The sequence below is a fragment of the Hylemonella gracilis str. Niagara R genome (assembly GCF_000600295.1).
GTDB lineage: Bacteria > Pseudomonadota > Gammaproteobacteria > Burkholderiales > Burkholderiaceae_C > Hylemonella > Hylemonella gracilis_A.
This window is the reverse complement of sequence record NZ_JEMG01000001.1, coordinates 307,566-363,222: the sequence shown is the minus strand read 5'-3', so window position 1 is coordinate 363,222 and position 55,657 is coordinate 307,566. Positions and strand designations below refer to the sequence as shown.

52 protein-coding genes and 1 pseudogene (2 of these 53 only partly in view) are annotated in these 55,657 nt (G+C 64.0%); 21 read left to right on the top strand and 32 right to left on the bottom strand.

Translation table 11 applies throughout. The annotated features are described in order from the left end of the window. On the top strand, positions 1–1,091 hold the 3' portion of the coding sequence (purB, locus tag AZ34_RS01740) for an adenylosuccinate lyase (RefSeq protein ID WP_035604145.1). 289 nt of this gene lie to the left of the window's left edge; only the last 1,091 of its 1,380 coding nucleotides appear in the window; its start codon lies off the left edge, out of view; its stop codon occupies positions 1,089–1,091. A gap of 137 nt (positions 1,092–1,228) precedes the next feature. Next, positions 1,229–1,789, top strand: a complete 561-nt coding sequence (locus tag AZ34_RS01735) for a YaeQ family protein (RefSeq protein WP_035604141.1) — start codon at positions 1,229–1,231, stop codon at positions 1,787–1,789. A gap of 35 nt (positions 1,790–1,824) precedes the next feature. Here the strand turns inward: AZ34_RS01735 and AZ34_RS01730 are convergent, their stop codons facing one another. Then, positions 1,825–2,280: a DUF3717 domain-containing protein gene (locus AZ34_RS01730; RefSeq protein ID WP_035604139.1), complete on the bottom strand. Its 456-nt coding sequence runs from the start codon at positions 2,278–2,280 to the stop codon at positions 1,825–1,827. Between the two features lie 399 nt (positions 2,281–2,679). Between AZ34_RS01730 and AZ34_RS01725 the strand changes: the two genes are divergently transcribed. Continuing rightward, on the top strand, positions 2,680–3,432 hold the full coding sequence (locus AZ34_RS01725; RefSeq protein ID WP_035604136.1) for a TerC family protein: 753 nt from the start codon (positions 2,680–2,682) through the stop codon (positions 3,430–3,432). 77 nt (positions 3,433–3,509) lie between these two features. Beyond that, positions 3,510–3,968 carry a hypothetical protein gene (locus AZ34_RS01720; protein WP_035604133.1) on the top strand — a complete coding sequence of 153 codons (459 nt, stop codon included), beginning with the start codon at positions 3,510–3,512 and terminating at the stop codon, positions 3,966–3,968. 69 nt (positions 3,969–4,037) lie between these two features. Here AZ34_RS01720 and AZ34_RS01715 read toward each other — a convergent pair whose 3' ends face one another. Continuing rightward, positions 4,038–5,600 (bottom strand): M48 family metalloprotease, encoded by a 1,563-nt coding sequence (locus AZ34_RS01715; protein WP_051509446.1) that lies wholly within the window; start codon positions 5,598–5,600, stop codon positions 4,038–4,040. Positions 5,601–5,648: 48 nt separating this feature from the next. Here AZ34_RS01715 and moaC point away from each other — a divergent pair, with 48 nt between their 5' ends. Then, on the top strand, positions 5,649–6,131 hold the full coding sequence (gene moaC / locus AZ34_RS01710; RefSeq protein ID WP_035604131.1) for a cyclic pyranopterin monophosphate synthase MoaC: 483 nt from the start codon (positions 5,649–5,651) through the stop codon (positions 6,129–6,131). 80 nt (positions 6,132–6,211) lie between these two features. On the opposite strand, the gene AZ34_RS01705 is transcribed toward moaC, so the two are convergent. The 5 genes from AZ34_RS01705 to sucC all read right to left on the bottom strand — a co-directional run bounded on the left by AZ34_RS01705 (position 6,212) and on the right by sucC (position 11,248). Further along, the gene (locus AZ34_RS01705) at positions 6,212–6,691 is read right to left on the bottom strand and encodes a pilin (RefSeq protein ID WP_035604129.1); all 480 of its coding nucleotides are present in this window, start codon (positions 6,689–6,691) and stop codon (positions 6,212–6,214) included. A gap of 288 nt (positions 6,692–6,979) precedes the next feature. Beyond that, entirely contained in the window at positions 6,980–7,825 is an 846-nt protein-coding gene (locus AZ34_RS01700) for a 3',5'-cyclic-nucleotide phosphodiesterase (protein WP_035604127.1), read from the bottom strand. 200 nt (positions 7,826–8,025) lie between these two features. Then, the gene (locus AZ34_RS01695) at positions 8,026–8,805 is read right to left on the bottom strand and encodes a Stp1/IreP family PP2C-type Ser/Thr phosphatase (RefSeq protein WP_081767033.1); all 780 of its coding nucleotides are present in this window, start codon (positions 8,803–8,805) and stop codon (positions 8,026–8,028) included. A gap of 360 nt (positions 8,806–9,165) precedes the next feature. Further along, positions 9,166–10,059, bottom strand: a complete 894-nt coding sequence (gene sucD, locus AZ34_RS01690) for a succinate--CoA ligase subunit alpha (RefSeq protein WP_035604126.1) — start codon at positions 10,057–10,059, stop codon at positions 9,166–9,168. Positions 10,060–10,087: 28 nt separating this feature from the next. Next, entirely contained in the window at positions 10,088–11,248 is a 1,161-nt protein-coding gene (gene sucC, locus AZ34_RS01685; RefSeq protein WP_035604124.1) for an ADP-forming succinate--CoA ligase subunit beta, read from the bottom strand. A 213-nt stretch (positions 11,249–11,461) separates the two neighbouring features. Here sucC and argC point away from each other — a divergent pair, with 213 nt between their 5' ends. Further along, a complete protein-coding gene (gene argC, locus AZ34_RS01675; protein WP_035604118.1) occupies positions 11,462–12,403 on the top strand; it encodes an N-acetyl-gamma-glutamyl-phosphate reductase in 942 nt (313 codons plus the stop codon). Positions 12,404–12,437: 34 nt separating this feature from the next. Here the strand turns inward: argC and recX are convergent, their stop codons facing one another. Then, positions 12,438–12,953, bottom strand: coding sequence for a recombination regulator RecX (recX, locus tag AZ34_RS01670; RefSeq protein ID WP_081767032.1), 516 nt, complete (start codon positions 12,951–12,953; stop codon positions 12,438–12,440). A 10-nt stretch (positions 12,954–12,963) separates the two neighbouring features. After that, on the bottom strand, positions 12,964–14,034 hold the full coding sequence (gene recA, locus AZ34_RS01665; RefSeq protein ID WP_035604116.1) for a recombinase RecA: 1,071 nt from the start codon (positions 14,032–14,034) through the stop codon (positions 12,964–12,966). 132 nt (positions 14,035–14,166) lie between these two features. Here recA and AZ34_RS01660 point away from each other — a divergent pair, with 132 nt between their 5' ends. The 3 genes from AZ34_RS01660 to AZ34_RS01650 all read left to right on the top strand — a co-directional run bounded on the left by AZ34_RS01660 (position 14,167) and on the right by AZ34_RS01650 (position 17,078). Further along, complete coding sequence (locus AZ34_RS01660) at positions 14,167–14,673, top strand: MarR family winged helix-turn-helix transcriptional regulator (protein WP_197026588.1); 507 nt, start codon at positions 14,167–14,169, stop codon at positions 14,671–14,673. Between the two features lie 137 nt (positions 14,674–14,810). Then, on the top strand, positions 14,811–15,533 hold the full coding sequence (locus tag AZ34_RS01655; RefSeq protein WP_035604115.1) for a response regulator transcription factor: 723 nt from the start codon (positions 14,811–14,813) through the stop codon (positions 15,531–15,533). Positions 15,534–15,557: 24 nt separating this feature from the next. Next, on the top strand, positions 15,558–17,078 hold the full coding sequence (locus AZ34_RS01650; RefSeq protein WP_035604112.1) for a sensor histidine kinase: 1,521 nt from the start codon (positions 15,558–15,560) through the stop codon (positions 17,076–17,078). A 22-nt stretch (positions 17,079–17,100) separates the two neighbouring features. On the opposite strand, the gene AZ34_RS01645 is transcribed toward AZ34_RS01650, so the two are convergent. The 3 genes and pseudogenes from AZ34_RS01645 to AZ34_RS01635 form a co-directional block, all read right to left on the bottom strand. Continuing rightward, complete coding sequence (locus tag AZ34_RS01645) at positions 17,101–17,820, bottom strand: hypothetical protein (RefSeq protein ID WP_035604109.1); 720 nt, start codon at positions 17,818–17,820, stop codon at positions 17,101–17,103. 52 nt (positions 17,821–17,872) lie between these two features. Further along, the gene (locus AZ34_RS01640) at positions 17,873–18,637 is read right to left on the bottom strand and encodes a biotin--[acetyl-CoA-carboxylase] ligase (protein ID WP_035604106.1); all 765 of its coding nucleotides are present in this window, start codon (positions 18,635–18,637) and stop codon (positions 17,873–17,875) included. Positions 18,638–18,745: 108 nt separating this feature from the next. Continuing rightward, a pseudogene (locus AZ34_RS01635) lies at positions 18,746–19,222 on the bottom strand (SET domain-containing protein); the annotation flags it as partial. 71 nt (positions 19,223–19,293) lie between these two features. Here AZ34_RS01635 and AZ34_RS01630 point away from each other — a divergent pair. Continuing rightward, positions 19,294–22,224, top strand: a complete 2,931-nt coding sequence (locus AZ34_RS01630) for a DNA topoisomerase III (protein WP_035604100.1) — start codon at positions 19,294–19,296, stop codon at positions 22,222–22,224. Between the two features lie 26 nt (positions 22,225–22,250). On the opposite strand, the gene AZ34_RS01625 is transcribed toward AZ34_RS01630, so the two are convergent. The 3 genes from AZ34_RS01625 to tkt are packed head-to-tail and all read right to left on the bottom strand — an operon-like array spanning position 22,251 to position 25,852. Next, on the bottom strand, positions 22,251–22,769 hold the full coding sequence (locus AZ34_RS01625; RefSeq protein WP_051509445.1) for a lytic transglycosylase domain-containing protein: 519 nt from the start codon (positions 22,767–22,769) through the stop codon (positions 22,251–22,253). Positions 22,770–22,783: 14 nt separating this feature from the next. Continuing rightward, positions 22,784–23,785 carry a type I glyceraldehyde-3-phosphate dehydrogenase gene (gene gap, locus AZ34_RS01620; RefSeq protein WP_035604097.1) on the bottom strand — a complete coding sequence of 334 codons (1,002 nt, stop codon included), beginning with the start codon at positions 23,783–23,785 and terminating at the stop codon, positions 22,784–22,786. A gap of 51 nt (positions 23,786–23,836) precedes the next feature. Beyond that, the gene (gene tkt / locus AZ34_RS01615; RefSeq protein ID WP_035604095.1) at positions 23,837–25,852 is read right to left on the bottom strand and encodes a transketolase; all 2,016 of its coding nucleotides are present in this window, start codon (positions 25,850–25,852) and stop codon (positions 23,837–23,839) included. A 132-nt stretch (positions 25,853–25,984) separates the two neighbouring features. On the opposite strand from tkt, the gene AZ34_RS01610 reads away from it, so the two are divergent. Both AZ34_RS01610 and AZ34_RS01605 read left to right on the top strand, forming a co-directional pair. After that, positions 25,985–26,788, top strand: a complete 804-nt coding sequence (locus tag AZ34_RS01610) for a nucleotidyltransferase family protein (protein WP_035610585.1) — start codon at positions 25,985–25,987, stop codon at positions 26,786–26,788. After that, positions 26,785–28,221: an aminopeptidase P N-terminal domain-containing protein gene (locus AZ34_RS01605; RefSeq protein ID WP_035604092.1), complete on the top strand. Its 1,437-nt coding sequence runs from the start codon at positions 26,785–26,787 to the stop codon at positions 28,219–28,221. The genes AZ34_RS01610 and AZ34_RS01605 overlap by 4 nt, the downstream gene beginning before the upstream one ends. Positions 28,222–28,253: 32 nt before the next feature. Here the strand turns inward: AZ34_RS01605 and AZ34_RS01600 are convergent, their stop codons facing one another. The 4 genes from AZ34_RS01600 to AZ34_RS01585 all read right to left on the bottom strand — a co-directional run bounded on the left by AZ34_RS01600 (position 28,254) and on the right by AZ34_RS01585 (position 33,555). Continuing rightward, positions 28,254–29,486 (bottom strand): PepSY-associated TM helix domain-containing protein, encoded by a 1,233-nt coding sequence (locus tag AZ34_RS01600; RefSeq protein ID WP_197026480.1) that lies wholly within the window; start codon positions 29,484–29,486, stop codon positions 28,254–28,256. Positions 29,487–29,490: 4 nt separating this feature from the next. Next, complete coding sequence (locus tag AZ34_RS01595; RefSeq protein WP_035604089.1) at positions 29,491–31,911, bottom strand: TonB-dependent siderophore receptor; 2,421 nt, start codon at positions 31,909–31,911, stop codon at positions 29,491–29,493. Positions 31,912–32,023: 112 nt separating this feature from the next. Further along, positions 32,024–33,046, bottom strand: a complete 1,023-nt coding sequence (locus AZ34_RS01590) for a FecR domain-containing protein (protein ID WP_035604086.1) — start codon at positions 33,044–33,046, stop codon at positions 32,024–32,026. Continuing rightward, positions 33,043–33,555 carry a sigma-70 family RNA polymerase sigma factor gene (locus AZ34_RS01585; RefSeq protein ID WP_035604083.1) on the bottom strand — a complete coding sequence of 171 codons (513 nt, stop codon included), beginning with the start codon at positions 33,553–33,555 and terminating at the stop codon, positions 33,043–33,045. The genes AZ34_RS01590 and AZ34_RS01585 overlap by 4 nt, the downstream gene beginning before the upstream one ends. Positions 33,556–33,771: 216 nt before the next feature. Between AZ34_RS01585 and AZ34_RS01580 the strand changes: the two genes are divergently transcribed. From AZ34_RS01580 to AZ34_RS18865, 5 genes are all read left to right on the top strand, one after another. Further along, positions 33,772–34,020: a DUF2061 domain-containing protein gene (locus AZ34_RS01580; protein WP_035604080.1), complete on the top strand. Its 249-nt coding sequence runs from the start codon at positions 33,772–33,774 to the stop codon at positions 34,018–34,020. A gap of 180 nt (positions 34,021–34,200) precedes the next feature. Continuing rightward, positions 34,201–36,507, top strand: a complete 2,307-nt coding sequence (locus AZ34_RS01575; protein WP_035604077.1) for an NADP-dependent malic enzyme — start codon at positions 34,201–34,203, stop codon at positions 36,505–36,507. Between the two features lie 179 nt (positions 36,508–36,686). After that, positions 36,687–37,094, top strand: a complete 408-nt coding sequence (locus AZ34_RS17820) for a ribonuclease domain-containing protein (protein WP_081767031.1) — start codon at positions 36,687–36,689, stop codon at positions 37,092–37,094. 30 nt (positions 37,095–37,124) lie between these two features. Further along, entirely contained in the window at positions 37,125–37,526 is a 402-nt protein-coding gene (locus AZ34_RS01565; protein WP_035604071.1) for a barstar family protein, read from the top strand. 74 nt (positions 37,527–37,600) lie between these two features. After that, entirely contained in the window at positions 37,601–37,729 is a 129-nt protein-coding gene (locus AZ34_RS18865) for a hypothetical protein (RefSeq protein WP_006299022.1), read from the top strand. Positions 37,730–37,852: 123 nt separating this feature from the next. Here the strand turns inward: AZ34_RS18865 and rsmA are convergent, their stop codons facing one another. The 3 genes from rsmA to AZ34_RS01550 are packed head-to-tail and all read right to left on the bottom strand — an operon-like array spanning position 37,853 to position 42,399. Beyond that, positions 37,853–38,611, bottom strand: coding sequence for a 16S rRNA (adenine(1518)-N(6)/adenine(1519)-N(6))-dimethyltransferase RsmA (gene rsmA / locus AZ34_RS01560; protein WP_035604069.1), 759 nt, complete (start codon positions 38,609–38,611; stop codon positions 37,853–37,855). A 40-nt stretch (positions 38,612–38,651) separates the two neighbouring features. Beyond that, complete coding sequence (locus AZ34_RS01555; RefSeq protein ID WP_035604066.1) at positions 38,652–39,998, bottom strand: peptidylprolyl isomerase; 1,347 nt, start codon at positions 39,996–39,998, stop codon at positions 38,652–38,654. 10 nt (positions 39,999–40,008) lie between these two features. Beyond that, positions 40,009–42,399, bottom strand: a complete 2,391-nt coding sequence (locus AZ34_RS01550; protein WP_035604063.1) for an LPS-assembly protein LptD — start codon at positions 42,397–42,399, stop codon at positions 40,009–40,011. Between the two features lie 147 nt (positions 42,400–42,546). On the opposite strand from AZ34_RS01550, the gene AZ34_RS01545 reads away from it, so the two are divergent. After that, entirely contained in the window at positions 42,547–43,671 is a 1,125-nt protein-coding gene (locus tag AZ34_RS01545; RefSeq protein WP_035604060.1) for an aminoglycoside phosphotransferase family protein, read from the top strand. Between the two features lie 43 nt (positions 43,672–43,714). After that, positions 43,715–44,461, top strand: a complete 747-nt coding sequence (locus AZ34_RS01540) for a 16S rRNA (uracil(1498)-N(3))-methyltransferase (RefSeq protein WP_035604057.1) — start codon at positions 43,715–43,717, stop codon at positions 44,459–44,461. Here the strand turns inward: AZ34_RS01540 and AZ34_RS01535 are convergent. The 5 genes from AZ34_RS01535 to metX all read right to left on the bottom strand — a co-directional run bounded on the left by AZ34_RS01535 (position 44,454) and on the right by metX (position 49,332). Continuing rightward, on the bottom strand, positions 44,454–45,299 hold the full coding sequence (locus AZ34_RS01535; RefSeq protein WP_081767029.1) for an alpha/beta hydrolase: 846 nt from the start codon (positions 45,297–45,299) through the stop codon (positions 44,454–44,456). The two genes, AZ34_RS01540 and AZ34_RS01535, sit on opposite strands and share 8 nt — an antisense overlap. A gap of 8 nt (positions 45,300–45,307) precedes the next feature. Next, a complete protein-coding gene (locus AZ34_RS01530; RefSeq protein ID WP_035604051.1) occupies positions 45,308–46,813 on the bottom strand; it encodes a M20 family metallopeptidase in 1,506 nt (501 codons plus the stop codon). Between the two features lie 138 nt (positions 46,814–46,951). Then, positions 46,952–47,593 carry a maleylacetoacetate isomerase gene (gene maiA / locus AZ34_RS01525; protein ID WP_035604048.1) on the bottom strand — a complete coding sequence of 214 codons (642 nt, stop codon included), beginning with the start codon at positions 47,591–47,593 and terminating at the stop codon, positions 46,952–46,954. A 15-nt stretch (positions 47,594–47,608) separates the two neighbouring features. Further along, the gene (metW, locus tag AZ34_RS01520) at positions 47,609–48,190 is read right to left on the bottom strand and encodes a methionine biosynthesis protein MetW (RefSeq protein ID WP_035604045.1); all 582 of its coding nucleotides are present in this window, start codon (positions 48,188–48,190) and stop codon (positions 47,609–47,611) included. Next, complete coding sequence (metX, locus tag AZ34_RS01515; RefSeq protein ID WP_035604041.1) at positions 48,187–49,332, bottom strand: homoserine O-succinyltransferase MetX; 1,146 nt, start codon at positions 49,330–49,332, stop codon at positions 48,187–48,189. The genes metW and metX overlap by 4 nt, the downstream gene beginning before the upstream one ends. Positions 49,333–49,832: 500 nt before the next feature. Between metX and AZ34_RS01510 the strand changes: the two genes are divergently transcribed. Beyond that, entirely contained in the window at positions 49,833–50,231 is a 399-nt protein-coding gene (locus tag AZ34_RS01510; RefSeq protein ID WP_035604038.1) for an RNA recognition motif domain-containing protein, read from the top strand. 105 nt (positions 50,232–50,336) lie between these two features. On the opposite strand, the gene lptC is transcribed toward AZ34_RS01510, so the two are convergent. From lptC to AZ34_RS01495, 3 genes are all read right to left on the bottom strand, one after another. Then, a complete protein-coding gene (gene lptC, locus AZ34_RS01505; protein WP_081767283.1) occupies positions 50,337–50,957 on the bottom strand; it encodes an LPS export ABC transporter periplasmic protein LptC in 621 nt (206 codons plus the stop codon). Positions 50,958–51,019: 62 nt separating this feature from the next. After that, positions 51,020–51,580 (bottom strand): KdsC family phosphatase, encoded by a 561-nt coding sequence (locus AZ34_RS01500; protein WP_035604032.1) that lies wholly within the window; start codon positions 51,578–51,580, stop codon positions 51,020–51,022. Further along, complete coding sequence (locus tag AZ34_RS01495; RefSeq protein WP_035604029.1) at positions 51,580–52,566, bottom strand: KpsF/GutQ family sugar-phosphate isomerase; 987 nt, start codon at positions 52,564–52,566, stop codon at positions 51,580–51,582. Before AZ34_RS01495 ends, AZ34_RS01500 begins: the two co-directional genes overlap by 1 nt. A 69-nt stretch (positions 52,567–52,635) precedes the next feature. Between AZ34_RS01495 and AZ34_RS01490 the strand changes: the two genes are divergently transcribed. Next, positions 52,636–53,181: an adenine phosphoribosyltransferase gene (locus AZ34_RS01490; RefSeq protein ID WP_035604026.1), complete on the top strand. Its 546-nt coding sequence runs from the start codon at positions 52,636–52,638 to the stop codon at positions 53,179–53,181. Positions 53,182–53,247: 66 nt separating this feature from the next. On the opposite strand, the gene mnmE is transcribed toward AZ34_RS01490, so the two are convergent. After that, a complete protein-coding gene (gene mnmE / locus AZ34_RS01485; protein WP_035604023.1) occupies positions 53,248–54,606 on the bottom strand; it encodes a tRNA uridine-5-carboxymethylaminomethyl(34) synthesis GTPase MnmE in 1,359 nt (452 codons plus the stop codon). A gap of 140 nt (positions 54,607–54,746) precedes the next feature. Further along, a protein-coding gene (gene yidC, locus AZ34_RS01480; RefSeq protein ID WP_035604020.1) for a membrane protein insertase YidC crosses the window boundary here: on the bottom strand, positions 54,747–55,657 show its 3' portion. Its footprint extends 823 nt past the window's final position; only the last 911 of its 1,734 coding nucleotides appear in the window; its start codon lies beyond the right edge, outside the window; it ends in the stop codon at positions 54,747–54,749.

Below are 55,657 nucleotides of genomic sequence, written 5' to 3'. Positions count from 1 at the left end.
ACTGGATCAAGTCCCGCTTCGAAGCCCGCCCCGAGCTGCAAAAAGCCAGCGAGTTCGTGCATTTCGCCTGCACCAGCGAGGACATCAACAACACCAGCCACGCCTTGCAACTGCGCAGTGCGCGCGACACGGTGCTGCTGCCGGCGCTGGACAAGCTGCTGCTCAAGCTGCGCGACATGGCCCATGCCTACGCGGACGTGCCCATGCTCAGCCGCACCCATGGCCAAAGCGCCAGCCCGACCACGGTGGGCAAGGAACTGGCCAACGTAGTCGTGCGCCTGCAAGGCGCCTGCGACCGCATCGCGTCGGTCAAGATCCTGGGCAAGATGAATGGCGCGGTCGGCAACTACAACGCGCACCTCGCAGCCTGGCCAGAGTTCGATTGGGAAGCCTTCGCGAAAAAAGTCGTCGAAACACCCGAACCCCTGGGCCTGGGCCTGAAATTCCAACCCTACAGCATCCAGATCGAGCCGCACGACTACATGGCCGAGTTGTTCGACGCCATTGCGCGGGCCAACACCATCCTCGTCGATTTTTCGCGTGACGTCTGGGGTTATGTGTCCCTGGGCTATTTCAAGCAGCGCCTGAAGGCTGGCGAGGTCGGCTCCTCAACCATGCCGCACAAGGTCAACCCCATTGACTTCGAGAACGCCGAAGGCAATCTGGGTCTGGCCAACGCCCTGCTGCGGCACCTGAGCGAGAAGCTGCCCGTCAGCCGCTGGCAACGTGACCTGACCGACAGCACGGTGCTGCGCAACATGGGGGTGGCCATCGGCTATGCCGTTTTGGCCTACCACTCGCTGGCCGTTGGCTTGGGCAAACTTGAACTGAACCGTGAGCGCCTCGCCGCCGACCTGGATGCCGCCTGGGAAGTGCTGGCCGAGCCCATCCAGACTGTGATGCGGCGCTACGGCGTGCAAGGCGCCTACGAAAAGCTCAAGGCCGCCACGCGGGGGCAATCCGTCACTGCGGCTGATCTGCACGCGCTGATCCAGAGCCTGGACATTCCCGATGCCGACAAGCAACGCCTGCTGGCGCTGACGCCGGGGGCGTATACCGGCAAGGCTGCGGAGTTGGCCAAGCGGGCCTAGCCCTTTCCCGCGGAGCCCCCTGCGGGGCGACGTGCCATCCCCCGACCATCCCTCGGCGACGGGGTGATGCGCTGAGCATCCCCGCAGGCATCGCGCCTTGCGCGAGCGCCCCGCACAACGTTCACACACCTCGACCCATGGCGCTGAAATCCACCATCTACAAGGTCAATCTGCAGATCGCCGACATCGATCATGGGTACTACGCGGACCATGCATTGACGCTGGCGCGGCACCCCAGCGAGACCGATGAACGCATGATGGCGCGCTTGGTCGCGCTGGCCTTGCAGGCCCACCGTCTGCAGACCGATTGCCAGGGCGATGGCACTCTTGCGTTTGGCGCGGGTTTGTCAGACCCCGACGAGCCAGACGTCTGGCTGCGTGACTACACCGGGCGGACCCGCCTTTGGATGGAAGTTGGCCAGCCCGAGGACAAACCGATCGCCAAAGCCTGCAGTCGGGCCGACGCCGTATTACTCTACGCCTACAGCCATGCGGCCGAGGTCTGGTGGCGCGGCATCGAGAACAAGCTCACGCGCCTGGACAAGCTGCAGGTCTGGCGCATCCCGACCGAAACCGCGCAGGCCTTGGCGACCTTGGCCGAACGCAGCATGCAGCTGCAGGCCACGCTGCAGGAAGGTCTGCTGATGCTGGGCAATGCCTCTCGGCAGGTGGACGTGGAGCCTGTGCGCTGGAAATAGGCCTGGATGCGCGGGCTTGCCCGGCGCGCCTGTCATCAGGCTTGTGAGGCTGTGTCAGCATCGTCGAACAGACGGGCCTGGACTTGCTCGCCACGCGCGCGTTCCGCGTAACGGTTGAAGCGCCAGGCTTCGCCCAATTGCGTGATGCGTCGCCAGGTTTCGCGCTTCTCCGCGGGCCGCATCTGCGTCCAGTGCTGCACTTCGTCGAAGCTGCGGCCGCATCCCTTGCAGACGGAATCGCCCTGGCTGGTGGAACAGATGGCGATGCACGGCGTGTCCGGCGTGCTTTCATACCAGGCCAGCCAGGCTTGCATGGCAGGCCCGGGCATGCTGAATTCATCGGCCTCCTGTTCGCGAAAAAACACCATGAGCGCGTACACCTCGGCCAGCGCGCGCAGCGGCGGGGGCAGCGTCACCCCGTCAGGCGAGGGGTCGCGTTCGCGCCAGTAATTGATGGCCGCTTCGATGTCGGTGACGTGGATGCCAGCCATGGAATGAAAGAAGCCTGAATGAGGAAAATGAAGCGAAACGGGTGCCTAAAAGGGCGCGGTTTTCGATCATAACGGCCCGCTTGTGAGGCCGCGTTAATCCATGGTCTAATGCGCCCCACGAAGGGGAGTAGCTCCCATCAGCCTCGGCACAGGGAGGCGCCCCAAAATGGCGTCGTCGTGGTTGATATCAACAAGTCGTCAATACGAAGCATGACTTCCGGCTTGTTGGGCACATTCTTCACCACTCCATGCCGAGCAAGACCTTCGATTGGAACCTGTGTCAGGTTTCGTCGAAGTGCGCGCGTTTTCTGCGCATTCCCATCCATCGGAATGCGAGAGCCCTCCCTCCGTCGACAGATCTGGCCAGGTTGTAGATCGAAATACAACTCGGAGTTCTCCATGGATTTTCTGTCATCACCGGCGTTCTGGGTCGCGCTCGGCCAGATCATCATCATCGACATCCTGCTCGGCGGCGACAACGCCGTCGTGATTGCGCTGGCCTGCCGTCGACTTCCGCCCGCTCAACGGACCAAGGGCATCATCTGGGGCACCGCCGGCGCCATCATCTTGCGCGTCATCCTGATCGCCTTCGCGATGACCTTGCTGAATTTGCCGTTCCTCAAGGTGGTCGGCGCTCTGTTGTTGGTCTGGATCGGCGTGAAACTGCTGGCGCCGGACGAGGAAGGCCATGGTGACGTGGCGGCCAGCGACAAATTGTTCGCAGCCATCAAGACCATCGTCGTCGCCGATCTGGTGATGAGCGTGGACAACGTGATCGCCATCGCGGGCGCCGCGCAGAACGCGGGTGAGCACTCGCTGCTGCTGGTGATCCTGGGCCTGCTGATCTCCATCCCGATCATCGTGTGGGGCAGCCAACTCGTGATCAAGCTGATGGAGCGCTTCCCCGCCATCATCACGGCAGGCGGCATGCTGCTGGGCTGGATCGCGGGTGGCATGCTCGTGACCGACCCGGTCCTGGCCAACCCCGACAAGTGGCAATGGATGCTCAAGCTGCCGCAGTCCGATGTACTGAAGTATGGTGCGAGCGTCGCAGGCGCGCTGCTGGTGCTGGTGATCGGCAAGTACGTTTCCGCACGTCGCGACGCCGCAGCTGAAGCCGGCGCCGGCAAGCCAAGCAGCCATACCGCTTGACCTCACTGAGGGCATGCCCCGCGAGGCATGCCCCAGTGAGTTTTCATTCAGCCTTTCGTCAACACCAGGAGCACATCATGGACACCATCATTGCGTACGTGGACGATGCTGAATACGCGCTGCAGCAGTTGGCCCCAGTGCTCAACGATGCATCGGGCGCCAGCCGCCAGCCGGTTCAATGGATCGTGGTGGCCTGTCCCCCGCGCATGTCGCGGCACATTAACAAATGGGTCAACCACACGGCGCGGGAAAATTGGCGCAATAAATGGGCGGACAAGCTGTTCAAGCTGATCACGCCCAGGCTGCAGGTCCGCGGCGGCAAGCTCATCACCCTGCTGTCGACCGGGCCCTTGCCAGAAATGACGCAAGAGCTTCAAGCAAAGCACGGAGCGGCGCGCGTCTTGGACGTGCGCCGCCCCAAGTTCGACCAGGCTCCGCAAGCCATCACCGGCCCGTCACCCGGGACGGATGTCCGCAGGGCAACCCCGGGCGCTCTGGGTGGCATGGCCGCTTTTCTGCTTCTGGCGAGCGAATGAGGCCAGGGCGGGAGAGAAGTCCGCCCAGCGTCAGATGGGCGCAAACCGCTACCTCGGGTCCTCTTTAGCTCACCGTTCCCGCATCTGTTCGCGCAGCAGCGCATCCACCTGCTTGCTGCGCGCATCGACGATGGAAGCCTCGATGTGATCGTTACCGGCCGCACCCCTGCGGATAAGGTCCTGCGCCGCGGCGTAGCGGTCGCGGGCGGCGGCATAGTCCAGGCGCGCGGCATAGGCTTCCGCTTCGGCGCGCACGGCGCGCAAGGTCTGACCTTGCGCCGCGCAAGCATCCGACAGCAGTTGCCAGGCCTGCGCATCGCGCGGGCGCTCGGCCAGCCAGATTTGCAGTGCCTGGGCGGCACGCGCCGCACCTTCCTTGCCTGAGAGCGTCAAAGCGCGCGCGCGCAGCAACTGCTGTGCGCGCGGCATTTTTGCCAGATCGCCGATTGGAGCGGCGGACCGGGACGCTGGCGGCTCCAGCAGGGCCAAGGCACGCGACCCGTCGCCTGCGGACAAGGCCAACTCAGCGCCCAGCAGACGAAGCTGGTAGGCCGCCTGGGGGTGCGCAGTCACCAAGGCTTGCAGACGTTCCCATAGTTTTTGCGCTGCCGCAGGGTCGCGCAGTTCACCCGCCGCCCAGGCGCCAGCGTACATCAGGCCGGCTTGCCGCGCGGACAGCTGCGATGCGGCCAGACTCCCGATCTCTTGTGCCTGCGCCAGAGCGGCACGCAGACTGTCCACGGACGCATCGGCCAGCACGCGCGCGCGCGCCGCAAGCATCGCATGCGCCATCGCGCTGTCACCATCCCCGACCGGAGCCGTCGTGGCTTGCAGTTGCTGGCGGGCCTGCATGTCGGCGATCCGCTCGGTGGTGAGGGGGTGGCTACGCAAATAAGGAAAGGCGCCCGTGTCGTTGTGACGATTGGCCTGCAGCAGCTTTTCAAACATGCTGGCGAAGCCCTGACCGTTGAAACCTGCCTGGGTCATCACGCCATAGCCCACGCGGTCCGCTTCACGTTCCATGTCTCGCGAGAAGTTCAGCTGTCCTTGCACGGCGGCGGCCTGGCCACCGACGATCAAGGCGCCGGCCGCATCCGGACTGGAGGACGCGGCCAGGATGCCCAAGATCATCGCGGCGATCATCCAGGGCGCTTGCTGCCCCTGGCGACTGACCATGCGCGCGATGTGACGCTGCGTGATGTGGCTGAGTTCGTGCGCGAGCACCGAGGCCAGCTCGTCCGCGTCATCGACCGATGCGATCAGCCCCAGATGCACGCCCATGTAGCCGCCGGGCAGGGCAAAGGCATTGACGCTGCGATCTCGTCCCAGCAGGACCGCCCAGGCATACTGCTCGTCCATCTCGGGCCTGAGCTCCCCGCGCAGGCGCGCGGCGGCCATCAGGCGCAGCCAGATGCCCTCGACATAATCGCCCAGGATCGCATCATCCATATAGGCGGTGCTGCGGTACAGCTCGCGCACGATGCGATCGCCGAGCTGGCGCTCCGCGCCGGTGCTCATTTCCAGCCCGTCGCCCAGCGCAGGCAAGGCATTCGGGTTGCCTTGCGCCATCGCGCCGACGCTGCAGGCCAGCCCCAGGCACATCAGCTTGCGCTTCAAACCGTCCAATCTCATGGCCCGTATGATGCGCGATCCACGTAATGTTTTGATAAAGCCCCTTCCATGAATGGTTTGACGCATTTCGACGCCAGCGGACAGGCGCACATGGTTGACGTGGGCGACAAGCCCACCACCCGGCGCGTGGCCGTGGCCACCGGCCGCATCGACATGCAAGCCGACACACTGGCCTTGATCGAATCGGGCAACGCAAAAAAGGGCGACGTGCTAGGCGTGGCGCGGATCGCCGGCATCATGGCCGCCAAGAAAACCAGCGAGCTGATCCCCCTGTGCCATCCCTTGGCATTGACGCGGGTGGCGGTGGCTTTTGAGGTCTTGCCGGCGAACCCGCTCTCATCCGTGCGCTGCACGGTGACGGCCGAAACCCTGGGCCCCACGGGGGTCGAAATGGAAGCGCTGACCGCGACCCAGATCGCCCTGCTCACCATCTATGACATGTGCAAGGCCGTGGACCGTGGAATGCAGATCCACGATGTGCGCCTGCTGGAAAAGCACGGCGGAAAGTCCGGCAGCTACGTCGCGGCGTGATTCGCGCGGCGACGCGCCAGACTCAGTGGCTGCGGCGCTGAGTGCTTGCATCCACCGGACGAGCCACCAGGTCCTACCCTTCAGTTGTCCGTCAGCTGGGGCGCAACGGTGCCCACCGTCAAACCCGTTTCCCGGCACGCACCAGGCAGGTATTTCGCGTCGACCGTGCCGGGACCGCATTTCCATCCCACGATCTTGCCCTCGTTCACGTCCGGCACCAGCAGCACGGTCTTGTCCTCGACATCGGCGGAAATGTTGTGCACCGTGACCTGGACGGCGCCTTTTTCATCCGTCTGGACCCCGCGGACATACTGGGTCGTCGGCGTTGCCGATTCGCAGCCCCAGCCCCCGCCCGCAGGCAGGCCCGTGCCGCCCTTGGCCTGATAGACCTCGCTCACCGCCGTGCGGCATTGCGAGGCCGCCAGCACGGCCTCCGACATCTTGGCGCGCACCGCGTAGTCTTGGTACCAGGGCAGGGCGATGGCGGCCAGGATGCCAATGATCGCCACGACGATCATCAGTTCGATCAGGGTGAACCCCTTCTGGGCAATGTGTTTCATGAATACTCCTTCTTGAGCAATGGTGAGGGTCGTTATGCCGACAAGCATGGCGCAGCAGATCGCACGGCCATGAACGCGCCGAAGAATACCCCAAGACTTCCCGCCCAGCGGACACATGCTGGCCCAACGGCGCGGATGCTTGATGCGCGTCAAACCCAAAGTTGAATCGTGTGGAATGCGGCGCCAGCCTCAAGCGAGTGTGTTGGGCACGCTTATCTTGCGACAGGTGCAGGCTTTGGCGTGTCCTTGCCCCAATGTGTGCACAACCCGGCCTGCGGCGAACCAAGCCTAAAGATCAAACTCCTGCCCCGCCTGCAGGGCATGCAGTTCATACAGACGGCTGACACCGGCCGTCGTGTTGGGAGGATGGGCTTTCTGCTGGCTATCCTTTTGGAGCCCACCCAGTTCCACCAAAATCTGCACCGTTTCCGTCGGTTTGGTGTGCGTGATGTAGATGGGATAGTCCCTTCCAGGGGCGATCTGCGCCAGCTCCTGCGCCAAAGTGTCAGGCGCGAGATGCTGGCTGATCTCCGCGAGCTTGCTTTCCCTGCGGCTGAAGGCCGTCTCGATCACCAGCATGCGGACCTCATCCAGCTGATTGACGCGCTGCCAGAACGATGGGTTGGGGCCGGTATCACCGCTGAAGACCCAGGTGGCGGCCTTGCCGTCCTTGCGCGCTGTCGGATCGGCACTCGCGGCGTACCCAACCGCAGGCACCGTGTGTTGGGCTGGCAACGCCTCGATGCGCCGGCCGCCGATCTCCACCACGTCCCCGGTTTCGATGGGAACGAAACGCATGAAGGGCGCCTCCTCGCTGGGAATGCGGCTGAAGTCGGGCCAGATGAGGTTGTTGAAGATATGCGCCCGCATGGCTTCGATGGTCTGGGGCAGGGCGTGGACCATGACCGGTTGCCGGCGTCGCGCGCCCATGGCGTCCAGCATCAAGGGCAGGGCGGCAATGTGATCCAGGTGGGCATGAGTGATGAAGACATGGTCGATGCGCAGCATCTCCCCCACGGTCAGATCACCAACACCGGTGCCGGCATCGATCAGGATGTCTGTGTCGATCAGAAAGGAAGTGGTGCGACTACCCCGCGCAATGGCGCCAGAACACCCCAGGACCCGCACCTTCATGTTTGCTCCATCGAGTATCAGCCTGCTTTTGTATCGCCGAAAACGGAAACTTATGGAGAAACCCCCAGCGCAGCTGGCCCATGATCATGCCGCAAGCCAATTGTTCTTGCAACAATTCGCAACATCACGCGAGCATACCCTGAGCAAGCGGGACCGGGTGCCAAAAAACTGCGGTGGAAATGCGCTGGATGAGAGAAAAATCACGACACAGGGCGCGCGCCTTGTGCGTGGACCAGCAGCACGGTGATGTTGTCACGGCCGCCCCGGTCATTGGCCATGTCGACCAGGGCCTGCGCGCGCAGTTCCAGGCTCAGGGGCAGACGCAGCAGTTTCGCGATGTCCGCGTCGCGCAGCATGTCGGACAGGCCATCGGAGCACATCAGGTACAAGTCCTCGGCCTGGACCGCGTGCGTGTGCACTTCCAGCAGGACGGCGGGGTCCACGCCCAGGGCCCGGGTCACGAGGTTGCGATGCACGGAAACAGCGGCCTGGTCCGCAGTGATCAGGCCAGCGTCCAGTTGCTCCTGCAGCAAGGAATGATCCCGGGTGACACGGGTCAATTGACCATCGCGCAGACGGTAACAGCGCGAATCCCCGATATGGCCCAGCACCAGGTCACGGCCATGGAACACGCCCACCACCAACGTGGTGCCCATGCCCGCATATTCGGAATGCTGCCGTGCTGCCTGTAGCACGGCAGCGTTGGCCTGTGCGACGCTGCGCTCCAAAACGCGACGGATGTCGTCCAGCGTGACCGGCGCGCCAGCATCATCGGCGCGGAACCAGCCACCCAGGTTGCGCTGGATGTTGTCGCAGGCCATGCTGCTGGCCACTTCGCCGGCGTTGTAACCGCCCATGCCATCGGCCAGCACAGCCAGACCGGCCGCGTCATCGAGCGCGTAAGCGTCTTCGTTATTGCCGCGCACCCGTCCCTGATCGGTACGCGCGCAAAACTTGTAGCTCAAACTGCTTGCTGCCATGGCTTTTCTTTGCTCCGCCACGCCAGACGCCTACTCATACGTGAAGTGCTGCGGGACTCATTGCGTCACCTTGCAAGGGACGATGCGTCAGACCTTAGCAGAGCCGGGAATGGGCCGCAAGCCAGCTCACTTTTGTGCCGTGCAATTTGCATTTGCACACACCCGGCGATGCTCGGCAAACTGTTCCGGACCTCGGCAATTCGTGGCAAATCCTTCGCAGGACGTCTGGGCGGCATGCCGTGCAATGACAAAATGACGTCAGGCCCGGTTGTCCGCTGAACAACCGGGCCTGATCACTGAATGAACGAGGACGGCAGCCTCATCTCGGTCCAGGAAGCGCCCAGACCACCCTCACTCAGATCAGAGCATGGCCTTGAGCAGCTTGCCCATTTCCGAGGGGTTGCGCGTGACCTTGAAACCGCACTCTTCCATGATGGCCAGCTTGGCATCGGCCGTGTCGGCGCCGCCGGAGATCAGCGCGCCCGCGTGGCCCATGCGCTTGCCGGGAGGCGCTGTGACACCCGCGATGAAGCCGACGATGGGCTTTTTCATATTGGCCTTGCACCAGCGCGCGGCCTCGGCTTCGTCGGGACCACCGATTTCGCCGATCATGATCACGGCGTCGGTGTCCGGATCGTCATTGAAGGCCTTCATCACGTCGATGTGCTTCAGGCCGTTGATCGGGTCACCACCAATGCCCACGGCGCTGGACTGGCCAATGCCGAGTTCGGACAGCTGCGCCACAGCTTCATAGGTCAGCGTGCCGGAACGCGAGACCACACCGACGCGGCCCTTCTTGTGAATGTGGCCGGGCATGATGCCGATCTTGATTTCATCGGGCGTGATCAGGCCGGGGCAGTTCGGGCCCAGCAGCAAGGTCTTCTTGCCGCCCTTGGCCTCTTTTTCCTTCATCTTGTTGCGCACCATCAGCATGTCGCGCACCGGGATGCCCTCCGTGATGCAAATGGCCAGGTCCAGGTCGGCCTCGACGGCTTCCCAGATGGCATCGGCGGCGCCCGCCGGGGGCACGTAGATCACCGACACGGTGGCGCCGGTCTGCTTGGCAGCTTCCTTCACCGAGGCGTAGATCGGGATGTTGAAGATCGACTCACCAGCCTTCTTGGGGTTCACGCCGGCGACGAAGCAGTTTTTGCCGTTGGCGTATTCCTGGCACTTCTCGGTGTGGAACTGACCCGTCTTGCCCGTGATGCCCTGGGTGATGACCTTGGTGTTCTTGTTGATGTAAATCGACATGATGTATTCCTTCGCGTCTGGTCTGGGCTTACTTCACGGCGGCGACGATCTTGGTCGCCGCCTCGGCCATGGTGTCGGCGCTGATGATGGGCAGGCCGCTCTCGGCCAGCATCTTCTTGCCCAGCTCCTCGTTCGTGCCTTTCATGCGCACGACCAGCGGCACCTTCAGGCTCACGGCGCGACTGGCCGTGATGACGCCGGTGGCGATGGTGTCGCACTTCATGATGCCGCCGAAGATGTTGACCAGGATGCCCTCGACCTTGGGATTCTTGAGCATGATCTTGAAGGCTTCGGTCACCTTCTCGGGCGTGGCGCCACCGCCCACATCGAGGAAGTTGGCCGGCTCGCCGCCGAAGAGCTTGATGGTGTCCATGGTCGCCATGGCCAGGCCGGCGCCGTTGACCAGGCAGCCGATGTTGCCGTCCAGGCTGATGTAGGCCAGGTCGAACTTGGAGGCCTCGATTTCCGCCGCGTCTTCCTCGTCCAGGTCACGCAAGGCCACGATTTCGGGGTGGCGGAACAGGGCGTTGGAGTCGAAGTTGAACTTGGCGTCCAGGGCGATGATGTTGCCCTTGCCGTCGCGGTTCAGCGGGTTGATTTCCACCAGGGAGGCGTCCGTGTCCATGTAGCACTTGTAGAGCTTCTGGCAGACGTCGATGAACTGCGCCACGGAGTCTGCGGGCAGGTTGATGCCCTTGGCCAGTTCCTTGCCGTTGGCTTCGGTGAAACCCACGAGCGGATCAACGAAGATCTTGACGATCTTCTCGGGTGTGCTGTGCGCCACTTCCTCGATGTCCATGCCGCCTTCGCTGGAGGCGATGAAGGCCACCTTCTGCGTGCCGCGATCGGTCACGGCGGACAGGTAGTATTCCTTCTGGATGTCGGCGCCTTCCTCGATGTAGAGGCGGCGCACCTTCTGGCCCTCGGGACCGGTCTGGTGGGTCTTGAGCTGCATGCCCAGGATCTGGCCCGCCAGCGTCTTCACGTCCTCAACGGACTTGGCGACCTTGACGCCGCCGCCCTTGCCACGGCCACCGGCGTGGATCTGCGCCTTGACGACCCAGACCGGGCCGCCCAGCTTCTGGGCTGCTTCAACGGCTTCTTGAACGGTGAAGGCCGCAATGCCGCGCGGCACAGGCACACCAAACTGACGCAAGATTTCCTTGCCTTGGTATTCGTGGATCTTCATGAGGGCTCTCTCAGGAAATGGTTTCTATCGGTTGCCGGGAGCGGCAAGCCGTCGAAGCTGCAGATGGGGCAGGCACGGCCAGCGGTACGCGCCGGTTCAGGCGCAGCCGCGAAATGTATCATGTTGCTCTGCACAACGTCGGTGCGCGCCTGACGCCGCCGTCCGTGCCACCTGTCCCCAGCCGCTGCCAGCGACCTGTCGTCCCGCCCCACCATGTCCCGAAAAAAAATCTTCATCGACGGCGAAGCCGGCACCACCGGCTTGCAGATCCGCGAACGCCTGGAGGCCGTGCCACAGGTCGAATTGCTGAGCATCTCGCCGGAGCGCCGCAAGGACCCGGCCGCCAAGCGCGAGATTCTGGCGAAGGCCGACCTGGCCATCCTCTGCCTGCACGATGAGGCTGCCCTGGAAACCGTGGCGCTGGTCGATGCGCTGGAAGCCTCGGGCACGCTGGGCGCGAACCAAGGACCACGCATCATCGACGCCTCGACGGCGCACCGCGTGGCCCCGGGCTGGGTCTACGGTTTTCCCGAACTGACGCGCGACCACGCACGGGCCGTGGCCCAGGCCCGGCGCGTGGCCAACCCTGGCTGCTACCCGACGGGTGGCATCGCGCTGCTGCGCCCGCTCGTCGATGCCGGTCTGCTGCCTACGGACTACCCCGTCGTGCTCTCGGGCTACTCGGGTTACTCGGGCGGTGGACGCAGCATGATCGAAGCCTACGAAGTCACCAAGACCGCGCCGCCTCTGGAGGTGTATGGACTGGGCCTGACGCACAAGCATCTGCCCGAGTTCCAGCGCTACACCGGCCTGACGCGCCGGCCGATCTTCGTGCCGGCCGTGGCGAACTATTACGCGGGCATGATCGACCAGATCGGCCTGCAGTTCGACCTGATGAAGGGCGTGCGCAAGTCTGAACAACTGGAAGAGGTGCTGCGCGCCCACTACGCGGGCAGCGAATGGGTCCGCGTCGTGCCGCCCGTGGCGAGCGGCCGCCTGGAGCCGACCGCGCTCAACAACACGAACCAGATGGAACTCAGCGTCTACGGCAATGACGCGCTGGGCCAGGCCGTGCTGGTGGCGCGCTTTGACAATCTGGGCAAGGGTGCCAGCGGCGCCGCAGTGCAGAACCTCAAGCTGATGCTCGGGCTCTGAAGCGCGAGGTCAGGAGCTTCAGGCTTCAAGCGACTCAGACTTCGCCGTCGGGGTCCAGACCCTTATCGGCCAGCACACGACGTACCACGTCGCCGGAAAACCCGCGTGCCAGCAGGAACCGGGCTTGCCGGGCGCGCTCCTTGGCGTCTGCGGGCGCCGCCTCGAAACGCCGCTGCCAAACCTGCCGCGCGCGCGTTTCCTCGCTGGACTGTAAACCCGCCAGGGTCTGGGTGATCAGTTCGCGGCCCAGTCCCTTGTCCTGCATCTCCTGCCGCAAACGCGCCGCGCCATAGGCGCTGGCGCGGCGGTGTGCCAATGACTCGGCGGCGCGGTGTTCGTCCAGGAAACCCCGCGCTTGCAAATCGTCCAGGGCCTGGGCCAAGGCGCCGGGCACCTCCTCGAAGCGTGCCAGCTTGCGTTCCAGCTCTCGCCGGGTGTGCTCTCGCTGGCTCAGCAAGCGCAGCGCCCGGCCTTTCAAGCTCGGCGAAAGCGCCGGTTTACGGCTGCGCCCCGGGCCGTCGGCTGGAACAGCCTGGTCAGAAGCCTGCATGGGCTCGGTTTCAGGCTTCGGCATCTCCGCCACCGGCGGACACAGCAGGCACACCGGCTTCGCCACGCAGCGGGATGCCCAGCGACTCGCGGACCTTGTTCTCGATTTCCAAGGCCAGTTCCGGGTTCTCGCGCAGGAATTCGCGGGCGTTGTCACGGCCTTGGCCGATTTTTTCGCCGTTGTAGGCATACCAGGCACCGGATTTGTCGATGATGTGGGCGGTCACCCCCATGTCGATCACCTCGCCCTCGCGGCTGACGCCTTCGCCGAACAGGATGTCGAATTCGGCGCTCTTGAAGGGCGGGCTGACCTTGTTCTTCACCACCTTGACCTTGGTCTCGTTGCCGATGGCTTCCTCGCCCTTCTTGATGGTGCCGGTGCGGCGGATGTCCAGACGCACCGAGGCATAGAACTTGAGCGCGTTGCCGCCCGTGGTGGTTTCGGGGCTGCCGAACATCACGCCGATCTTCATGCGGATCTGGTTGATGAAGATGACCGTGGTGTTGGTCTTCTTGATCGTGGCGGTCAGCTTGCGCAGGGCCTGGCTCATCAGACGGGCTTGCAGGCCGGGCAGGCTGTCACCCATTTCGCCTTCAATCTCGGCCTTGGGCGTGAGCGCCGCCACCGAGTCCACGACGATCAGGTCCACCGCGCCGGAACGCACCAGGCTGTCCACGATTTCCAGCGCCTGTTCGCCCGTGTCCGGCTGGCTGATCAGCAAGTCCTGCAGGTTCACGCCCAGCTTCTGCGCGTACTGGGTATCCAGCGCGTGCTCGGCATCAACGAAGGCGCAGGTGCCGTCCATCTTCTGCATCTCGGCGATGACCTGCAGCGTCAACGTGGTCTTGCCCGAGGATTCCGGGCCGTAAATCTCGATCACGCGGCCACGCGGCAAACCGCCGACGCCCAACGCGATGTCCAGCCCCAGGCTGCCGGTGGAGACGACCTGGATGTCCTCGATCTTTTCGCCCTCGCCCAGGCGCATGATGGTGCCCTTGCCGAACTGCTTCTCGATCTGGGCCAGGGCAGCCTGCAGGGCTTTGGCTTTTTCACTGTTGGCGTTCTTGACGGCGGTGTCCATGGTGTTTCCTTGGTCGGGTTGAAGAGGGCGCCTGATATTTCACACAGGCTGGATGCTTGAACAGCACTTTAGCAGCGACATACTTCTCCGTAAAGCCGATTTTTAGTCATTTTGGCTTACTATTTCGGCGTGCTGGACACTACACCCCGTACACCCCATCCGCCGCCGCCGGTTCCCATCGACGATGGGTGGCGTCAGACCCATCTGGGCCGCCTGCTGGGCCATGCCATGCGCCGTTTCGACACCCGGGTGCAGGCGCTCTTGGCGCATGACGCCGAGGTCCCCCTGGCCCTGTCCCATCTGGCGGCGCGCGGGCAAATCAGCGCCGCGCACATTCACATCACCCGGCACCTGGCCGTGACGGGCTCCCGGCTGCAGGATCTGGCCGACGCCGCCGGCATGAGCAAGCAGGCCATGGGCAAGCTCGTGGACCAATGCGTGGCTTGGGGCCTGGTGACCCGAGGGGCTGACGCGCACGACGGTCGCGCCAAGCAGGTGCGCTTCACGCCTGCGGGCCTGGCCTGGCTGGGCGGTTTCCAGCGGGCCGTGCGGCAGGCGGAAGCCGAGTTGCGGCAGGCCGTCGGCGACGAAGTCGCCACCGTGATCGCGCTGGGACTGGAAGCCTATGCCGGCAGCTAATACTCGCCCCTGACCCCAATGCTCCTCCGCTCGGCGCTTGAGGCCGAGCGCCTGCATACCCCGCATCCCGCCTAGAATCAATCCAGACATGACGCAGCCCGCCCCCGTAAGGCGGAGAACTGCTCGGAGACACACGCATGCGAATTCTGATTGCGGAAGACGATCAGGTCTTGGCCGACGGCCTGTTGCGCACCTTGCGCGGCACGGGCGCCGCCGTCAACCACGTCGCGAATGGTGCGGAGGCCGACGCCGCCTTGATGACACAACAGGCCCAGTTCGACCTGCTCATCCTGGACTTGGGCCTGCCCAAGCTGCACGGCCTGGAAGTGCTGCAACGGCTGCGCGCCCGTGGCGGCAACCTGCCCGTGCTCATCCTGACGGCGGCCGACAGCGTGGAAGACCGTGTGCAGGGCTTGGACCATGGCGCCGACGACTACATGGCCAAGCCCTTCAGCCTGCAGGAGCTGGAAGCCCGCGTGCGCGCCCTCACCCGCCGAGGGCTGGGCACGGCCAGCAGCCTGATCCGGCACGGCCCCCTGGTCTACGACCAGGCCGGGCACGTCGCGACCATCGACGGTCGCCTGGTGGAACTCTCCGCCCGCGAACTCGGTTTGCTGGAGGTGCTGCTGCAGCGCAGCGGCCGCCTGGTCAGCAAGGACCAGCTGGTGGATCGTCTGTGCGAATGGGGCGAGGAAGTGAGCACCAACGCCATCGAGGTCTACATCCACCGCCTTCGCAAGAAAATCGAACGCGGCCCCATCCGCATCGCCACCGTGCGGGGCTTGGGTTACTGCCTGGAAAAAATCTCGCCGGAAGCCTCGCAGATGGACAACGTCGAGCAGCCCACCGCACCGGCCTGAGACTCAGCCGGTCCGTTTCTTTCCATGCCTTACGGCAAAAAGCTCTTTCAGCGGGAACAGCACTCGCTGTTCGGGGAGATCCTGGACTGGATGCTGACGCCGCTGCTGATCCTCTGGCCGGTCAGCCTGATCCTGACCTGGTTGGTCGCCCAGAACATCGCAGGCAAACCTTCCGACCACGCCCTGGAACTCCAGGTCCGCGCGCTGGCGCAACACCTCCACCAGCAGACATCGGCCGGCATCGCCCACACCCGCTTTGATCCGCCCATGCCTGCGCGCACCTTGTTGCATGCCGATGCCACGGACACCCTGTATTTCCAGGTCCTGGGCACCCGGCAGGAATTTCTCTCGGGTGACCCCGGCTTGCCGCCTGCCCCCGCACCGCAAACCCAGGAATTGATCGCACGCCCCGGCCTGGAGCCCGGCCTCGTGGTCTTGCGCAATGGCGAATTCGACGGCACGCCAGTACGGATTGCCTCCCTCTGGATTGCGCTCGAACCCTTAGCCTCCACCGACCTTGCGCCAGCGGCGGGCTCCCCCCTGGCCCTGGTGCAAGTCGCCGAAACGCTGGACAAGCGTTCCCAGCTGGCGGCCGAGATCATCAAGAGCGTGATGCTGCCGCAGTTCGCCATGCTGCCCCTGGCGGTGCTGCTGGTCTGGCTCGCGCTCGCGCAGGCCATCCGTCCCTTGGACCATCTGGTGGGGCATATCCGCGCGCGCGCGCCCGACGACCTGAGCCCGCTGGAATCAAGAACCGTGCCGCTGGAGGTCGCGCCACTGGTGAGCTCAATCAATGACCTGCTGATGCGGCTCAAAGACTCGATCGCGGTCCAGAAACGCTTCCTGGCCGATGCCGCACACCAGCTCAAGACCCCCCTGGCGGGCCTGCGCATGCAAGCGGACCTGGCCCAACGCGACGACGCCAGCACCGAGAACCTGCGGCAGTCGCTGCGGCAGATCGTGCGCGCCAGCACCAACGCCACCCACACCGTCAACCAGTTGCTGGCCCTGGCCCGCGCCGAAGGCAACGGCGCGGCCTTGGCCCAGCAGCCCTGCGATCTGGCCCAAATCACCGTGGAAGCGATGCGCGACGTGGTGCCCCTGGCACTGGAAAAACACCTGGACTTCGGCTACGACGGCCCCGCGCCCGGCACGCCGGGCGTGCTGCTGGACGGCAACCCGACGCTGCTGAAGGAGCTGGTGCGCAATCTGCTGGACAACGCCATCAAGTACACACCGAGCAGCCCGCGGCACCCCGGCGTCGTCACCGCGCGCGTGTTGACCGAGTCAACCGATCAGGTGCTGCTGCAGGTCGAGGATTCCGGCCCCGGCGTGCCGGAAGCCGAGCGCGGCCTGATCTTCCAGCCGTTTTACCGTGCCCTGGGCATGCAGGCGGATGGCTCGGGCCTGGGGCTGTCCATCGCGCAGGAAATCGCGCGACAACACCAGGCCCGCATCGAGGTCGACGACCTGCGCCCCGGTCAGCAACCCCCGGGCTCGCGGTTCACGGTGAGATTCACCATGCGCAAGACGCAGGCCTCCTGAGTAAGGCGCCCCTAGAGACGCTTCAGGGAGTGCAGGCTGCGGGCGCCTTGCCGTTGATCGCGGGCAAGGACTGCAAGGTGGCTTGCGCTGCGGCGGCCTGTGGTGCATCCGCGACCTGCACACGCGCCCAGGCTTGTCGGCGCTCGGGCCACTCCTGCACCACCCGCGCCGTGCGCAGACCGCGCTTCTCCATGGCGTCCAGTTCGTCCTGGGCCGCAGCCTGGGTCTCGAATCTGGCCAGCGACAGACCGAGCTGCAGTTCAGGGTTGTCCAGGGTCTGCAAGGCACGACGGGTGCGTGGTGAAAGCTGGGCGCGCTTGCGGCCCAGTTCCGCCGCGTTGGCATACGGACCCATGTAGATGATCCAGCGCGCGGGCGCCGTGACGCGCACGTCCAGCGTCCAGCTGCCGGTGGGGAAGGACTGCCCGAGCTGGCGACGCAGGGCCTCGAGCTGCGCAGACTGCGTCACGTCCAGCGGGCCGACCTGCCAGCATTGCACGGCCGCGCGGGCCGGGGCATCCTCAGCAGCGGCCTCGGGCGCCGCAGCCTGGGGCGCGGGCAAGGCAGCGGGGAGGGCTGGCGCGGTCAGCATGCGGATGGCCTCCGGCCGGATTTGCTGCGCGAGGCGTTCGGGCTCGCGTTGCTGCGCCGGCGCCCAGCCATAGGCGCGCAACAGCCCCTCGGACCAGGCGAAATAGCCGGCATTCAGCAAGATCAGCAACAGGACGGCGACACGCAGCATGCAAGCGGAGACGGAACGGTGGAAGCGGTAAGAGGGATCTGGCCAGGCAGCCTCAAGCCGGCATGGGGCGCACGCTGACTTCGGCGGAGTCGATTTTTTTCACGCCTTCGGAAGTATGCACCAGCAAGGCGCCGCGTTCATCCACACCCTGGGCCCGGCCCTCCATGCCATCGCTCAGTCGCACCATGCGGCCCGCCAAGGCATCACGCGACTGCCAGGCCGGGCGCAGGGGCACGAAACCCTGGTCCTGGAAGCGCAGTACGGCAAGCACCAGGGAAGGCAGCAGACGCGACAAGGCCGCAGGCGCGTCCACCGCCGGATCGAACTCCTGCACCCAGGCCGGCGCGGTGTTCATGGCCGCCGCGCCTTCGGCAACCGCCGCCGTGATGTTCAGGCCCACCCCGACCACGGCATAACGCAGGTCCAGGGCCTCGATCAGCACGCCGGCCAGCTTGCGGTCCTGCCACCAAAGGTCATTGGGCCATTTGATCTGCACGCTGGGGTGCAAATCCTGGGCCAGGGACAGGCCCACCGCCAGCGACAGGCCCGACCAGTCGGCCATCCGCAAGGGCAGGCCAAGGGAGAACATCAGCAGATCGCCCGGCTGGACCCCGCTGTTCCAGGCCCGGCCCAGACGACCTCGCCCGGCCGTCTGGCGCTCGGCCACCAGCAGCACGGGTTCGGTCTGCCCGGCCTTGGCGCGACGCATCAACTCGGTGTTGCTTGAATCGATCTCCGGCACCACCTCGACGGTGAAGCCGGGCAGCACGGGCGCCACCGCTTCCCATACCGTCTCGGCGGCCGATTGGAGTGTCATGGATCTGTGTCTTATTGCCGCGGGTACGGCTGGCGCCGGCTCCGCGGACCATGCGACTGGGCCCCAAGGGCACGCCGCGTTGTCTGCAAGAACCTGTTCCGGGATTTATCGTTTCGGCGCGAGCAGGGTGCCCCGGCAGTTCTTGCTGCCGCACCAGCAGGGGTATTCGGCCTTGAGCTTCTTCGTGTAGGGCTCGTCGATGATCAAGCCGTAGTCGTAGTTCAGCTCTTCGCCCGCCTTGATCTTGCGCAGCGCCTTGATGAAGACGCGGCCTTCGTCCGTCTCATCCGCCTCGCAATTCGGGGCGCAGGAATGGTTGATCCAGCGCGAGGCATTGCCGCCCACCTTGGCGTCGATCACATGGTCTTCGTCTATGTGGAAATAGAAGGTGTGGTTCGGGTCCTTGGGATCGTGCGGATGACGGCGCAACGCTTCCTTCCAGTTGATGATCTCGCCCACGTATTCGATGATGACGTCACCCTTGGCGATGTCCTGCAAGGCAAAGACACCTTTGCCATGGACGCCGGAGCGCCGCACCTGGATACGACGGCCGGAAGCTGAGGAAGCGGCGGGGAGTTTGGACACGGCGGGATTTTTTGGTAAGGTGAACTCGTATGGGCGCGCGCGGGTGCGCGCGCGAGACAGGGATTGTATTCATGAAGACTTTGGTCATCGCTGAGAAGCCATCGGTCGCGCAAGACATCGTGCGCGCCCTCACCCCCACGGCGGGCAAGTTCGAGAAACATGATGAGCATTTCGAGAACGAGCAGTACGTGGTGACGAGCGCCGTGGGCCACCTGGTGGAGATCCAGGCGCCCGAGCAATACGACGTGAAGCGCGGCAAATGGAGCTTCACCCACCTGCCCGTGATCCCACCGCATTTCGAGCTGAAACCCGTGGACAAGACCAAGACTCGCCTGAACGCGGTGGTCAAGCTCGCCAAGCGCAAGGACGTGGACAAACTGATCAATGCCTGTGATGCGGGGCGCGAGGGCGAATTGATCTTCCGCCTGATCGAGCAATATGCCTTCGGCAGCGAAGATGCCGCTGCGGCCCGCGCCAAAACGCAACGCAAGCCGGTCAGCCGCCTCTGGCTGCAGAGCATGACACCGCAGGCCATCCGGGATGGCTTCGAGCAGCTGCGCAGCGACAAGCAAATGCAGCCCCTGGCCGACGCCGCGCGCAGCCGCAGCGAGGCCGACTGGCTGGTGGGTATCAATGGCACGCGCGCCATGACCGCCTTCAACTCGCGCGACGGCGGTTTCTTCCTCACCACCGTGGGCCGGGTGCAGACCCCCACGCTGGCCGTGGTGGTGGAACGCGAGGAACAGATCCGCAAGTTCATCAGCCGCGACTACTGGGAAGTCCACGCCAGCTTCGGCGCCCAGGCCGGGGACTACGCCGGCAAGTGGTTCGACCCGAAGTGGAAGAAGAACGAGGAAGACGCGGAAAAGAAAGCCGATCGCCTCTGGAACGAGCGCGAAGCCCGCGCGATCGCTGACGCCGTGCGCGGCCAGTTGGCGACGGTCACGGAAGAAAGCAAACCCAGCACGCAGGCGTCACCCATGCTGTTCGACCTGACCAGCCTGCAGCGCGAAGCCAACGGCAAGTTCGGCTTCTCCGCCAAGACGACGCTGTCCATCGCGCAGAGCCTGTATGAGCGTCACAAGGCCCTGACCTACCCGCGGACGGACTCACGCCACCTGCCCGAAGACTACCTGTCCGTGGCCAAGGAGACTTTTGGCATGCTGGCCGACTCAGGCCTCAGGCACCTGGCACCGCACGCGGCGACGGCGCTGAAGAACGGCTACGTCAAACCCAGCAAGCGCATCTTCGACAACGCCAAGGTTTCGGACCACTTTGCCATCATCCCAACGCTCCAAGCCCCGAGCGGATTGAGCGAGGCCGAGCAGAAGCTCTACGACTTGGTGGCACGTCGTTTCATGGCGGTCTTTTTTCCCAGCGCCGAATACATGGTGACCACACGGATCACGACCGCCGCCGGCCACAACTTCAAAAGCGAAGGCAAGGTGCTGGTCAAACCCGGCTGGCTGGCCATCTACGGCAAGGAGGCCGAGGACGAAACCGACGACAAGGACAAGGAGAACAGCAAGATCCTCGTCCCGGTACAGCCGAACGAAAAGGTTCAAACCCGGGCCGCCGACGCCAAGGGCCTCAAGACCCGACCGCCAGCACGCTATAGCGAAGCCACGCTGCTGTCCGCCATGGAAGGCGCGGGCAAGCTGATCGACGACGACGAGCTGCGGGAAGCCATGAGCGAGAAGGGCCTGGGCACGCCAGCGACGCGCGCAGCCATCATCGAGGGGCTGTTGACCGAGAAGTACATGCTGCGCGAGGGCCGTGAGCTGATCCCGACCGCCAAGGCCTTCCAGTTGATGACGCTGCTGCGCGGCCTGGGCGTGGAGGAACTCTCCAAGCCCGCGCTGACGGGCGAATGGGAATACAAGCTCTCCCAGATGGAGCGCGGCCAGCTCACGCGCGAGGCCTTCATGCGCGAGATCGCCGCCATGACGGAGCACATCGTCAAGAAGGCCAAGGAATACGACCGCGACACCGTGCCTGGCGATTACGCCACCCTCACCACACCTTGCCCCAATTGCGGCGGCGTGGTCAAGGAAAACTACCGCCGTTACGCCTGCGTGGGCAAGCAGGGCACCGGCGAGGATGCCTGCGGTTTCTCCTTCACCAAGATGCCCGCGGGCCGCGCATTTGAATTACCAGAGGTGGAACAGTTCCTGCGCGACAAGCGCATCGGCCCGCTGGAGGGTTTCCGCTCCAAGGCCGGCTGGCCCTTCACCGCCGAGATCGCGCTGGTCTTCAATGAGGAAGAGAAGAATTGGAAGCTGGAATTCGACTTCGGCAATGAGGACGAGTCTGAAACCGGCGAACTGGTGGATTTCTCCGGCCGGGAGTCGCTGGGCGCATGCCCGAAGTGCGGCGGCGCGATCTACGAGCACGGAAAGAACTACGTCTGCGAGAAATCCCTGCCCACATCTGGGCAGGCCACCCCGAGTTGTGACTTCAAGAGCGGCCAGATCATCCTGCAGCAACCCATCGAGCGTGAGCAGATGATGAAACTGCTCGCCACGGGCAAGACCGATCTGCTGGACAAATTCGTCTCCATGCGCACCCGCCGTCCCTTCAAGGCCTACCTGGCCTGGAACGCGCAAGAGGGCAAGGTGAGCTTCGAGTTCGAACCCTCGAAGTTCCCACGCAAGGCGGGGGTGACCGCAGGTGCCCGCGCTGGCGCCGCCGCCAAGAACGCTCCCAGCAAGACGGCGGCGAAGAAGGCGCCCGCCAAAAAAGCAGCAGCGAAGAAATCAGCGGCCAGAAAGCCCACAGCGGGTCTGACGCCCAGCGCCGAACTCGCGGCCGTGATCGGCGCCGAGCCCGTGGCGCGCACTGAAGTCATCAAGAAGATCTGGGACTACATCAAGGCGCAAGGCTTGCAGGACCCCAAGGACAAGCGCAGCGTGCTGGCCGACGCCAAGCTGCAGCCCGTCTTCGGCAAGGATCGGGTGACGATGTTCGAGATCACCGGACTGGTGGGCAAACACCTCAGCTGAGCTTGGCTGGGCCGGCGAAGGCCGGTTCAGCCTTGCCGCTGCAGCAGGGCGCGCACCCGTGCGTAGTTGCGTTGCACCTTGGCAATGTAGCTGGCCCGCTTGGAGGGCGTGATGGCGTTGTAGGCGCCCACGGCCTTCCAGAGCGTGCCGTGCTGCTGGATCTTCTTGGACAGAATCCAAGCGCCCACATAAATGTTGGTGCAGGCGCCCTTGAGCTTCTCGCGGTGTATGCCCATTTCGGCCAACTGGGGCAGCCACCGGGTGTTGATCTGCATCAGTCCGACGTCGTGCGTGCCATCGGTATTGGTCGGACCAACCGCCTCGGGGTCAAAGGCGGACTCGGTCTTGGCGATGGCGATCAGCATGTGCTTGTCCACCCCGAAGCGCTCGGCCGCCGCCGTGAAACAGGGGTCAAACGGCGACCAGGCGTGGTTGGCCGGGAGTGCAGGCGCGGGGACCTGCCGGGTTTGCGCTTGCATGGCCTCCTGCGCACCGGCCGCGCCAGCGAGCGTGGTGGACAGCAACAGGGACGCCCAGCCTTTCATGGCCACAACTCCGTTTATTTCGTGACGACCACGCGGGCCATTTCCAGACACTTGTTGGAATAGCCCCACTCATTGTCGTACCAGGATACGACTTTGATGAAGGTTTTGTCCAGGGCAATACCCGCATCGGCGTCGAACACGGAGGTGCAGGTTTCGCCTCGGAAGTCGGTCGCGACCACCTTGTCCTCGGTGTAACCCAGGATGCCCTTGAGCGCACCCTGGCTCTGGGCCTTCATCTCGGCCTTGATTTCGTCGTAGCTGGCGTCCTTTTCCAGCTCGACCGTCAGGTCCACCACGGACACGTCACTGGTCGGCACGCGGAAGCTCATGCCGGTCAACTTCTTGTTGAGCGCGGGGATCACCACACCCACGGCCTTGGCCGCGCCCGTGCTGCTGGGAATGATGTTTTCCAGAATGCCGCGGCCACCGCGCCAGTCCTTGTTGCTGGGGCCGTCCACGGTCTTCTGCGTGGCGGTGGCGGCGTGCACGGTGGTCATCAGGCCACGCTTGATGCCCCACTTGTCGTGCAGCACCTTGGCCACGGGCGCGAGGCAGTTGGTCGTGCAGCTTGCGTTGGAGATGATGGCCTGGCCGGCATAGGTCTTGTCGTTCACGCCGAAGACGAACATGGGCGTGTCGTCCTTGCTCGGGGCGGAGATGATGACCTTCTTGGCGCCCGCCGCGAGGTGCTTGCCCGCGCCTTCCTTGTCCAGGAACAGGCCGGTGGACTCGATCACCACGTCCGCGCCGATCTCGGCCCACTTGAGGTTGGCCGGGTCACGTTCCTGCGTCAGGCGGATCTTCCTGCCGTTGACGACCAACTGGCCGCCTTCGACCGAAACCTCGCCCTTGAAACGACCATGCACGCTGTCGTACTTGAGCATATAGGCCAGGTAGTCCGGCTCCAGCAGGTCGTTGATGCCGACGATTTCAATGTCCTTGAAGTTCTGCACCGCCGAGCGGAACACATTGCGGCCGATGCGGCCAAAACCGTTGATGCCTACCTTGATGGTCATGATGCTTTCCTCTGGTCTGGATGAAAACCTTGTGCGCTGGTCGCTTGCCGCTTATTTCGCCAGCACGGCGCGAACCGTGTCCGCAACATTCTCGGGCGTGAAGCCGAAGTGCTTGAACAGCACCGGCGCGGGGGCCGATTCGCCATAGCTGTCGATGCCCACGACGGCCGAGCAGCCGTATTTCCACCAGCCCCCGGTCGCGCCCATCTCGACGGCGACGCGGGGCAGCCCGGCGGGCAGCAGGGCCTGCTTGTAGGCCGCCTTCTGCCGGTCGAACACCGTGGTGCTGGGCATGGAGACCACGCGCACCGCGATCTTCTGCGCGGCCAGCAGTTCCTGGGCCTTGAGCGCCAGCGCGACTTCGGAGCCGGTGGCGATGATGAGGGCCTGGGCTTTTTTCTTCAGGCCCACATGTTCCGGTTCGGACAGCACATAGGCGCCCCGGCTGATGTCGCCCAGGTCACGCTTGGGTGCATATGGCAGGTTCTGGCGCGACAGCAGCAGGGCCGTCGGGCGTGCCTTGTTTTCCAGCGCCACGGCCCAGGCCACGGCCGTCTCCGCCGTGTCGGCGGGACGCCAGACATCCAGGTTTGGGATCAGGCGCAGGCTGGCCGCATGCTCGACGCTCTGGTGGGTGGGGCCGTCCTCGCCCAGACCGATGCTGTCGTGCGTGAAGACATGCACCACGCGCAGCTTCATCAGCGCGGCCATGCGAATGGCGTTGCGGCTGTAGTCGCTGAAGGTCAGGAATGTGCCGCCGTAAGGGATGTAACCCCCGTGCAGGGCCAGGCCGTTCATGATGGCCGCCATGCCGAATTCGCGCACGCCGTAGTTGATGTGGCGCCCGCCATTGCTCTTGCCTTCCACGCCAGTGAAGCGCAGCGCCGGGGTATGGCTGGTGTTGGTCAGGTTGGAACCGGTCAGGTCGGCGCTGCCGCCCAGCAGCTCGGGCAGGGCGGCGGTGAAAGCTTCCAATGCGATCTGGCTGGCCTTGCGCGTGGCCACGGTCTCGGCCTTGCTGTGCGCGGCCACGGCGGCGTCCACCGCCACTTGGGCGAACGTTTTGGGCAGCTCACCGGCCATGCGGCGCTTGAACTCGGCGGCCAGCTCGGGATAAGCAGCGGCGTAGGCCGAGAACTTATCGTTCCAAGCGGCTTCGGCGGACTGGCCACGCGCTTTGGCGTCCCAATCGGCGTAAACCTGGGCTGGGATCTCGAAGGGCGCATGTGACCATTCCAGCGCCTCGCGCGTGAGCTTGATTTCTTCCGCGCCCAGGGGTTCACCGTGCGCCTTGGCGGTGTTGGCGCGATTGGGGCTGCCTTGGCCGATGCGGGTCTTGCAAATGATCAGCGTCGGGCGCTCGGTCTGGGTCTTGGCGTCGGCGATGGCCTTGGCCACGGCTTGTGCGTCATGGCCGTTGATGGGACCGATCACGTTCCAACCGTAACTCACGAAACGCAAGGAGGTGTTGTCGGCAAACCAGGGCTGCACCTGACCGTCGATGGAAATGCCGTTGTCGTCGTAGAGCGCGATCAGCTTGTTGAGTTTCCACGCACCCGCGAGAGCAGCCGCTTCGTGGCTGATGCCTTCCATCAGGCAGCCGTCGCCCAGGAACACATAGGTATGGTGGTCCACGATGGCGTGGCCGTCGCGGTTGAACTCCGTCGCCAGCAGCTTTTCGGCCAACGCCATGCCTACGGCATTGGTCACGCCCTGGCCCAGCGGGCCGGTGGTGGTTTCCACGCCGGGGGTCAGACCCACTTCAGGGTGGCCTGCCGTCTTGCTGTGCAGCTGGCGGAAATTCTTCAGCTCACCCATGGGCAGGTCGTAACCCGTCAAATGCAGCAGGGCGTAGATCAGCATCGAGCCGTGGCCGTTGGAGAGCACGAAACGGTCCCGGTCGGCCCAATGCGGATTGACGGGGTTGTGCTTGAGGTGTTGGCCCCAGAGCGCCACGGCCATGTCGGCCATGCCCATCGGCGCCCCCGGATGTCCGGAATTGGCTTGTTGTACGGCGTCCATTGCCAGCGCACGGATTGCGTTGGCCATTTGTTGGGTGTTTGCCATGTCGGGGCGGCTCCGGGAGATCAGCGCGGGTGGTGAGGGCGGGGAAACCCGGCATTTTACCGGGCGCCCTGGCAGGGCCCCGCCCGGCCCCTTGTGGGGACTCCTCAAGCCGCGCATGCCAGAATGAAGCGCATGCTTGACACCCCTGATCGCGCGCAGGCCCTGATCCTGGCCGCCGGCCGCGGCGAGCGCATGCGCCCCTTGACCGACACCACGCCCAAACCCCTGCTGTGGGTCCAGGGCCGGCCTTTGCTGCAATGGCATGTAGACGCCCTGGCCACTGGCGGATGCACCAAGCTCCTCGTCAACACGGCCTGGCTGGGCGAGCAGATTCCCGCCCATTTCGGCGCCACGCCCCACGCCAGCGATGGTCAGGTCTTGCACATCGCCTACTCCGAGGAAGGCCGGGATTTCGGCGAGGCGCTGGAAACGGCCGGTGGCATCGTGCGCGCCTTGCCGCGCCTGGCCGATGTCTTCTGGGTCGTGGCCGGTGATGTGTACACACCCGGCTTCAGGTTCAGCGCGGAGGCCAAGCAGCAGTTCGCGCAGAGCGACAAGCTCGCGCACCTCTGGCTGGTGCCCAACCCACGCCACAACCCCCGGGGAGATTTCGGACTTAGTCCGGACGGTCTGGCACTGAACATTCCCGCCGCCCTTCGAGACAAACACAGCACCTGGACTTACAGCACCATCGGTCTGTACCGGCGCGAATTCTTCACCGCGCGCTTCGTCCAATCCGTGTGCGCCATCCCGGCGGGCAATCCGGCGGGCGTCAAAGCCCCACTGGCACCGATGCTGCGCGCGGCGATGGACAATGCCGCCGTGAGCGCCGAGCTTTACACGGGGCCGTGGACCGACGTCGGCACGCCTGATCGCTTGCGCGAGCTCAATGCCACACACCCCCAGGCACGCACCACCGAGACGCCATCACCATGAACGCCCCGCTGAAAAACCCCACCTGTCTGACGACAGCCCCCACCGCGCTGTATGCGCAACGCCGAGCACGACTGGCGGCGCAGATGACGCAATGGGGCGGACCGGACGCGATCGCCATCATCCCCACCGCACCGGAGCGCATCCGCAACCGCGACAGCGACTACCTGTTCCGCTTCGACAGCTACTTCCACTACCTCAGCGGCTTCGCGGAACCAAACGCCTGGCTGGTCATCAGCAGCACGGGCCACACTACGCTGTTCTGCCAGCCCAAGGACCTGGAACGCGAAATCTGGGACGGCATCCGCCTGGGCCCGGAAGCAGCCCCGCTGGCGCTGGGCGTGGACGCGGCCTTTTCGGTGGCCGAGCTGGAACAGCGCCTGCCCAAGCTGCTCGAGAACCAGGCCACGGTCTGGTACCCCTTCGCCACCCACGCCGGGCTGGAGGCACGCGTCGACGGTTGGCTCAAGGCGGTGCGCGCCCGCGTGCGCTACGGCGCACTCTGCCCCGAAGCGCAACGCGACCTCTGCGCGCTACTGGATGAGATGCGCCTGGTCAAGGACGACTATGAACAGGACGTGATGCGCCGCGCCTCGGCCATCAGCGCCCGAGCCCACATCCGTGCCATGCAAGTGTCGGCCCGCATGCTGCGCGAGGGCCGGCAGGTGCGCGAGTACCACCTGGACGCCGAACTGCTGCACGAGTTCCGCTTAGGCGGTTCGCAGTACCCAGCTTATGGCTCCATCGTCGCGGCGGGCGCCAATGCCTGCGTGCTGCACTACCGCGCCGATGCCGCACCCGTGCGTGACGGGGACATGGTCCTGATCGACGCGGGTTGTGAACTGGACGGTTATGCCAGCGACATCACCCGCACCTTCCCGGCCAATGGCAAGTTCAGCGGTCCCCAGCGCGCGCTGTACGACCTGGTGTTGAGCTCCCAGGACGCGGCCGTGGCGGCGACCCGGGCCGGCGCGCGCTTCAACGACCCGCACGATGCCGTGGTGCGTGTGTTGTCTCAGGGCCTGCTGGACCTCGGCTTGCTGGACAAGAACAAGACCGGTTCCGTGGACGAAGTCATTGCCAACCGGAGTTACTTCCGCTTCTACATGCACCGCACCAGCCACTGGCTGGGCATGGACGTGCACGACTGCGGCAGCTATGTCGAACCCAGCGAACGTGGCCGCACCAGCGAACGCAAGGACGCACTTTCGGGGGAAACCATCAAGGACCGACCAAGCCGCATCCTGCGCCCCGGCATGTGCCTGACGCTGGAGCCGGGCTTGTACGTGCGCCCGGCCGAGGACGTGCCGCAAGCCTTCTGGAACATCGGCATCCGCATCGAGGATGACGCCTTGGTCACCGAAACGGGTTGCGAGCTGATCACCCGGGGCGTACCGGTCAAGGCGGACGAGATCGAGGCCTTGATGCGGGCTTGAGCGGCAACGTCAACGCAGAACGGTCCACCCGGCTAATTCTTTCCCGCCAAACCGGCCTTGCGGCCCTTGCGTTTCCTGTTCCAGATCACGACCCCCGTCACGCAGAGCACCGCGACCACCAGGCCCATGAAACTGACGAACAGACGCATCGGCAACCCGCCCACCGCCGCCATGTGCAGACTCGTCAGCCACATGCGGATGGTGTCTCCGGCATAGGCCCCGGTCGGTTGGCTCGCCATGAGCAGGGCTCCGGTACGGGCGTCAAAGAGGACGCGGGTCTTGCTGCCATGCTCGCGCACATCCAGCGTGCTGCGCACGTCGTACCGGTACGCCGCCTGGCGCGGATGGTAGGCGATCGCACCCTCCGCCAGGATGGAGAACCCCGCCCGGCGCGCATAGTCCGCCATGTGCACACGCCCGATGTCGCGTGCTTGCGCCCACGACAGTGTCGGCAAGGCCGACGGCTGCGAGCGGACTCGGCCCAACGCCGCTTCGTCCTGGTGCGCGAACAAGGTGTACATGACCGGTTTGTAGACCTGGGGTAAGTTGAAAGCAACGCTGCTCCAGGCCAGGACGAACAACGCAGCCCAGGCCCACAAACCACCTGCGCGATGCAGGTCGAAATGGCGCTTGTAGCCGCCGGCGGACCAGCGCACGCGCCAGGCCGCCCACCAGCGACGCAACCATGCTGCGGCGCCACCGGCTTTCGCCACGGTCCGCGGCGCGGCGGGCAGGGTCAACCAGGCCCCGATCAAGCAATCCACGCTCCACAGCAGCGCGACAATGCCCAGCAGATAGACACCCACCGTGTCCAGCGCCAGCGAGTAATGCAAGCGGTAGACGAAGGGCATCAGATTGACGACACCCTGCGTGATGTCGCCCCACCTGCGTTCGCCGAGTATGTCGCCGGTCCATGGATGGACGAAGATCTCGTCGTTCTCCAGCACGGCCAGCCGGCCGCTCGTATCGTCCCGCGCGGGCTGCAGGCGAAAGCGCACAGGCCAGCCGCTGTTGCGCTCAAGTGGCACGTAGGAAATTTGCGCATGCGGATACCGTGCAAGCACCCTGTCACGCAGCAGCAGCGTGTCCAGCGGGGGCTGATCGACCTCCTGCACCCGAAACATGCCAGGGTTGATCGCCGCGTCCAGTTCGTCGTTCCAGACCAGCAGACTGCCAGTGACCGCGGCCAGCAGAAGGAACCCGGCCGTCACCAAACCCAGCCAACGGTGCGCCAGCACCAAGGCCGGCCGCATGCGCGTCAACATATCCTCAGAAGCTGATGGAGGCGGCCGCCGTCACCGTACGTGGCGCGCCCGGATGCGCGATCGCGCTGGTGGAGGCTCGCGAAATATAGTCCTCATCGAACAGGTTGCGAATGTTCAGGCTGGCCCGCACCCGACTCCACTGGTACCAGACGCCTGCGTCCGCCACCGTGTAGGCCGGCAATTCGAGATTGACGTCGGCCTGCGCCGTGCTCTTGCCGACATGGCGCAGCCCTCCGCCCACGCCGAGGCCACCCAAGGGTCCGCTGCGATCCGACGTATAGGCCAGCCAGAGGCGCGCCGTGTGCGGCGACATGCCGGGCAAGGGGCGCCCGACCTGTGCTTGATCACCCGCATTGGCCAAAACCTCGGTGTCCACATAGCCGTAGCTTGCCGACACTTTCAGCTGGCGCGTCAGATTGCCAGCCAGATCGAACTCGATACCTCTGCTCTGCTGGCGAACGCCGGAGAAATAGGCGCTCTGTCCGGTCGCGTCGTACAAAGCTTGATCAAACACCGCAACATCTTTTTTCTCGATCTGGTAAACCGCCACGGTCACGAACAATTGCTCGTCCAGAAAGGCGCTCTTCACACCCACTTCATACTGCTCGCCCCGTTCAGGATCCAGCGGGTCACCGTTCACATCGACTGTCGTGCCCTGCTGCGGCTTGAAAGATTGGCTCACGCTGAGGTAAGCGGAATGCCGCGGCGTCAGCTGATAGAGCAGGCCACCACGTCCGGTGAAGGCCCGATCCTCGACATCAGGCGCGGCCGTTCCGTCGGAACGGGCTTGCGTGGTCACGTCGTCGAACCGGCCACCGATCAGCAGCTTCAGCCGCCCGGCCTCGAGCAGGGATATCTGGTCCTGAACATAGAGGCTCTTCCAGCGCGTTTCACCCTGGTCCACGCCGAAGGTCTGGTTGGCTGGCGGCGTGTAGTCGACGACCGGATGGTCACTGATCGGAATCGCCGGTGCATTGGCGCGGAAGCGGAGCCAATCAGTTTCCTGCTTGATGTATTCAGCGCCGATCAGCAAGGTGTGTGCAACAGGTCCGGTCGAGAATTTGCCGATGGCATCCAGCACGAATTGAAGCTCGTCGTCCTCGCGGTCTTCGTTCTGATAGCGCATCAGCAGGTTGTTGCCCGAGATTCCGCGCGGGCGCAGTGTCTCGTTCTTGTTGCGCGCACGATGGAACTGAAACTGATTGCGCAAGCTCCAAGTCGGGCTGAGCGCATGGGCCAGCTGATAGCCCGCGTAGTAGTCCTCGTTGCTGCGCCCCGCCAGATCGGGGTCGTTGAAGAAGGCACTTTTCGCCACCAAGGGACGACCTTTCGCGTCCACCGGAATGCCTGCGTCGTAGGGCTGCTCTTCCTTGACATAGGAAAAATCAAGCAACAACTCCGTGTCGGCGCTCGGCTGCCATAGGAAACTGGGCGCGATCGCCGTGCGCTCCAGGTGCATTTCGTCGCGAAAGGAGTCGCTGTCGGTCCGAGCGAAGTTGAGGCGGTACAGCCAAGCGCCGTCCTCGTCGATCCGCCCGGTCAGGTCACCGGAGGTGCGCCGGAAACTGTCGCTGCCGATCTGCTGCTCGAAGACCTGGCTCGACGTCTCCTGCGGTCGTTTGGTCACGTAGTTGACGATGCCGCCCGGCTCCAGCGCGCCATACAGGATGGAGGCCGGCCCTTTCAGGACTTCCACCCGTTCAATGTTGATCATGTCGACGGCGCCGGCATAGGTGGCGCGCAGGCCGTTGCGCATCAGGCTGGGCGATTCGAAGCCACGGATGATGGGCAGCACCTCGGTCTGCGCATTCAGCGTGTTGCCTGAAGCCTGCACGCCGCTGATGTTTTCGTAGACATCGCGCAGGCTGAGCGCCTTCTGGTCGTCCATCACCTCGCGCGGCACCACCTGCACCGAGGCTGGCACCTCCCTCAGGGGCGTATCCGTCTTGGTGCCGGTGGCGCTGCGCCGGGCGGCGTAACCATAAACGGGGCCGATGGCCGTCTCGCCCTGGGCGCTGACCGTGACTGGCGGCAGGGTTCCCGCCCCGAGGGGCGCCTTGCGCAGCAGGAAGCCACCGCCCGGCTGTTCGACGGCTTCCATGCCGCTGCCCGCCAGCAGGATGCGCAGGCCCGCCGCGACACCATGGCTGCCATCCACGCCCTGCGTGGCGAGCCCGTCGATGAGTTGCGCGTTGTAGGAAATGTTGGTGCCGGTCACACGCGCAAACTGTTCCAGCGCCGCGCCCAACGGACCGGCGCCGATGCGCAGAGACACCGGTTCGGCGGCGGCCGTTACGGCCTGGGCGTGCGCAGGGGCGACGGAATGAAGACAGCCCGCCGTCAGCGCGATGGCGACGGACAACCACGCGCGCCGCAGCAGGCGCGCGCGTGGGTTGGCGCGAAAAGAGACGAGGGAACGAGGCATGATTTTCTTTCCAGGGTCGGGCAAATGAGTGCTACCGACCCCTAGGCCGCTCGAAAATCAGAATCCCCTCATTTTTTCGAAAACTTTTTTTTCACGCCGTCGCGCAGAGGCCTCAATGCGCGCTCGCGGGCTCCACCACCACCCAGAACCGCGTGTGGTACGTGACGCGGACCGGCTGGGTCTGGGCCAGGAAGCGCAAGGCCTGGTCGGTGTCGCGCACGTGGTAGATGCCGGATACGCGCAGATCGGCCACGCCCTCGTCGCAAACGATGCGACCGCTGCGGTAACGCGACAGCTCGGCGAGGACGTCCGCCATCCGCATGTTCTGGCCGGCAATCACGCCATCGACCCAAGCGTCCTGGCGCAAGCCAGACTGCTCGGCCACCTTGACCATGCGGTCGTTCAGCCACCAGCTTTCGCCCACCCGAGCCGTCACGCCATCACCACCACGGACCGGATACATGCGCACCGCCCCGTCTTGCACGCTGACGCGGGCGCGGCCGTCCTCCAGCCGCACGACAAAGCGCGTACCCAAGGCCTGCATGGCGCCGAACGGCGTGTCGACCCAGAACGGACGCCGGACTGCAAAGTCCGGGTCGGGACCCGTGGTGACCATGATCTCGCCACGCCGCAGGACAACGCGGCGATGCGCCGCAGCCATCTCAAAGCTGACGGCGCTGTCGGTATTGAGCACGAGGACGGTGCCATCGTCGAGCCGCAGGGTGCGCTGCTCGCCGACGCGCGTGGCGGCATCCGCGGTCAGGTGCTGCCAGCCCAGCGAATCGCGCAGAGCCCATCCGCCCGTCACGGCGACGCCGGCCAGCATCAGCAGCCGGAACGCCTGCCGGCGACCCGCACGCGCCGCGCCGCGCCGGGCTTCGACCACCTGCAAGGCATTGCGGGCGAGGCCACCAGGCATGGCCGCGAAGTCTTGCCGCAGCGATTGCATGCGCTGCCAGGCATGCGCATGCAGCGCATGGGCCTGCCGCCATTCCTCGAAGGCCTGCAGCATGGCCGGGGTGGGTCGGTTGAATTCGAGCTTGAGCGCCCAGTCGATGGCGGCATCAACTACGGTGGGAGGAATCTCGTCCTGTGGTGGCGCCGCGCCAGGCGCGCGCGCAAAGCCGGCACTCATGCGCCGAACCGCAACGCGTAGCAGTGGCGCAAGGCGGCGGCGACATGACGCTCCACCGTCGCCAGCGACACACCGAGCCGCTGCGCGATCTGCGGGCAGGTCAGGCCATCGAGCTGCGCCAGCAAGAAGGCCTGCCGCACCGCCGGTTTGAGTGCGTCAAGCACGCGGTCGATGGCGACCAGCGCTTCGAGGAACAGCAAGCGGCTTTCAGGCGACGGCGCCTCGGCCGGGGGCAACTGCGCCAGCGTTTCCAGCCAGGCCCGCTCCAGCTCGCGCCGACGCCAGTGCTCGACCACCAGCCCCCGAGCAATCGTGCTGAGAAAGGCGCGCGGTTCGCGCAGTTCCGGAATCTCGCGCCGGGCCAGGATGCGCATGAACGTGTCCTGTGCAATGTCGGCCGCGTCGCAGGCGTTACCAAGCTGTCGGCGCAACCACCCGTTCAACCAGCGATGGTGGTCGCTGTACAGCGCATGGATGCGCTGGTACGGAGCGGGATCAGCGGGAGGCATGGGGAAAAGAAAGAGCGCGTAATGTGAATTGTTCTCAACATGATATATGAATGCAGAGGCTGCGGGAGGCACTTCCCGACATCACCTGGTGTCGCCACCGCGCCGCACCGCAGCTCGCCTTGGGCTATTTCTTGATTAGGTAAAAATTATCATAAATATCAGTGCGATAGATTATTCTTTGCGCATCGTCGTTGAACCGTCTCCCAAGAGCTCCTCATGGCCCATTTCGCCCGCGCCCACATGCCCACGCTCAAGAAAACCGCGAGCTACTACCTGGTCCACATCACCGTGGCCGCCGCGGTTGCCTACGGCGTGACGGGCGACCTGTTCATGGCCTTCACCCTGAGCCTGCTCGAGCCGACCGTGCAGGCAATTGCCTTCTTCTTTCACGAAAAAGCATGGGAACGCCGCGGACAAGGCAAGAACAGCACAGCATCGCCCACTGCCCGGCCGGTCGGAGCCTGAACGCCTCGTCCCCCCCCCGGTCTGCCGCGCTCAGCTGGTGGGTTGGTCGCAGCCCCAGGCCCTGGCAATCCGGGGCATACAATCCGATTCCCCAGACACGCAGGCCCCGCAGAGAGGCAAGGCGGCGCACCGCGCGGCTCAACCCCACCACCAACGTCGGCCTGCAGCAGGAGTTGATTGATGTCCAGCACCCCGTCGTCCAACGACAAGCGCGAGCAGATCCGCCGCGCCGCCCTCGAATACCACCAGTTCCCGGTTCCCGGCAAGATCGCCATCGCGGCCACCAAGCAGCTGATCAACCAGCATGACCTGGCCCTGGCCTACACCCCGGGCGTCGCCGCGCCCTGCGAGGAAATCGCCAAGGACCCCGACGCGTCCTACAAGTACACCGCCCGCGGCAACCTGGTGGGCGTCATCACCAACGGCACGGCCGTGCTGGGCCTGGGCGACATCGGCCCGCTGGCCGGCAAGCCGGTGATGGAAGGCAAGGGCGTGCTGTTCAAGAAGTTCGCCGGCATCGACGTGTTCGACATCGAGATCGATGAGAAAAAGGACCTCGACAAACTGGTCGACATCATTGCTTCGCTGGAGCCCACCTTCGGCGGCATCAACCTGGAGGACATCAAGGCGCCTGACTGCTTCTATGTGGAGCGCAAGTTGCGTGAACGCATGAAGATTCCGGTCTTCCACGACGACCAGCACGGCACGGCGATCGTCGTGGCGGCGGCCCTGACCAATGGCCTGAAGGTCGCGGGCAAGGAGTTGAAGAACGTCAAGCTCGTCACCTCCGGTGCGGGTGCTGCGGCGCTGGCCAGCCTGAAGCTGCTGGTCAAGATGGGCCTACCCAAAAAGAACATCTGGGTAACGGACATCGCCGGCGTAGTCTATGAGGGCCGCACGGAGTTGATGGACGAAGACAAGCGCGAATTCGCGCAGAAGACGGACGCGCGCAAGCTCGGCGACGTGATGGCCGATGCGGACATCTTCCTTGGCCTCTCCGCGGGTGGCGTGCTCAAGCAGGACATGGTCAAGAAGATGGCGCCCAACCCCATCATCGCCGCCCTGGCCAACCCCACGCCGGAAATCACGCCCGAGGAAGTCAAGGCCGTGCGCGATGACGTGATCATGTGCACGGGCCGCACCGACTACCCGAACCAGATCAACAACGTCCTGTGTTTCCCCTATATCTTCCGTGGGGCGCTCGACGTGGGCGCCTCCACCATCACGGATGAAATGGAGATTGCTGCGGTCTATGCCATGGCAAAGCTGGCCCAGGCAGAACAGAGTGAGGTGGTCGCCGCCGCCTATGTGGGCGAGCCCCTGATCTTTGGCCGCGAGTACTTGATCCCCAAGCCCTTCGACCCGCGCCTGATGATCGAGATCGCGCCCGCCGTGGCGCAAGCCGCCATGGATGGCGGCGTGGCCCGTCGCCCGATCGCGGACATGGACGCCTACCGCGAAAAGCTGCAGGCCTATGTCTACGCCTCAGGCACGACGATGAAGCCCATCTTCACGGCGGCCAAGGCCGCAAGCAAGAAGCGCATCGCCTACGCCGAGGGCGAGGAAGAACGCGTGCTGCGCGCGGCCCAGATCGTGGTGGACGAAGGGCTCGCCCGCCCCACGCTGATCGGCCGACCGGCCATCATCGCCCAACGCGTCGAGAAGTTTGGTCTGCGCCTGAAGGAGGGGCAGGACTACGACGTGGTCGACACCGAGTACGACGAGCGTTACCGCGACTTCTGGCAGACCTACCACCGCATGACCGAGCGCAAGGGCGTGACCGTGCCGATCGCCAAGATCGAAATGCGCCGCCGCTTGGCCCTGATCGGTGCCATGCTGCTGCACAAGGGTCATGTGGACGGCATGATCTGCGGCACCTGGGGCAATACCGCGATGCACTTGCAGTACATCGACCAGGTCATAGGCCGGCGTGCAGGCGCCAACACTTACGCGGCCATGAACGGACTGCTGCTGCCGGACCGCCAGCTGTTCATCGTGGACACCCACATCAACTATGACCCGAGCGCCGAGCAGATCGCAGAGATCACCATGATGGCCGCCACCGAGATGCAGCGCTTTGGCCTGCATCCCAAGGCGGCTCTGCTCTCCCACTCCAACTTCGGGCAAAGTTCCCAGCCCAGCGCCGTCAAGATGCGCCAGGCGCTTGAGCTGCTGCGCGCGCAGGCGCCCTGGCTGGAAGTGGACGGCGAGATGCACGGCGACGTGGCACTGGACGCCGACATGCGCAAGGTCATCATGCCCAACAGCACCCTGACCGGCCAGGCCAATCTGCTGGTGCTGCCCAACCTGGACGCCGCCAACATCGCCTACAACCTGCTCAAGACCGCCGCGGGCGGCGGCATCGCGATCGGCCCCATGCTGCTGGGTGCTGCTCAACCGGTGAATATCCTGACGCCCAGCACCACCGTGCGCCGCATCGTCAACATGACCGCGCTGACGGTGGCGGACGCCAACGCGACGCGCTGATTGCCCGCCCCTGGGCGCAAAGCGAGGGGCCAGGGGGGGCCTAGCCCGCCGTGCACGGCCTAATCCCCTTTGGGCCTGCCTAATGTTTAGGCAGGCCCTTGCTTTTTTCACCCAGATCAGCGACACTTTCGGGCTTGGAATCTTCCGGGTGAGCCCGGTCGTCATAACAGCTTAGTCTTATGTTGCGCGGCCTCGTCAGCAAGTTGGTGCTTACTGGCTTGTTGTCTTGGCTGGTTTGCCTGCCCCTCGGTGCCGAGGCTCCACCTCCTCGTCCCGCGAGCTCCGCCCAGGCTGCTCCAGCCCTCGTTTCGTTGGCTGATTTGCCGCCACAAGGCGCTGAAACCTACCGCCTGATTCTCAAGGGCGGGCCGTTTCCGTATGAGAAAGATGGCACGGTGTTTGGCAATCGAGAGCGTTTGCTCCCGCTCCATCCGCGCGGCTACTACCGCGAATACACCGTTCCCACGCCGGGCCTGTCCCATCGTGGCAAACGACGTATTGTCTGCGGTGGCACCGTCCGTCACGCACCAGACGCCTGTTATTACACCGCCGACCACTACGCCAGTTTCCGCCGGATCGCGCCGTAAAACGTTTTTCAACAAGAAAGTGAAGCGGAGATGGATACGCCACTTCGTACCGTTAGAACCAACATCGTCCAGTCGATCCGCGCCTTCCGGGTGCCGGATTTGCAAGAGGCGGCCCAAGCCCTCGGGCACCATTTCCTCTACGCCAACCTGGCTCAAGCGCAATCCAAGCAGGATGTGTTGGACCTGATCGCACAGCAGTTCATCCTACCCACGCATGTGGGCAAGAACTTCGACGCGCTCTACGACGTGCTGACGGATCCGCTGCACAAGTCCGGCCCCCAACCCGGTTTCATCGCCGTGCTGGAACACATTCCTGCCAACGCCAAGTTCGACAAGGAAGCACGCGAGCAGCTGCTGGACATCTTCCGTGACGCCGCTGATTACTGGGGCGACCGCAAGATACCCTTCCGGTGTTTCTATTCTTTTCTGTAGCCCGTTCTGCGCAAAGCAACAGCCAAGCGGAACGGGCGAACGAGGCTGAAAACGGCGGCGAGCAAGCACAGCTCATGGCCACCGAGACCGTGGACGATGACAGCGGCGAGAAAATGCCGACCGACAAGCTGGTGGATGTCTCTCCCCTGGCGCTGCGCATGAGCAGCCCTTTCAACGCAAGTTACTGGCAGGCTGCAGCCTGAAAAAGAAAAAGCCTCGCAAACACCAAGAGGCCAGCCGATGCCCCCTGTACGCCAGTCTTTGGCGACAGGGACATGCGCTCGGCGGGTGCCAGGCAGCACTTGGCACCGCACGCGCACATGCGGCTAAGACAGAGCCTGGGCAAGGCTGAGGTATTCAAGCACTGGCACTTCTTCTGCACGCCGCTGCACATCGAAGTCGCCTGGGTATCGTTTGTCCTCCAACCAGCGACCCAAGGTATGACGCAGCAGCTTGCGCCGCTGGCTGAAGGCGACTTGCACAATTTCCTCCAGCCTTTTTGCATCGAGGGCAACGGGGGAGATGCGCGGCACCATGCGGACCACCGCGCTGTCCACGCGCGGCGGCGGGTCGAAGCTCTCGGGCGGGACGAATAGCACGTCCTCCATCTCATACCGCCATTGCAGCATCACGCTCAGACGGCCATAGTCGGCCGTGGAAGGCTGGGCCACCATCCGGTCCACGACCTCCTTCTGCAGCATGAAATGCTGATCTCCCACGGCATCAACATGCGCGAGCAGGTGGAACAGGATGGGTGTCGAAATGTTGTAGGGCAGATTGCCGACCACCCTGAGGCGGCGCAAACCCTGCGCAGCCAGAGCGGTGAAGTCCACTTTGAGCACATCGGACTCGATGACTTCGAGCTGCGGATGGCTGCGCAGCCGCGCGGCCAGATCGCGATCCAGCTCAATGACAGTCAAGCGGCCGAGCCGCTCCACCAGGGGCTGTGTCATGGCTGCCAGACCCGGGCCGATCTCCACCATGGCCTGTCCAGGCTGGGGGGCTATGGCCCGCACGATGGCGTCGATGATGCCATCGTCGGCGAGGAAATGCTGCCCGAAGCGCTTGCGGGGTATGTGCTTCATCGACTCATATCCACGGGGACGCGACGCGGTATCACCCGGTTCACTGAGGCGCCTCGCGCAATTCCACGTAGGCACGGGCACGCGTGTCACGCACCCAGTTGTCATAGGCCTCGGCCATCTTGCGTTCGCGCAGCATGTTGCGGATGAGTTCACGCTGCTCGCGCTCGTTCAAGGTCGCCTGCCGCCGTTCCAACAGCTGAATCAGATGGACGCCAAAGCGAGAGATCAAAGGCTCGCTGATTTGGCCTGGCGCCAGCTGGTTCATCACGCCCTCGAACTCAGGAACGAACATGCCTGGATTGGCCCAGCCCAGATCCCCGCCCTGCGCGGCGCTGCCATCTTGCGAGTTCTGGCGCGCCAGGGTGGCAAAGTCCGTTTCCCCCGCAACGATACGGCGGCGGAAATCATTGAGCTTGTCGCGCGCCTGGGCTTCGCTGAGCTGGGCGCTGGGGATCAGCAAGATGTGCCGTGCGCGGCTTTGCGTGACGGTCTGTGGCGGCAGGCCGGGTTGACGACGTTCGATCAACTTGAGTACATGAAACCCTGCGCCTGAGCGCACCGGATCGCTGACCTGACCGACCGCCAGCATCCGTACGGCATTCGTGAACAAGGCGGGATAACGGTCGCCCGCGCGCAGCCCGAGTTGCCCGCCGTTGACGCGGTCGCCCGCATCGGAAAGTTCACGCGCCAAGGCCGCGAAATCCGCGCCCTTGTCTCGCGCGCGGAGCGCGATCTGCTCGGCCTTGCGCTGCAGCTCGGCCTCACGGGCCGCGCTGGCATCCTCCGGCACAGCCACCAGGATGTGCGCGATGTTGACGAGTTGGCTTGCGGGATTGTTGTTGCGCTGCTGCTGCTCGACCAGGTACTGTTCGACATCGGCATCACTGACGCGCACGCGAGCATCCACCTCACGCTCCCGCAGCCGTGTCAAAAGCAATTGGTCCCTCAAGCGGTTGCGCAATACCTCTGGCGCCATGCCGTCCAGCTGCTGTACCTGCTGACGTAGTTGCGCGACGGTCATCTGATTCTGACGGGCGACGTTCTGCTCGGCCTGATCGACGGACGGCTCGTCAACCTTCAGGCCCATTTCGCGCGCCAGCTGCAGCTGGGCACGTTCGTTGATGAGCTGGTCCAGCACCTGGCGCCGCAAGGCGGCTTCCGCAGGCGCTGGCCTGCGCTGGGCGGCGTATTGCCGCAGCGCGCGCGCCATTTCGGCGTTGACCTGTGCGTTGGTGATGGGCTCGGAGTTGACCACCGCCACGATGTAGTCAGCGGAGCGCACGGTTGTACTGGTGCCGGAGGTACCTTGCGCATGAGCCCCCTGGGTCAACACAGCGAGCATCGCAAGCACGCCCAGAAACCGGCCAAGTGCGAGTGAAAAATTCATGGTCGTCAGATCATTCGTAATTGCTGAATCGGCTCGGCGCCGTGGTTTGCTCCCGCAGCAGCTGATAGCGCGGTATGTTCTTACGCAGGGTGGTCAACGGGTCGATGCCGACACGGGTGAAGCCGACCAGTTCCAGCTGGAACATGATGCGTTGGTTGGCCGCGGTCTCGCTGGTCTGGGTCCGTTCGACCACGATCCGTCCCAGCCAGCATCCCGCGTCGTACTCAAAGCCCATGGTCGTATCCACCAGCTTGCGGTCGGTCTGACTGTAGTTCAGACGGCCGACGCTGTACCAGCGTCCGGCACCTTGACCTCGCCCCGGCCCGAGATCTTCACCCCAGTCACCCCAGAGATCGTTCACGGGCCATTGCCACCCCAGATCGATCAGGGCGCTGTCGTCGCTGTCCTCGCTTTGCGCGCGCTGGAAACGATAAGCCAGATTCACCACCCGGTACGGACTGGGGTTGTAGCGCAGGCTGAAAGTGCTGCGCTCGGACTGGCCCAAGCGGTCGTTCCACTGCACGGCGGTGTCCACATGCCAGCGCGGGTCGATGTTCAGCTCGGCTCCCAGCAGGATGTCGCTCAGACCTTCGGGTGACGGCGTGCCTCCGGGCAAAGTGACGCGCTGGTCCTCGAAGCGCAGACGCTGCGCCACCCCCAGATGCAAGGTTTCCGCCCCAGTGTCCGCATCAAACAAGCGCGTCGAAACGCCGACCGTCAGCAGGTTGTTGTCCGCGATCCGGTCATTCCCCGTGAAGGTGTTCTCGCCGTAGATGCTGGTCAAACTGAAGTCTTGCGCGCCAGTGTCGTAAATGGGCAAGTACCCTTGCTCAACGAACGGCGTTCTTGTGTAGAACAAGCGCGGCTCCAGCGTCTGACGGAATGCGGCACCGAAATATTGACTTTCACGCTCAAAGACCAAGCCCGCGTCCAGACTGTAGGTGGGGACGGTGCGGGTGGCATACAGCGCATCGTTGCTCAGCCCGGACAGAGAACCCGTGTAGCTGCTCAGATCCACGGCTTGCTCAAAGCTGTAGCTGGTCGTGTGGACCGATGCCTTGGGGATCAAAAAACCCGCAGCCCCACGGAATGGATAACTGAGCGAGCCGCGCCAGACCGAGCGTTCCGCATTGACACGCTCCGTGGAGGTTTGGCTGGCCAGGACAGAGCGGTCCACCGTGAACTGGGTGTAGTCACCATCCAGGCTGACATCAAATCCAGCCAAGCTCGGTTCCGCGTAACGGAAGGTCAGTTGCTGCCGGTCGTAGGGCGGCAAGATGGGTGCGTCCGGTACCTGCAGCGTCTGCCAACGCAAGGCACGGGCCGAAGCGGAGTATGGCCCTTGGCCCCAGTACACGTTCACATCCGCTGGCAACAGGCGTTGCGTGAGGGATCCGCTTGCGTTGGGAAAATCACGCCAATAATTGTCATCACTCACGCGTTCGACATTGAGACTCAGACCCAGGGCACCGTATACACCCGAGGTTCCCGCTTGATGTTGAAAGGAATACCCTTCGCGGTCCATGTCGCGCAGCTTGTCATCCGGCATGTAATCTACCCGGAGATTCCCGCTGTAGCCATCCTCCAAGTAACGAAACTCACTCCCGTAGTTGACGCCGCGCTTGCTCATCCAAGTCGGATAGAACGTAGCATCGCGGTTGGGGGCGATATTGAAGTAATAAGGCACCGTGATTTCGCTCCCGCTGACGTTGTCGACGCCATACGTGGGCGAGAGAAAGCCCGACTGACGCCCAGCGGTAAGGGGAAAACTCATCGCAGGCAAGCCCAGCACCGGCACATCCTGAAACCGCAAGGTCACGTCCTCCGCCTCGGCAACATCCTCGTCGCTGTCCAGGCGCAAGGTGGCTGCTTTCAGGACCCAGGCCGGCAACCAGTCCGGGCCACCTTCACGTCGGCAGGTGGTGAAGGTGGCGTTCTGCACAACGGAACGGGTTTCGTCGATGAACTCAATGCGATCGGCCTCACCGTGCGCGTCGATGGCCAGCAGGGCGTAGCGGGCGTTCGTAAAGGCACCCTCAAAGGCATCGATGCGCAAATCCAGACTGTCGCCTTCGAACACATCCCCGGCCCGGTTGACGCGGACACCGCCACGGGCGCGCGCGGTGTCACTGGTTTGGTCATAGGCCAGGGTCTGGGCGCGCAAGACCAGGTCAGCTCGGCGAAACTCCACATCCCCCTCGGCCAACAGACTGACCCCGGTCTCCGATTCCATGCGCTGGCCTTGGACAAAGGTCGGCGCGGCCTCGCGTTGCGCCTCGGTCAGGTACTCCTCCAGAAGAGGACTGACCTTGAGTTTCAGCTCGGCATGGAGCGCGCCAGCCGCCAGCGCGCCAATCAATGCAGGCAGGGTTCGGGCAAAAAGGCGGGCAGGACGGAACAAAGCGGGATGATTCGAGACAACAAGGAAAAAATGCCTGCAAAGGGTCGCAAGCATGACCACGGATAGCGCGGCCGGACGAGTTTGCCCCTGGAAATGGACGGCATGGGGCACGCCAGTTTGTAGAATGAAAACCAGCCTGAATTATCCATGAGCGCCACCGCCTTGCGTCCTGCCCAAAACCCCCCCGCCAGTTCAGAGATTGTCTGGGCCAGTCCTGATCGCGCCACCGCTTTCGAAGACTGGTTGCACAAATTGGCCGGTCCGCATCAACTGCGGACCCGTACCCTGCGCATGGCCTCGGCCGACGCCAGCTTCCGGCGATATTTCCGTGTCGATGCCGAGGATGGCAGCAGCCGCATCATCATGGACGCTCCGCCTGACAAGGAAAACTCCAAACCCTTCGTCCAGATCGCGGCACTGTTGACGCAAGCCGGCTTGCTCGCGCCCAGCGTGCTGGATTGGGACGAGCCCCAGGGATTCATGCTGCTGACCGACCTGGGCACCCACACCATGATGCAGGTCCTGCATACCGACGACGCTCAGGCCAATCTTGCGCTCTACCGCAAAGCCATCGATGCCCTGGTGCGCTGGCAACAGGCCTCGCAAGTCGGCGTCCTGCCGACCTATGACGCTGCTTTGCTGCGGCGCGAATTGGAGTTGTTCCCCGACTGGTACCTGGCCCAGCATCGCGGCATCGCGGTGGAGGGGAAATTGCGCGCGACCCTGGACCAGATGTTCACGCTGATTGTCGAACGCAATCTGGCCAGTCCGTCGGTGTACGTTCATCGTGACTTCATGCCGCGCAACCTGATGATCCCGGGCGATCCGGACCGGCCCGCGTTCCCGCGGCACCAGGAAGAGCGCCTAGGCATCCTGGATTTCCAGGACGCGGTCTACGGCCCCATCACCTACGACATCGCCAGTCTGATGCGTGATGCCTTCCTGAGTTGGGACGAGGACTTCGTGATCGACATCACCGTGCGTTACTGGCAGGCGGCGCGTCAGGCGGGTTTGCCGGTCCACGAAGACTTCGGTGAGTTCTTCCGCGCCGTGGAGTGGATGGGCCTGCAGCGCCACCTCAAGGTGGCGGGCATCTTCGCGCGTCTGACCTTGCGCGACGGCAAACCCAAGTACCTGGCCGATGCGCCTCGATTCATCACCTACATCCGCGCCACCTGCGCGCGCTACGCTGAACTCAAGCCGCTGCTGCGCCTGGTGGACGAGGTCGAAGGCATCAGCGAAGCCAGCGGCTACGCCTTCGGCCGCGTCTGAAGGCGTGTTGCACCTTCCTGCCCACGTACCGCCTACGGCCCAGATGCCACGTTTTTTCTGCCCAGAAGATGCCTCGACGGTGCTCCGTGCGGGAGCCGAGATCGAGCTTCCCCCGGAGACCGCGCGCCATGTGCAGGTGCTGCGCCTGCAACCCGAGGACACCATCACCTTGTTCAATGGCCGCAACGGAGAGTGGGCCGCGACCATCCTGCGCATGGGCCGTGCCAATGTCGCGGTCCGCGTGGAGCAACACCATGCCATCGAACGCGAAGCCCCGCTGGAAGTGCATTTGGCCGTCGGGATGCCCGCCAATGAACGCATGGACTGGCTGGTGGAAAAAGCCGTGGAACTTGGTGCCGCCAGCATTCAGCCCTTGCTGGCCGAGCGCAGCGTGCTGCGCCTGAGCGCCGACCGCGCCCTCAAGAAGCAGATGCACTGGCAAGGCATCGCCATCGCGGCTTGCGAACAATGCGGCCGCAACCGCCTGCCGCCCGTGCATGCTGCCCGCCCCTTACAGGACTTCCAGGCCTGGCACCAATCCTCTGTTCAACGGCGTTTCGTGTTGTCCCTGGACACGGACAGCCAGCCACTGAGCCGTGTCCTCATGTCTCAGGAATTTGAGGGCCCGGTCTTGCTGCTGTCTGGCCCCGAAGGTGGCTTGAGTCCGGCAGAGGAAAAGGCCGCGCTTGCCACAGGTTTCCACGCGCTCAGCCTGGGGCCGCGCACGCTGAGAGCCGAAACGGCCCCGCTAGCCGCCTTGGCTGCGTTGACGCTGCAAGCCTTCAACTGAAGCGCTCGTTCAACCACTGCGTCAGCTGCCGATAAACCGGCTCGCGGTGCAGTTCGTTGAAGATCTCGTGGTAGTGCTGCGCGTAGCAGTGCACCTCCACCAACTTCTGCTCGACTTGCGCTGCTGCGGCCCGCGCGAAGGCAACACTGCCTTGTGGGTCGACCAGCCGATCCTGGCCGGCGTAGAGCAGGAGGGTCGGCGTGTGCCAATGCCGCGCGGCCTTGACCACCCGGGGGCCTGCGTCGGCGATGTAACGCCCCAGTCGGGCCGAAATGCGGTCATGCACCAGCGTGTCGCGCTGGTAGGCCTTGATCACCTCGGTGTCGTGGGATAGCCAGTTGACGTCCAGTCCGTTGCGCGCGCGCAGATGGGGCGCAATGGCGGGCAGAATCGCCAGCAGCAAGCGCCGGCCAAAGTTCAGGCCTGCGTCCAGCGCGGGTGACGACAGCACCAGGCCATCGACGCGCACCCGGTTCAAGGCCACAGCATGGGCTGCCACCAGGCCCCCCATGCTGTGGCCGAGCAGGATCAGCGGCAGTCCCTGACCCATGGTGCGGCGGGTGAAGTTGACGATGTGCGCCAAGTCATCCACGAGGCGTCGCCGCGTAGGCAACGCGCCCCGAACACCGCTGGAATGGCCATGCCCATAGTGGTCATAAGCCCGCACCACGAAGCTCTGCATGTGCAGACGCTGGGCCATTTCCTCATAACGTCCGCTGTGCTCACCCAGGCCATGGACGATCAGCACCAAGCCACGCGCATGGACACCCGCGTCCAGCGGCCAGTCGCGGATGGCCAGCGTCTCGCCGTCGGCCGTCGTGTACGTGCTTTGGTCCATGGTGCTCATCAAGGCATGCGGGCGATGACTTGCGCGACCGCAGCCGTCAGACGCCGGGCGTAGGGCACGTGCAGGAATTCGTTGGGTCCGTGTGCGTTGCTCTTGGGTCCCAACACGCCACAGACCATCATCTGCGCCTGTGGAAACCCCTTCGAGAGCATGTTCATCAGCGGGATCGTGCCACCCTGGCCTATGAAGCCACAGGGTGCGCCATAAAAGTTGCGCGAAGCGGCGTCCAGCGTCTGCGCGAACCAGGGCGCGGTTTCGGGCGCGTTCCAACCCGAGGCCGCGCCTGTGCCATCGAAGGTCACGCGGGCCTGGTAGGGCGCGTTGTCTTCCAGCAGGGCCTTGACTTCCTGCACGGCAGTGGCTGCGTCCACCAGGGGCGGCAGGCGCAGCGAGAGCTTGAACGCGGTGGAGGGCCTGAGCACATTGCCCGCGTTCTGCAGCTCCGGCAGACCTTCCGCGCCGGTGACGCTCAGGGTAGGTATCCAAGTGCGGTTGAGCAGGGCCTGTACCGGGTCGGTGGTCGTGGGCAGGGAGAAACGGGTGTCGCCCTCGCAGTCGTAATGCACCCAAGGAAAGCGTTTGTAGAGGTCTGCGCCAAGGATGGCGGCCGTGGCGCGAGCCTGGGCCAGGCGTTCGGCAGGAACCTCGCAGTGCAGGCTGGCGGGCAGCAGGCGACCCGTGGCGCTGTCCTCCAGCCGATCCAACACATGGCGCAAGATGCGAAAGCTCGAGGGCACGACGCCGCTCGCATCGCCCGAGTGGACACCCTCGGTGAGGATTTCGACCTTGAGCGTGCCGCTGGCCATGCCGCGCAAGCTGGTCGTCAGCCACAGCTGCTCATAGTTGCCAGCGCCACTGTCCAGGCAGACCACCAGCCCCACCTCGCCCAAGCGGTCCTTGCCCGTGGCGCCCCGACCACGGAGGGCGTCTAGGTAAGGCAGCAGGTCGTAGGAGCCGCTTTCCTCGCAAGTCTCGATCAGGCCGACGATGCGCGGGTGCGACAGTTTCTGATGCTGGAGCGCGGCGATGGCCGCGATGCTGGCATAAACGGCGTAGCCATCGTCCGCGCCGCCACGCCCGTAAAGCTTGCCGTCCTCGTACTTGGGCGTCCAGGGGCCGAGATCCTTGCGCCAGCCGTTGAACTCGGGCTGTTTGTCCAGGTGGCCGTACATGAGCACCGTCTGCGACGACGGGTCCAGACCTTGTTCTCCACTGCTGGCCGGCACTTCGAAGAAAAGCACGGGCGTGCGGCCTTCGAGTTGGATGATTTCCAGCTGCAGGCCGTCGATCTTCTGCGCCTGCACCCACGTGGCCGCCTGGCGCACCACGGTGTCGATGTACCCATGTTCAGTCCACAAGGGGTCGAACATCGGCGACTTGGCCGGGATTGCGATGTAGTCCTGCAGCTGGGGCAGGATCTCACGGTCCCAGGCTTGGTCAATGTCCTCCAGCGCCCGGGCAGGCAGGAAGGCGTTCAGGGCCGAGGTAGTCAAAGGAGCGTTCATGGCAACGGTTTCTCAGGATGAACTCGGATGCGCGGAGTGCCATCGTACGCCCGCGCTTGCGATGCAGGAAGTGCCCCAAGGGAAACCCACGGTGCGGCAGGGACACGATGATGGGGGCGAAGCGCAACCCGTTCAAATTCAAGCCGCGTCCGCCTGCGCGGCAGGTGCGGCACGCTGGAAGGCCTCCAGCTGCGCGCATGCCGCATCGACCGCGCTGATCAGCGGCCAACGGCTCAGATCGACCTTGAAGCGGCGCGCGCTTTCCACTTGGGGCACGAGATAGACATCGGCCAGCCCAGGCGCCTGGCCGTGACAGAAGGCGCCTCGCCCCGGGTCCGCCGCCAGCAGGGTCTCCATGGCATCGAAGCCCGCGCTTATCCAGGTGCCACACCAGGCAAGGATAGCCGCCTCATCGGCGCCGAAGTTCTTGCGCAGGTATTCCAGGATGCGCCGGTTGTTGATGGGGTGGATATCGCAGCCCACGATGGCCGCCAAGGCCCGCACATGGGCGCGTGCCTCCGGGTCCTGCGGCAGCAGGCGCGGCTGGGGATAGCGTTCCTCCAACCATTCGATGATGGCCGGCGACTGGATCAAGGTGGTGCCATTGTCCAGGGTCAGCGCAGGCACCAGCTGCTGCGGGTTGATGGCCTTGAATTCCTTGCTCAGATGCGCTTCCTTGCGCAGGTCCAGCGCGACCTGCTCGGTGTCCACACCCTTGAGATTGAGCGCGATGCGCAGGCGGTATGAGGTACCACTGCGAAAGAAGTTGTAGAGCTTCATGGGAGTCTGATTCCGTCAGCGCGAGAATTTCAGCACCGCCGTGCTGGCCCACAGATTCGGCCACCGTCGCACCACGCGGCCCTGGTGCAAGCCAAAGCTGTCCTGGATGCGCAGGCCCATGCGATGCGCCAGGACTTCCAGATCCGCCAGGGTACCGACCCGGATGTTGGGCGTGTCGTACCACTGGTAAGGCAGGCGGCGCGTGACGGGCATGCGCCCGGCCAGCACGCTCAGGCGGTTGGGCCAGTGGGCGAAGTTGGGGAAAGCCACGATGCCGGTGCGGCCCACGCGCGCCGTCTCCTGCAGCACGGTCTCGGCATTGCGCAGATGCTGCAGGGTGTCGATTTGGAGGACCACATCGAAGCTCTGGTCCCCGAACATCGACAAACCCTGATCCAGGTTCAGCTGGATGACGTTGACGCCACGCCGCACACAGGCCTGCACATTCGCGTCGTCCAATTCCACGCCATACCCGCTGCAAGCGCGTTCAGCCCGCAAATGGTCGAGCAGGGCGCCATCCCCGCACCCCAGGTCCAGCACCCGCGATCCCCGATGAACGAGACTGGCGATCGCTTCCAGCATGCGCGTGTCGCTCATGTCCGCAGCTCCTTCGCCATGTTGTCGAAATAGGATCTCACCACCCCCAGGTAACGCGGGTCGTCCAGCAAGAAAGCGTCGTGCCCATGCGGCGCGTCAATTTCAGCGTAGCTGACGTCACGTCGGTTGTCGAGCAGGCCCTTGACGATCTCACGGCTGCGCGCGGGCGAGAAGCGCCAATCGGTCGAAAAACTCACCAGCAAAAACTTACAGCTTGCAGAGGCCAAGGCCATCGTGAGATTGCCGCCATGCTCGCGCGCGGGGTCGAAATAGTCCAGCGCGCGGGTGATCAAGAGGTAGGTGTTGGCATCAAAGTAGTCGCTGAACTTGTCGCCCTGGTAGCGCAGATAGCTCTCGATCTGGAACTCGATGTCCTGCGTGCTGTACTGGTAACCTGCCCTGGCGGTGCCGTCCACGGCGCCACGCAACTCACGACCGAATTTCTCGTTCATCACATCGTCGCTCAGGTAGGTGATGTGCCCAATCATGCGGGCGATGCGCAGCCCTCGCTTGGGTATCACGCCATGCGCATAGAAGTGGCCGCCATGAAAGTCCGGGTCGGTCACGATGGCGCGGCGCGCCACTTCGTTGAAGGCGATGTTCTCCGCATTCAGGTTCGGTGCGCTGGCAATCACCACGGCATGCCGCATGCGATCGGGATACTGCAAGGTCCAGCTCAAGGCCTGCATGCCACCCAGACTGCCGCCCATGACGGCGGCCAGTTGGCGGATGCCCAGGCTGTCAAGCAGACGCGCCTGCGCATTGACCCAGTCCTCCACCGTCACGACGGGAAAATCCGCACCATAGACCTTGCCTGTGTCGGGGTTCACATGCATCGGCCCCGTGGAACCAAAGCAAGAACCGAGATTGTTCACGCCAATCACGAAGAACTTGTCCGTGTCCACGGGTTTGCCCTGGCCAATCATGTTGTCCCACCACCCTTCGGTTCCAGGTTGACCAGCGTAAACGCCAGCGACATGGTGCGAGGCGTTGAGGGCGTGACAAATCAGGACAGCATTGGACCTATCGGCGTTGAGCTGGCCATAGGTCTCATAACTCAGGTTGTAACCGCGTATGCTGGCGCCGCTCTGCAAGGGGAGGACGGCGTCGAAATGCATGTTTTGGGGCAGGGCGATCAGCATCGAATACGTCGAGAAACACAAAACCCGGCGCAGCGTTCAGCCGGGCCGGGTTTCTCTGTGCACAGAAAGCCCCCTTCTTTAGCTGAACTTTGGAATCCGCACCTCGGGGGTGCAACTCCAGCGCCCGCAATCGGGATCAAATCGGCGCTTGCGTGAGTATATGCCGAGATGGCGGCCAAGCCTGACCAGCCACATTACAGCCGGTAGGGCAGGATCAGGCTACGGATTGCAAGCGGTTGGGCGGTTCATGGGCTTTTGCCTGCAGTCGTGGTTTCTTTACCCTCAAAACACAAACTTTTAACGCTTTATGGTTTGTCCTAGGCTTAGTTTTCTTGCCGGCCGGATACTTCCAAGTTCATAATAAGAAAGTGTGGGTGAGGGAGGTTTACCTAAGCAGCTCAACACAAGATTGCGGTAGTCTGCCGAATTCGCATCGACTCACGAATTGCTTGCGTTTCAGGGACCCCATCGCTTGTCATCGGTTTTTCAGGAGTCCCTAGATGGGCAACAAACTTTACGTGGGCAATCTGGCCTATTCGATTCGTGACAACGATCTTGAGCAGGCTTTCGGCCAGTTCGGCGCTGTCACCAGTGCCAAGGTCATGATGGAGCGCGACACCGGCCGTTCCAAGGGTTTCGGCTTCGTCGAAATGGGGAGCGATGCCGAGGCGCAGGCTGCCATCAATGGCCTGAACGGTCAGCCCTTGAGTGGCCGCAACGTGGTCGTCAACGAAGCACGCCCCATGGAGCCGCGCCCCCCCCGCAGTGGCGGCTTTGGCGGCCCCCGCCGTGAAGGTGGTGGTGGTGGTTACGGTGATGGCGGCGGTGATGGTGGTTTTCGCAGCCCCTATGGCAACCCGCGTGGCGGCAACGGCGGCGGTGGACGCCGCAGCTACTGATCGCCTCTAGCCTGTCTGACAAATGCGGAGACATGTCTCCGCATTTAATGACAGCTGATAAGAAAGCCCCAAGGTGGTAGTGCCTCTGGGGCTTTTTGCTATCGTTCAAGGGCGGGGAGAGACTGGGGCCTGCTCCGGCGGCAAAACCTGGATCTCAGAAACAGGGCCTCGCGGCAATAGGGTCCCTCGGACGCGCCCCCGCAACTCAATGACTTGATCGAATTTGCTGAAGTTCAGGCTTTGCGCCTCGATGCGACTCTCTCCATGGATCAGCTCCACGGGCTTGTTGGACGTGACCCGTTCCTCGTCCAGAAAAGCGTGCAGGTATTCGCTGCGAAAGCTCACACGCGGCAAAGCCCGGCCTTGCTTGTCCACGACAGCCGGCCTGAGGACATGTGCCTGTCCCACCAGCTCCACTTCGGTGGCTTTTGACGTGGTGATGGCACGCATCGCCGTCGCAGTGGTGAAGTAACCGCGCTCGATGTTGTAGTTGCGTATCCGCACATCACGGATTTCGAGCATGTCGTTGTGGGGATAATGCCAAGCCTGCTCCCCATAGAGCTCCGTCTTCAAGCGCCCTTCCTGGTCAAAAGTCTTGACGGAAAAACGCTTCATTTCATAGTCGGGATCTCGCCGAACTTCCTTTTCCGCGCGTGGCGTCGCGAACAAGGGCGAGCTACGCATCAACCAGTAGGTACCGAGGGCCAGCAACAGCATCAGCAGCATGGGCAGGTAGATCGTGATCCGATCCCAGCCTTGGCGCAAGAGATGACCGGCGCCCAAGCGCGTCACTGCAGGACCTCTTCCAACAATGACGCGTACCGTCCGCTGCCGATCAGCAGCAGGTCGCAGAACTCGCGCGCCGCGCCCGCGCCACCAGCCAACTGGGTCACATGGTGGACACGCGCCCGCACCTCGGCATGCGCGTTGGGTGGAGCACAAGCCAGCACGCTGCGGGTCAAGACCGGCAAATCCGGCCAATCGTCACCAATGGACGCAACTTGAGCCCAGTCCAGCCCGAGGCTGGCCATGGTTTGCTCAGCAGCCGGTCGCTTGTCTTCGGTTCCGTAGTGCACATGCTCAACCCCCAATGCCTTCAAGCGGGCGCGCAAGGCGGGGCTGTCACGTCCCGTCACGACGGCGGGCGTGATGCCCACGCGTTGAAGCAGTTTGATGCCATGACCGTCCAGCGTATGGAAACGTTTCAGTGCCTCCCCGGACTCACCAAGGTGCAAGCCGCCATCGGTCAAGACACCGTCCACGTCAAAGAATACGAGGCGCACCTGCTGGGCGCGCAGGAGCAGATCGGGGACGAAATTCAAAACCGGTTTCTTGCTATCCACCATCATCAGATCACCTTGGCCCGCATCAAGTCATTGCTGTTCAAGGCCCCGCACAGAACGCCGGCCTCGTCGACCACCAGCACGCTGGTGATGCGCTGCATTTCCATCAACTGGGCCGCTTCAACGGCCAAGGCCTCGCGTGCGATCGTGCTCGGGCGAGGATGCATGACCTCGCTTGCACGCATCTGCCGGATGTCGCCGCCTTTTTCGATCAGGCGCCGCAAGTCACCATCGGTGAAAATTCCCACGGGACGGTCATTTTCATCGACGATTGCGCTGGAACCCAGCCCCTTAGCGCTGATTTCGCGCATCAGCGTCATCATGTCGGCATTCAGCGATACCCTTGGGACAGCATCGCCGCTGCGCATGATGTCGTTGACCATGGTCAACAACTTACGCCCCAGTGCGCCCCCTGGATGCGAACGCGCGAAATCCTCGGCCTTGAAGCCGCGGGCATCCAGCAGTGCCATGGCGAGCGCATCGCCCATGGCCAATTGCGCGGTGGTGCTGGCCGTGGGCGCCAGGTTGTGCGGACAGGCTTCTCTCTCAACCGAGGTGTCGAGCAGATGCTCTGCATGATGCGCCAGGCTGGAAGTGGCCCGGCCGGTCATCGCGATCAAAGGCACTCCCATGCGCTTGATCAGCGGAAGCAGCACGGTCAGCTCCTCGCTCTCGCCGCTGTTGCTGATAGCCAAGACCACGTCCTGTGTCGTGATCATGCCGAGATCACCATGGCTGGCCTCCGCCGGATGCACAAACAGCGCGGGGGTGCCGGTGGACGCCAGAGTCGCCGCGATCTTGCGTCCCACGTGACCGCTTTTGCCCATGCCCATGACCACAACACGGCCGCTGCTGACCAGCACGCACTGCACGGCAGCCGCAAAACGCCCATCCAGCCGCCGGGACAAGGCCGTCACGGCGGCGGCTTCTATTTCCAAGGTCATTTTGGCGACGGCCAGGCTTTGGGTCGCGTCAAATCTGTCTGTATTCATACCCTGATTATCCAGCAGACCTGTCTTGCCCGGCCTTCCCCACGCAGGCGCAGCGCCGATAATCCCCCCATGGACTCTTCCGCCTACCTCCGCTCCCACATCCGTACCGTGGCCGACTGGCCAGCGCCGGGCGTGCAGTTCCGCGACATCACGCCGCTGCTGCAAGACCCGAAGGTGTTTCGCGTGCTGATCGATACTTTTGTTCACCGCTACATGGACAAGAAGCTGCGCCCAGACGTGGTCGCGGGGCTGGACGCGCGCGGTTTCATCATCGGCTCCGTGCTGGCTTATGAGCTGGGCGTGGGTTTCGTGCCCATACGCAAGAAAGGGAAACTGCCTTTCACCACGGTCGAGGAAACCTACGAGCTGGAATACGGCAGCGCTACCGTGGAACTGCACACGGACGCCGTGCGCCCAGGTGACCGCGTGTTGCTGGTGGATGACCTCATCGCCACCGGCGGAACCATGATGGCCGGCAAGCGCCTGCTGGAAAAGCTGGGCGCGCAGGTCATGGAGGGGGCCGCCATCGTGGATCTGCCCGAGCTTCAAGGTTCAGCCCGCTTGCGTGACAGCGGCCTGGTCTTGTACACCCTGGTGGATTTTTCGGGGCATTGACTCCACGGGAGTCCCGACCTGGGCATCTTCCGCTGAAGGCTGGCCGATGCGATCCTGATCAGGCACTCACTTGCCGATGCAAAAGCGCGAGAAAATCACCCCGAGCAGGTCGTCGCTGGTGAATTCCCCGGTGATTTCATTGAGCGCGTTTTGCGCCAGGCGCAGCTCCTCGGCCAGCAGATCCAGGGCCGACGCCTGATCATTCAAATGCTGTTGGGCGGATTCCAGGTGCACGTTCACGCGTCGCAAGGCTTGCACATGCCGCTCCCTTGCCAGGTACAGCCCTTCCGGCACATGCGCCCACCCCGCAGTGCGCAGCAAGGCCTGCCGCAGCAGGTCCAGGCCCGCACCGGTCTTGGCAGACATGGCGATACCCGGCGCGGTCACCACCTCCGCCGCCTGGTCCAGCTTGTTCCAGACATGGATGACTGGCACGTCCACAGGCAGGCGCTGGGCCAGGGCTTCGTCCGCAGCGCGGTAGTCCGCCTGCGCCTGCCGCGTCAAGTCGTGCAGGAAAAGTACGGCATCCGCTGAGGCAATTTGCGTCCAGGCGCGTTCGATGCCGATGCGTTCCACTTCGTCCTGGCCGTCACGCAATCCCGCGGTGTCCACCACATGCAGGGGCACGCCCTCAATCTGGATGGTTTGCTGCACCACGTCGCGCGTGGTTCCGGCGATCGGGGTGACGATGGCCAGTTCGGCGCCAGCCAGGGCATTGAGCAAGGAACTCTTGCCGGCATTGGGCTGCCCCGCAATCACCACCTTGATGCCCTCGCGCAGCAAACTGCCCTGTCGGGCCTGCTGCAAAACCGCCTGCAATTGCACCTGCAGTCGTGTGAGCTGTCCTTGTGCATCGGCCTGGCGCAGGAAGTCGATGTCTTCCTCAGGGAAATCCAGCGTCGCCTCGACCAGCATGCGCAAATGCACCAAGGCTTCACGCAGATGCCCGATCTCGCGCGAGAACGCACCCTCCAATGAGCGGCTTGCACTACGCGCTGCGGCTTCGGTGCTGGCGTCGATCAAATCGGCCACGGCTTCGGCCTGGGCCAGATCCAGCTTGCCGTTCAGAAAGGCACGTTCGGTGAATTCACCAGGCTGGGCAATTCTGGCGCCGGGCAGCGCCTCCAGGCAGCGCGCAAGCAGCAATTGCAAGACCACCGGGCCGCCATGGACCTGCAGCTCCAGCACGTCCTCGCCGGTGTAGGAATTCGGTGCCGGGAAGTGGATCGCCAGACCCTGGTCGATGACCTCGCCCTTGGCGTCACGCAAAGGCAGATAGGTGGCATGGCGGGGCACCAAGTCCTTGCCGCAAACCGTCCGCGTGAGGTTCGCCAGATCACGCCCACTGACACGCACGATGCCCACCGCACCACGACCCGGTGCGGTGGCGATCGCAGCGATGGGTTCTTGATGGCGCGCTAGCATGATTCGATGTTACTCACGCTATCGGGGCACGGCAGACCTGCAGCGCGGCTTTTAATGCCTCAGGCTGGGCCAGCCCCCTGCCCCTGGCTGCGTCTCCCACCGCCAGACGATCCGCAGGGGAGCACGCGCACCTTGCAGGCTTATCGGAATTTCGGCAGATTGAACTGCGGCGGCACGCCCATGCGTTTGTTGATGACCCATTGCTGGGCGATCGACAGGATGTTGTTCGTCACCCAGTACAGCACCAGGCCCGCCGGGAAGAAGAAGAACATCACGCTGAAAACCAGGGGCATGATCCACATCAGCTTGGCCTGGAGCGGGTCCGGCGGCATGGGGTTCAGGGCGGTCTGCAACATCGTGGTCAGCGTCATCACCAAGGGAAGGATGTAGTAGGGGTCTTCCGTCGACAGGTCCTTGATCCAAAGGATCCAAGGTGCGTTGCGCATCTCCACACTGGACAGCAGCACCCAGTACAACGCGATGAACACGGGGATCTGGATCATGATGGGCAGGCACCCACCCAGCGGATTAACCTTCTCCTCGCGGTAGATGCGCATCATCTCCTGCTGCATCTGCTGCGGTTTGTCCTTGAGACGCTCGCGCATTTCCGTGATGCGTGGCGCGATGGCCTTCATCTTGGCCATGCTGGCATAGGCTTTGGCGTTCAACCAATAGAACGCAATCTTGAGCAGGACCACCAGGGCCACGATGGACCAGCCCCAGTTGTGCAGCAGGCCGTGCAGTTTGTCCAGCAACCAGTACAAAGGCTTGGCCAGAATGGTCAGCCAGCCGTAGTCCTTGACAAGCTCCAGGCCTGGGGCCAGCGCTTCCAGCTGCTTTTCTTCTTGCGGACCGACATAGAGTTGCGCGTCGAGCGTACGGCTGGCGCCGGGCGCCAGCGTCTGCGGTGGCGTGATCATGCCCACGGCATACAGATTGTTGCTGACCTTGCGCGCGAAGAGTTCTCGCTGCACCCCGTCACCCAGCAGCCAAGCGCTGGCGAAGTAGTGCTGCACCATGGCGACGTAGCCATTGGTCGACTCCTTCTCGA

Excerpts from the sequence above, each read along its gene's own strand:
- AZ34_RS01735 (WP_035604141.1), top strand. The coding sequence starts at position 1,229 with ATGGCGCTGAAATCCACCATCTACAAGGTCAATCTGCAGATCGCCGAC.
- AZ34_RS01730 (WP_035604139.1), bottom strand. The coding sequence starts at position 2,280 with ATGGCTGGCATCCACGTCACCGACATCGAAGCGGCCATCAATTACTGG.
- AZ34_RS01725 (WP_035604136.1), top strand. The coding sequence starts at position 2,680 with ATGGATTTTCTGTCATCACCGGCGTTCTGGGTCGCGCTCGGCCAGATC.
- AZ34_RS01720 (WP_035604133.1), top strand. The coding sequence starts at position 3,510 with ATGGACACCATCATTGCGTACGTGGACGATGCTGAATACGCGCTGCAG.
- AZ34_RS01715 (WP_051509446.1), bottom strand. The coding sequence starts at position 5,600 with ATGAGATTGGACGGTTTGAAGCGCAAGCTGATGTGCCTGGGGCTGGCC.
- moaC (WP_035604131.1), top strand. The coding sequence starts at position 5,649 with ATGAATGGTTTGACGCATTTCGACGCCAGCGGACAGGCGCACATGGTT.
- AZ34_RS01705 (WP_035604129.1), bottom strand. The coding sequence starts at position 6,691 with ATGAAACACATTGCCCAGAAGGGGTTCACCCTGATCGAACTGATGATC.
- AZ34_RS01700 (WP_035604127.1), bottom strand. The coding sequence starts at position 7,825 with ATGAAGGTGCGGGTCCTGGGGTGTTCTGGCGCCATTGCGCGGGGTAGT.
- AZ34_RS01695 (WP_081767033.1), bottom strand. The coding sequence starts at position 8,805 with ATGGCAGCAAGCAGTTTGAGCTACAAGTTTTGCGCGCGTACCGATCAG.
- sucD (WP_035604126.1), bottom strand. The coding sequence starts at position 10,059 with ATGTCGATTTACATCAACAAGAACACCAAGGTCATCACCCAGGGCATC.
- sucC (WP_035604124.1), bottom strand. The coding sequence starts at position 11,248 with ATGAAGATCCACGAATACCAAGGCAAGGAAATCTTGCGTCAGTTTGGT.
- argC (WP_035604118.1), top strand. The coding sequence starts at position 11,462 with ATGTCCCGAAAAAAAATCTTCATCGACGGCGAAGCCGGCACCACCGGC.
- recX (WP_081767032.1), bottom strand. The coding sequence starts at position 12,953 with ATGCAGGCTTCTGACCAGGCTGTTCCAGCCGACGGCCCGGGGCGCAGC.
- recA (WP_035604116.1), bottom strand. The coding sequence starts at position 14,034 with ATGGACACCGCCGTCAAGAACGCCAACAGTGAAAAAGCCAAAGCCCTG.
- AZ34_RS01655 (WP_035604115.1), top strand. The coding sequence starts at position 14,811 with ATGCGAATTCTGATTGCGGAAGACGATCAGGTCTTGGCCGACGGCCTG.
- AZ34_RS01650 (WP_035604112.1), top strand. The coding sequence starts at position 15,558 with ATGCCTTACGGCAAAAAGCTCTTTCAGCGGGAACAGCACTCGCTGTTC.
- AZ34_RS01645 (WP_035604109.1), bottom strand. The coding sequence starts at position 17,820 with ATGCTGCGTGTCGCCGTCCTGTTGCTGATCTTGCTGAATGCCGGCTAT.
- AZ34_RS01640 (WP_035604106.1), bottom strand. The coding sequence starts at position 18,637 with ATGACACTCCAATCGGCCGCCGAGACGGTATGGGAAGCGGTGGCGCCC.
- AZ34_RS01630 (WP_035604100.1), top strand. The coding sequence starts at position 19,294 with ATGAAGACTTTGGTCATCGCTGAGAAGCCATCGGTCGCGCAAGACATC.
- AZ34_RS01625 (WP_051509445.1), bottom strand. The coding sequence starts at position 22,769 with ATGAAAGGCTGGGCGTCCCTGTTGCTGTCCACCACGCTCGCTGGCGCG.
- gap (WP_035604097.1), bottom strand. The coding sequence starts at position 23,785 with ATGACCATCAAGGTAGGCATCAACGGTTTTGGCCGCATCGGCCGCAAT.
- tkt (WP_035604095.1), bottom strand. The coding sequence starts at position 25,852 with ATGGCAAACACCCAACAAATGGCCAACGCAATCCGTGCGCTGGCAATG.
- AZ34_RS01610 (WP_035610585.1), top strand. The coding sequence starts at position 25,985 with ATGCTTGACACCCCTGATCGCGCGCAGGCCCTGATCCTGGCCGCCGGC.
- AZ34_RS01605 (WP_035604092.1), top strand. The coding sequence starts at position 26,785 with ATGAACGCCCCGCTGAAAAACCCCACCTGTCTGACGACAGCCCCCACC.
- AZ34_RS01600 (WP_197026480.1), bottom strand. The coding sequence starts at position 29,486 with ATGTTGACGCGCATGCGGCCGGCCTTGGTGCTGGCGCACCGTTGGCTG.
- AZ34_RS01595 (WP_035604089.1), bottom strand. The coding sequence starts at position 31,911 with ATGCCTCGTTCCCTCGTCTCTTTTCGCGCCAACCCACGCGCGCGCCTG.
- AZ34_RS01590 (WP_035604086.1), bottom strand. The coding sequence starts at position 33,046 with ATGAGTGCCGGCTTTGCGCGCGCGCCTGGCGCGGCGCCACCACAGGAC.
- AZ34_RS01585 (WP_035604083.1), bottom strand. The coding sequence starts at position 33,555 with ATGCCTCCCGCTGATCCCGCTCCGTACCAGCGCATCCATGCGCTGTAC.
- AZ34_RS01580 (WP_035604080.1), top strand. The coding sequence starts at position 33,772 with ATGGCCCATTTCGCCCGCGCCCACATGCCCACGCTCAAGAAAACCGCG.
- AZ34_RS01575 (WP_035604077.1), top strand. The coding sequence starts at position 34,201 with ATGTCCAGCACCCCGTCGTCCAACGACAAGCGCGAGCAGATCCGCCGC.
- AZ34_RS17820 (WP_081767031.1), top strand. The coding sequence starts at position 36,687 with ATGTTGCGCGGCCTCGTCAGCAAGTTGGTGCTTACTGGCTTGTTGTCT.
- AZ34_RS01565 (WP_035604071.1), top strand. The coding sequence starts at position 37,125 with ATGGATACGCCACTTCGTACCGTTAGAACCAACATCGTCCAGTCGATC.
- AZ34_RS18865 (WP_006299022.1), top strand. The coding sequence starts at position 37,601 with ATGGCCACCGAGACCGTGGACGATGACAGCGGCGAGAAAATGCCGACC.
- rsmA (WP_035604069.1), bottom strand. The coding sequence starts at position 38,611 with ATGAAGCACATACCCCGCAAGCGCTTCGGGCAGCATTTCCTCGCCGAC.
- AZ34_RS01555 (WP_035604066.1), bottom strand. The coding sequence starts at position 39,998 with ATGAATTTTTCACTCGCACTTGGCCGGTTTCTGGGCGTGCTTGCGATG.
- AZ34_RS01545 (WP_035604060.1), top strand. The coding sequence starts at position 42,547 with ATGAGCGCCACCGCCTTGCGTCCTGCCCAAAACCCCCCCGCCAGTTCA.
- AZ34_RS01540 (WP_035604057.1), top strand. The coding sequence starts at position 43,715 with ATGCCACGTTTTTTCTGCCCAGAAGATGCCTCGACGGTGCTCCGTGCG.
- AZ34_RS01535 (WP_081767029.1), bottom strand. The coding sequence starts at position 45,299 with ATGGACCAAAGCACGTACACGACGGCCGACGGCGAGACGCTGGCCATC.
- AZ34_RS01530 (WP_035604051.1), bottom strand. The coding sequence starts at position 46,813 with ATGAACGCTCCTTTGACTACCTCGGCCCTGAACGCCTTCCTGCCTGCC.
- maiA (WP_035604048.1), bottom strand. The coding sequence starts at position 47,593 with ATGAAGCTCTACAACTTCTTTCGCAGTGGTACCTCATACCGCCTGCGC.
- metW (WP_035604045.1), bottom strand. The coding sequence starts at position 48,190 with ATGAGCGACACGCGCATGCTGGAAGCGATCGCCAGTCTCGTTCATCGG.
- metX (WP_035604041.1), bottom strand. The coding sequence starts at position 49,332 with ATGCTGATCGCCCTGCCCCAAAACATGCATTTCGACGCCGTCCTCCCC.
- AZ34_RS01510 (WP_035604038.1), top strand. The coding sequence starts at position 49,833 with ATGGGCAACAAACTTTACGTGGGCAATCTGGCCTATTCGATTCGTGAC.
- lptC (WP_081767283.1), bottom strand. The coding sequence starts at position 50,957 with ATGCTGCTGATGCTGTTGCTGGCCCTCGGTACCTACTGGTTGATGCGT.
- AZ34_RS01500 (WP_035604032.1), bottom strand. The coding sequence starts at position 51,580 with ATGATGGTGGATAGCAAGAAACCGGTTTTGAATTTCGTCCCCGATCTG.
- AZ34_RS01495 (WP_035604029.1), bottom strand. The coding sequence starts at position 52,566 with ATGAATACAGACAGATTTGACGCGACCCAAAGCCTGGCCGTCGCCAAA.
- AZ34_RS01490 (WP_035604026.1), top strand. The coding sequence starts at position 52,636 with ATGGACTCTTCCGCCTACCTCCGCTCCCACATCCGTACCGTGGCCGAC.
- mnmE (WP_035604023.1), bottom strand. The coding sequence starts at position 54,606 with ATGCTAGCGCGCCATCAAGAACCCATCGCTGCGATCGCCACCGCACCG.